Annotated in this window: 48 protein-coding genes (1 of these 48 only partly in view); 10 read left to right on the plus strand and 38 right to left on the minus strand. The window is 42.8% G+C overall.

The annotated features are described in order from the left end of the window. Positions 1 to 6 precede the first annotated feature (6 nt). From HXT34_RS05665 to HXT34_RS05745, 17 genes are all read right to left on the minus strand, one after another. Positions 7 to 771, minus strand: a complete 765-nt coding sequence (locus tag HXT34_RS05665) for an aspartate kinase (RefSeq protein WP_288230963.1) — start codon at positions 769 to 771, stop codon at positions 7 to 9. Between the two features lie 128 nt (positions 772 to 899). Beyond that, complete coding sequence (gene recR / locus HXT34_RS05670) at positions 900 to 1508, minus strand: recombination mediator RecR (protein ID WP_391496164.1); 609 nt, start codon at positions 1506 to 1508, stop codon at positions 900 to 902. Between the two features lie 6 nt (positions 1509 to 1514). Further along, complete coding sequence (locus HXT34_RS05675; RefSeq protein WP_421784787.1) at positions 1515 to 3920, minus strand: DNA polymerase III subunit gamma and tau; 2406 nt, start codon at positions 3918 to 3920, stop codon at positions 1515 to 1517. Between the two features lie 105 nt (positions 3921 to 4025). Beyond that, the gene (locus HXT34_RS05680; RefSeq protein WP_415688995.1) at positions 4026 to 4430 is read right to left on the minus strand and encodes an Rv3654c family TadE-like protein; all 405 of its coding nucleotides are present in this window, start codon (positions 4428 to 4430) and stop codon (positions 4026 to 4028) included. Continuing rightward, complete coding sequence (locus HXT34_RS05685; RefSeq protein ID WP_421784789.1) at positions 4427 to 4807, minus strand: TadE/TadG family type IV pilus assembly protein; 381 nt, start codon at positions 4805 to 4807, stop codon at positions 4427 to 4429. The genes HXT34_RS05680 and HXT34_RS05685 overlap by 4 nt, the downstream gene beginning before the upstream one ends. A gap of 29 nt (positions 4808 to 4836) precedes the next feature. Beyond that, positions 4837 to 5112 (minus strand): DUF4244 domain-containing protein, encoded by a 276-nt coding sequence (locus HXT34_RS05690; protein ID WP_421785470.1) that lies wholly within the window; start codon positions 5110 to 5112, stop codon positions 4837 to 4839. Positions 5113 to 5250: 138 nt separating this feature from the next. After that, the gene (locus HXT34_RS05695; RefSeq protein WP_415683199.1) at positions 5251 to 5898 is read right to left on the minus strand and encodes a type II secretion system F family protein; all 648 of its coding nucleotides are present in this window, start codon (positions 5896 to 5898) and stop codon (positions 5251 to 5253) included. Positions 5899 to 5901: 3 nt separating this feature from the next. Continuing rightward, on the minus strand, positions 5902 to 6477 hold the full coding sequence (locus HXT34_RS05700; protein WP_421784791.1) for a type II secretion system F family protein: 576 nt from the start codon (positions 6475 to 6477) through the stop codon (positions 5902 to 5904). A 29-nt stretch (positions 6478 to 6506) separates the two neighbouring features. Then, positions 6507 to 7583, minus strand: a complete 1077-nt coding sequence (locus tag HXT34_RS05705; RefSeq protein ID WP_421784793.1) for a CpaF family protein — start codon at positions 7581 to 7583, stop codon at positions 6507 to 6509. Continuing rightward, on the minus strand, positions 7570 to 8745 hold the full coding sequence (locus HXT34_RS05710; protein WP_421784795.1) for an ATPase: 1176 nt from the start codon (positions 8743 to 8745) through the stop codon (positions 7570 to 7572). Before HXT34_RS05710 ends, HXT34_RS05705 begins: the two co-directional genes overlap by 14 nt. 122 nt (positions 8746 to 8867) lie before the next feature. Beyond that, on the minus strand, positions 8868 to 10235 hold the full coding sequence (locus HXT34_RS05715; protein ID WP_421784797.1) for a ClC family H(+)/Cl(-) exchange transporter: 1368 nt from the start codon (positions 10233 to 10235) through the stop codon (positions 8868 to 8870). Between the two features lie 39 nt (positions 10236 to 10274). Continuing rightward, a complete protein-coding gene (locus HXT34_RS05720; protein WP_415687389.1) occupies positions 10275 to 10685 on the minus strand; it encodes a fluoride efflux transporter FluC in 411 nt (136 codons plus the stop codon). Next, entirely contained in the window at positions 10685 to 11188 is a 504-nt protein-coding gene (locus tag HXT34_RS05725) for a fluoride efflux transporter FluC (RefSeq protein WP_415687091.1), read from the minus strand. Before HXT34_RS05725 ends, HXT34_RS05720 begins: the two co-directional genes overlap by 1 nt. Positions 11189 to 11283: 95 nt before the next feature. Continuing rightward, on the minus strand, positions 11284 to 12585 hold the full coding sequence (locus HXT34_RS05730) for an adenylosuccinate synthase (protein WP_391496154.1): 1302 nt from the start codon (positions 12583 to 12585) through the stop codon (positions 11284 to 11286). Positions 12586 to 12703: 118 nt separating this feature from the next. Next, complete coding sequence (fbaA, locus tag HXT34_RS05735; RefSeq protein WP_415687090.1) at positions 12704 to 13759, minus strand: class II fructose-bisphosphate aldolase; 1056 nt, start codon at positions 13757 to 13759, stop codon at positions 12704 to 12706. Between the two features lie 147 nt (positions 13760 to 13906). Beyond that, complete coding sequence (locus HXT34_RS05740) at positions 13907 to 14248, minus strand: chorismate mutase (protein ID WP_415687089.1); 342 nt, start codon at positions 14246 to 14248, stop codon at positions 13907 to 13909. Between the two features lie 13 nt (positions 14249 to 14261). Beyond that, positions 14262 to 14723: an Lrp/AsnC family transcriptional regulator gene (locus tag HXT34_RS05745; RefSeq protein WP_119527272.1), complete on the minus strand. Its 462-nt coding sequence runs from the start codon at positions 14721 to 14723 to the stop codon at positions 14262 to 14264. Positions 14724 to 15022: 299 nt separating this feature from the next. On the opposite strand from HXT34_RS05745, the gene HXT34_RS05750 reads away from it, so the two are divergent. Then, positions 15023 to 16228: a pyridoxal phosphate-dependent aminotransferase gene (locus HXT34_RS05750; protein ID WP_421784801.1), complete on the plus strand. Its 1206-nt coding sequence runs from the start codon at positions 15023 to 15025 to the stop codon at positions 16226 to 16228. Between the two features lie 110 nt (positions 16229 to 16338). On the opposite strand, the gene rho is transcribed toward HXT34_RS05750, so the two are convergent. The 7 genes from rho to gatC form a co-directional block, all read right to left on the minus strand. Then, positions 16339 to 18309, minus strand: coding sequence for a transcription termination factor Rho (gene rho / locus HXT34_RS05755; RefSeq protein ID WP_421784803.1), 1971 nt, complete (start codon positions 18307 to 18309; stop codon positions 16339 to 16341). Positions 18310 to 18647: 338 nt separating this feature from the next. After that, a complete protein-coding gene (locus tag HXT34_RS05760) occupies positions 18648 to 20267 on the minus strand; it encodes an NAD(P)/FAD-dependent oxidoreductase (protein ID WP_421784805.1) in 1620 nt (539 codons plus the stop codon). A gap of 91 nt (positions 20268 to 20358) precedes the next feature. Then, positions 20359 to 20673, minus strand: a complete 315-nt coding sequence (locus HXT34_RS05765; RefSeq protein WP_004105898.1) for a DUF2469 domain-containing protein — start codon at positions 20671 to 20673, stop codon at positions 20359 to 20361. Beyond that, a complete protein-coding gene (locus HXT34_RS05770; protein ID WP_391496150.1) occupies positions 20673 to 21581 on the minus strand; it encodes a GNAT family N-acetyltransferase in 909 nt (302 codons plus the stop codon). The genes HXT34_RS05765 and HXT34_RS05770 overlap by 1 nt, the downstream gene beginning before the upstream one ends. Before the next feature lie 255 nt (positions 21582 to 21836). Further along, positions 21837 to 23336 (minus strand): Asp-tRNA(Asn)/Glu-tRNA(Gln) amidotransferase subunit GatB, encoded by a 1500-nt coding sequence (gatB, locus tag HXT34_RS05775; RefSeq protein ID WP_419398824.1) that lies wholly within the window; start codon positions 23334 to 23336, stop codon positions 21837 to 21839. Positions 23337 to 23369: 33 nt separating this feature from the next. Next, positions 23370 to 24911, minus strand: coding sequence for an Asp-tRNA(Asn)/Glu-tRNA(Gln) amidotransferase subunit GatA (gene gatA, locus HXT34_RS05780; protein WP_415683189.1), 1542 nt, complete (start codon positions 24909 to 24911; stop codon positions 23370 to 23372). Between the two features lie 3 nt (positions 24912 to 24914). Then, positions 24915 to 25211 carry an Asp-tRNA(Asn)/Glu-tRNA(Gln) amidotransferase subunit GatC gene (gene gatC / locus HXT34_RS05785; RefSeq protein WP_391496148.1) on the minus strand — a complete coding sequence of 99 codons (297 nt, stop codon included), beginning with the start codon at positions 25209 to 25211 and terminating at the stop codon, positions 24915 to 24917. A gap of 497 nt (positions 25212 to 25708) precedes the next feature. Between gatC and HXT34_RS05790 the strand changes: the two genes are divergently transcribed. The 4 genes from HXT34_RS05790 (at position 25709) to HXT34_RS05805 (ending at position 32209) form a co-directional block, all read left to right on the plus strand. Further along, on the plus strand, positions 25709 to 27259 hold the full coding sequence (locus tag HXT34_RS05790) for a thiol-activated cytolysin family protein (RefSeq protein WP_391496147.1): 1551 nt from the start codon (positions 25709 to 25711) through the stop codon (positions 27257 to 27259). A gap of 164 nt (positions 27260 to 27423) precedes the next feature. Further along, positions 27424 to 28611 carry an ATP-binding cassette domain-containing protein gene (locus HXT34_RS05795; protein ID WP_421784809.1) on the plus strand — a complete coding sequence of 396 codons (1188 nt, stop codon included), beginning with the start codon at positions 27424 to 27426 and terminating at the stop codon, positions 28609 to 28611. Next, positions 28608 to 29765 carry a hypothetical protein gene (locus HXT34_RS05800; RefSeq protein ID WP_391496145.1) on the plus strand — a complete coding sequence of 386 codons (1158 nt, stop codon included), beginning with the start codon at positions 28608 to 28610 and terminating at the stop codon, positions 29763 to 29765. The genes HXT34_RS05795 and HXT34_RS05800 overlap by 4 nt, the downstream gene beginning before the upstream one ends. A gap of 146 nt (positions 29766 to 29911) precedes the next feature. Then, complete coding sequence (locus HXT34_RS05805) at positions 29912 to 32209, plus strand: ATP-binding cassette domain-containing protein (protein WP_421784811.1); 2298 nt, start codon at positions 29912 to 29914, stop codon at positions 32207 to 32209. A gap of 196 nt (positions 32210 to 32405) precedes the next feature. Here the strand turns inward: HXT34_RS05805 and HXT34_RS05810 are convergent, their stop codons facing one another. The 6 genes from HXT34_RS05810 to clpB all read right to left on the minus strand — a co-directional run bounded on the left by HXT34_RS05810 (position 32406) and on the right by clpB (position 40403). Continuing rightward, complete coding sequence (locus HXT34_RS05810; RefSeq protein WP_415688976.1) at positions 32406 to 33389, minus strand: ABC transporter permease subunit; 984 nt, start codon at positions 33387 to 33389, stop codon at positions 32406 to 32408. Then, the gene (locus tag HXT34_RS05815) at positions 33386 to 34378 is read right to left on the minus strand and encodes an ATP-binding cassette domain-containing protein (protein ID WP_421784814.1); all 993 of its coding nucleotides are present in this window, start codon (positions 34376 to 34378) and stop codon (positions 33386 to 33388) included. The genes HXT34_RS05810 and HXT34_RS05815 overlap by 4 nt, the downstream gene beginning before the upstream one ends. A 158-nt stretch (positions 34379 to 34536) precedes the next feature. Beyond that, the gene (locus HXT34_RS05820; protein ID WP_060785806.1) at positions 34537 to 35343 is read right to left on the minus strand and encodes a TrmH family RNA methyltransferase; all 807 of its coding nucleotides are present in this window, start codon (positions 35341 to 35343) and stop codon (positions 34537 to 34539) included. Positions 35344 to 35400: 57 nt separating this feature from the next. Then, on the minus strand, positions 35401 to 36249 hold the full coding sequence (locus HXT34_RS05825) for a hypothetical protein (protein WP_019260609.1): 849 nt from the start codon (positions 36247 to 36249) through the stop codon (positions 35401 to 35403). Positions 36250 to 36307: 58 nt separating this feature from the next. After that, positions 36308 to 37648, minus strand: a complete 1341-nt coding sequence (gene rmuC / locus HXT34_RS05830) for a DNA recombination protein RmuC (RefSeq protein ID WP_421784816.1) — start codon at positions 37646 to 37648, stop codon at positions 36308 to 36310. Positions 37649 to 37808: 160 nt separating this feature from the next. Further along, positions 37809 to 40403, minus strand: coding sequence for an ATP-dependent chaperone ClpB (gene clpB / locus HXT34_RS05835; RefSeq protein WP_421784818.1), 2595 nt, complete (start codon positions 40401 to 40403; stop codon positions 37809 to 37811). A 338-nt stretch (positions 40404 to 40741) separates the two neighbouring features. Here clpB and HXT34_RS05840 point away from each other — a divergent pair, with 338 nt between their 5' ends. Then, positions 40742 to 41557, plus strand: coding sequence for a fumarylacetoacetate hydrolase family protein (locus HXT34_RS05840; protein WP_415687075.1), 816 nt, complete (start codon positions 40742 to 40744; stop codon positions 41555 to 41557). 25 nt (positions 41558 to 41582) lie between these two features. On the opposite strand, the gene HXT34_RS05845 is transcribed toward HXT34_RS05840, so the two are convergent. The 3 genes from HXT34_RS05845 to HXT34_RS05855 form a co-directional block, all read right to left on the minus strand. Continuing rightward, the gene (locus tag HXT34_RS05845) at positions 41583 to 42383 is read right to left on the minus strand and encodes a YggS family pyridoxal phosphate-dependent enzyme (RefSeq protein ID WP_421784820.1); all 801 of its coding nucleotides are present in this window, start codon (positions 42381 to 42383) and stop codon (positions 41583 to 41585) included. A 35-nt stretch (positions 42384 to 42418) separates the two neighbouring features. Next, entirely contained in the window at positions 42419 to 43468 is a 1050-nt protein-coding gene (locus HXT34_RS05850; protein ID WP_415689403.1) for a glutamyl-Q tRNA(Asp) synthetase, read from the minus strand. Between the two features lie 175 nt (positions 43469 to 43643). Continuing rightward, on the minus strand, positions 43644 to 44375 hold the full coding sequence (locus tag HXT34_RS05855; protein ID WP_391496139.1) for an MIP/aquaporin family protein: 732 nt from the start codon (positions 44373 to 44375) through the stop codon (positions 43644 to 43646). A 640-nt stretch (positions 44376 to 45015) separates the two neighbouring features. Between HXT34_RS05855 and HXT34_RS05860 the strand changes: the two genes are divergently transcribed. From HXT34_RS05860 to upp, 4 genes are all read left to right on the plus strand, one after another. After that, positions 45016 to 47253, plus strand: a complete 2238-nt coding sequence (locus HXT34_RS05860) for an RNA degradosome polyphosphate kinase (protein WP_004119572.1) — start codon at positions 45016 to 45018, stop codon at positions 47251 to 47253. 298 nt (positions 47254 to 47551) lie between these two features. Next, a complete protein-coding gene (locus HXT34_RS05865; protein ID WP_421784823.1) occupies positions 47552 to 48766 on the plus strand; it encodes an NUDIX hydrolase in 1215 nt (404 codons plus the stop codon). Between the two features lie 46 nt (positions 48767 to 48812). Beyond that, a complete protein-coding gene (locus tag HXT34_RS05870; RefSeq protein ID WP_415683538.1) occupies positions 48813 to 49466 on the plus strand; it encodes a thymidine phosphorylase in 654 nt (217 codons plus the stop codon). A gap of 313 nt (positions 49467 to 49779) precedes the next feature. After that, positions 49780 to 50418: a uracil phosphoribosyltransferase gene (upp, locus tag HXT34_RS05875; protein ID WP_004136544.1), complete on the plus strand. Its 639-nt coding sequence runs from the start codon at positions 49780 to 49782 to the stop codon at positions 50416 to 50418. Positions 50419 to 50523: 105 nt separating this feature from the next. Here the strand turns inward: upp and HXT34_RS05880 are convergent, their stop codons facing one another. From HXT34_RS05880 to HXT34_RS05900, 5 genes are all read right to left on the minus strand, one after another. Next, a complete protein-coding gene (locus tag HXT34_RS05880) occupies positions 50524 to 51318 on the minus strand; it encodes a type 1 glutamine amidotransferase (RefSeq protein WP_421784825.1) in 795 nt (264 codons plus the stop codon). A 5-nt stretch (positions 51319 to 51323) separates the two neighbouring features. Next, complete coding sequence (locus HXT34_RS05885) at positions 51324 to 52742, minus strand: MurT ligase domain-containing protein (RefSeq protein ID WP_421784827.1); 1419 nt, start codon at positions 52740 to 52742, stop codon at positions 51324 to 51326. A 15-nt stretch (positions 52743 to 52757) separates the two neighbouring features. Continuing rightward, positions 52758 to 54218 carry a replicative DNA helicase gene (gene dnaB, locus HXT34_RS05890; RefSeq protein ID WP_032835455.1) on the minus strand — a complete coding sequence of 487 codons (1461 nt, stop codon included), beginning with the start codon at positions 54216 to 54218 and terminating at the stop codon, positions 52758 to 52760. A 65-nt stretch (positions 54219 to 54283) separates the two neighbouring features. After that, positions 54284 to 55645 carry an MATE family efflux transporter gene (locus tag HXT34_RS05895; protein ID WP_415683174.1) on the minus strand — a complete coding sequence of 454 codons (1362 nt, stop codon included), beginning with the start codon at positions 55643 to 55645 and terminating at the stop codon, positions 54284 to 54286. Positions 55646 to 56061: 416 nt separating this feature from the next. Then, positions 56062 to 57671 carry the 3' portion of an ammonium transporter gene (locus tag HXT34_RS05900; protein WP_415683173.1) on the minus strand. Its footprint extends 172 nt past the window's final position, so the window shows 1610 of its 1782 coding nt (coding positions 173–1782); its start codon lies off the right edge, out of view; its stop codon occupies positions 56062 to 56064.

Raw genomic sequence — 57671 nt, forward strand, 5'->3', positions numbered from 1 at the left:
TATTTTCTAATTCAGATTAGGCAAATCGTTCGGATTAATATTATTTGGAACTATAAGCGTTCCGTTCCTATGCGAGAATGAACTTCTAACATGAAGAGGCATACCAAAACGCTGAGCGTACTCAACACAACGCAACGCAAGCACGCGCGAACCGCAAGATGACATTTCAAGCATTGAATCATAATCGATTACAGGAATACGTTTTGCAGTTGGCACAATACGTGGGTCCGCAGTAAATACTCCATCTACATCCGTGTAAATCTCACATACATCAGCACCTAAAGCAACCGCAAGCGCTACAGCGGAAGTATCCGAACCGCCTCTACCGAGAGTTGTGTCATCTCCAACTTCATTAATTCCTTGGAACCCGGCAACAATTGCAACACTGCCTTTGCTAAGAGCTCTTCTGACACGATCAGGCTTAACCGCACGAATATGCGCAGCTCCAAACTGAGTATCTGTCATAAATCCAGCTTGAGAACCAGTAAAAGAATAAGCATGAGATCCTTGGGCATGAATAGCCATTGCAAGCAAACTCATAGAAATTCGTTCGCCTGCTGTCATAAGCATATCCATTTCGCGAGCAGGAGGATGAGTATTTACACTCATTGCTTGATCAATTAAATCGTCAGTTGTATCGCCCATTGCTGAAACTACAACAGCAACATCATTTCCTGCTGCTTTTGTAGAAAGAATGCGTTTGGCAACACGTTGTATGGAATCTGTATCTGCTACAGAAGAACCACCGTATTTCTGTACGATAAGTGCCAATTTTTACCCCTCGCTCATGTCAAATTGATAAACGCACAGGATATGCCAAATAATGGCTTCAATATCAGACTACCAACTATGCCCTATTTATTGATAATGACATGCGCGCACAAAAACAATATTCAAAATTACACAGATTGACGACCAGAAAATGCACGACCTAAAGTGATCTCATCCGCATACTCTAAATCTCCACCAACAGGCAATCCACTTGCCAAGCGAGTAACTTTAATTCCTAGAGGATCGAGCAATCGAGCCAAATACGTAACAGTCGCTTCGCCTTCTATATCAGGATCAAGAGCAAGAATAATTTCTTGAACTTTTTCATCTTTAAGACGCTCAAGTAATTGCGTAATTGCTAAGTCTCCCGGCCCAACATTTGCCATTGGGTTAATTGCACCACCAAGAACATGATAAACACCTGAATACTCATGAGTTCGCTCAATACTCATAATGTCTTTAGGTTCTTCAACTACGCAAATTTTGCTATGGTCACGTCGAGGATCTGCGCATACTATGCAAGGGCTCTGCTCACATACGTTTCCGCATACATCGCAAAAACGCACACTTTCTTTCATGTTATTAATTGCGTCTATTAGCTCTTGTACATCTTTATCCGAGGAAGAAAGTAGGTAAAACGCAATACGCTGAGCGCCTTTAGGTCCAATCCCTGGAAGCTTTGAAAATGCTTCAATTAAGCGACCAATTGCTCCGTCATATGACGATGAATTATGCACTGTAAACTACTCCTCTTGCTTTTTCTTAACGCTCATAATCGCATTTTTAGGATTTTTAGGATCACTAGAAGCAAATTCTTCAACAGATTTAACTTCAAAAATTTGTTTAAGCTCATCAGTGCTTACAGATGTTGCTGATTCTAATGAAGCATCATCCATTGAACATTCGTCAGCAGTAGCTCCATTCGTAGGAGAAACAGTAGTCTGAATTGATTCAGCAGACAATTCTGAAGTATTAGTTGCATTCTGAACTTGAGACTGTAGTTTAGCTTGATCCAAGACACCAGAAACAGCTTCATCTCGGTTATGAGAATGCAAACTCTTCTGTATTGCAATCTCTGCTGCATGAGGCACAGGCTCATCTTCAGTAGAAGAGTCTTTAGAAGAAGACTCTTCAGAAGAAGAGTTTTCCGGCATTGCAATCACATCCGACATAGGCATAGACGACATGTCTGCCCAAACATCATCATCCGCATTTGCAATATCACTTAATTCATCCGCAGTATTTTCAGAAGCTACTGATGCTGCGGAGCCATCAGCGCCACTAAAACCCGAAGATTCTTTTTTAATAGGATTTTTATTTATTCCGTTGCTATCAGAATCAGTTTTATTACTAAAACCAGCAGATACACCAGTTTTACGCAATAAAATATCGCGCTTAACTTTTGCAAGCTTTTGCGGATCCATTCGAGCAACAGATTCTACTTGTTCACCATTAGCAGCAACTGGTGCAGGAGCAATCATTACTTGCGCTCCAAACACCTCATGCACTTCATTCATTACTACTTTTGGCACTTTTTGTCCATCATATGGAGAAGTAGTGCATACTGCGAGCGCAAACGCATGTTGACTCATAGGCTCATTAAAAGTCAAAATAAGACGCTGTCGACCTGATTGTGCTGAAGTAAGTTGCACTGTAGGAACATACTCACGAGTTACATACTCGCGTACGTCATCAGGCAATTTTGAAACTACTTTATCCCACATTGCATCGGTATCCACGGAATCATTCTTTGAATTAGCATTATGTGCATCGTTTAAAAACGCTTTTTTAGATTCCATTTCTTTTGTGTTTGTAGCAGATTGCGTTTCTGCTTTAGCAATAGGAGATGCTGTAGTTTCAGAAGGTAGCGAAGAATTTGAAGTAATATTATTCTCACTATCTGCAGAAACATATTTCTTATTGCTTGTAGAACCTACGAAATGAGCACCAGAAGATACTTTATTTTGAATATTCTGCTTAGAAGTGGAAATATTTTGTTGTTGCACGTTATTAATGCGCAAATTAGTTGCAACAGTATTTGAAGTTTCGCTGTCTGCAAGCAAACGAGCAACTAAAATTTCCAAATTCATTCGAGGAGAAATTGCACTAGCCATTGCGCTTAAAGCATCATTAATTGTTTGAGCCATACGTGCTAAATCATGCAATGTCATGCTTGCAGATTGCTTATTCAATATTTCCAAATCTTCTGGAGAAACATCATTAAGTAAGCTTGAAGCCGCTTTAGGACCTGCAGATACCATAAGCAACAAATCACGAACTCTACCTAATAAATCTTCTACAAACTTGCGAGTATCGTAGCCTCCAACAATAACGCGACGAACTACATCGTATATCGAAGCGCCATCATGATTAATAAGATCGTCAATGAATTCGCTAATCAATGAATTAGGCGTAAAACCTAATAAAGCAACCGCAGAATCCAAAGAAATTGAACCATCAACAGCACCCACCATAAGCTGATCGAGCACAGATAACGTATCTCGCATTGATCCTGCACCAGCGCGCATAACAAGGCGAAGAACTCCTGGCTGTGGCAGAATACCTTCCTTTTTGCAAATATCTTCAAGATATGGAGACATTACTTCTGGAGGCACAAGTCTGAAAGGATAATGGTGTGTACGTGAGCGAATAGTGCCAATAACTTTATCCGGCTCAGTGGTAGCAAAAATAAACATTACATGCTCAGGCGGCTCTTCTACAATCTTAAGCAAAGCATTAAAACCTTGCTGTGTAACCATATGAGCTTCGTCGAGAATAAAAATCTTATAACGGTCACGAGCAGGAGCGAAGCCAGCACGCTCACGCAACTCTCTAGCATCATCGACACCGTTATGGCTTGCAGCATCAATCTCTACAACGTCGATAGAACCTGCACCGCCAGTAGCTAAATCTTTACAGCTTTGGCACTCTCCGCATGGGTGCGAAGTTGGTCCTTTTTCGCAATTAATGCAGCGAGCTAAAATTCGCGCAGAACTTGTTTTACCGCATCCACGCGGCCCAGAAAATAAATATGCATGAGTTATTTTTCCTTGGTCTAATGCTCTAGACAAAGGTATGGTAACCTGATCCTGCCCAATAACACCATCAAACGTGTCAGGACGATATCTACGATACAGTGCAAGTGCCATGTTTCCTAACCTACCGCGACCTAACTATTTCCCCGATATATCTTAGTTAAGACTATCAGCAGCCGCCACCCGACTGCTGATATTTATATTCGTTTTTGCTACTTACTACTTATTGCAATCTTCTAGCCCTGCTCTAGCAGAAACTTCCACGTTAGAAGCAAATGGAATATTCAGCCCAACAGAAACACGAACAGTTACATCATTACTAGTAGAGTTGCAAGATTTCAAAAAAGCATTGCTTGAAACAACAGTACGTGCAACAGCCTCGCACGCATTATCCTCCATTCTTTGCAACGCAGAAGCACCAGATAAAGCAGCGGAAGTTGCAACAGCATAAGCTTGATGTTTAGCTCCGAGAACATTACATAAAATAGCAGAAAGCACTAGTATTGAGCAGACTGCGATCACTAGCATAATGCCGAGCATAGTGCCAGAACCGCAGTCAATGCCCTTACATCGCTTATGAATGAAATTTATTGAATGCTTCACAAAATTCTTGCGCCTACTCATACTAAAACCTGGCTTACATGACTTTCCACTAGAGGCGGCAAAATATGAAGAGGATCAGGAATAAGAGGACATTTAACAACAATATTCGCCATATTATTGCTACGACTTATTTTCACCGACGCTCCTTGACCTGCGACTGACTGCACAATACTTGCGACAGCTTTATCGTCCTTATGAGTCACAAGATAATACGCAACTTGCGCAGCAGCATCATGACAATTCATAGCACATACAACTGCTCTACCTATGCCAATTAATACAAATAACAGCATTAATGCACAAGGCAAAACAATAGAAAATTCAGCAGTTACCGTCCCTCTGTCATAATCACTAATTTTGCGCAACAACCTTTTGCACACAATAACTTTCCGCATCATAAGCTCATTTCATCCGCTAAAGCATGCCGTTAGCCGATTTTCAATGCTTTTTTAACTAAATTTGTCAACGTTGTGCGAACCGTATCTGATTTCAAAATAGCAACTAGCAGTGCAGCAAAACCAGTAGCAGCAATAATAACTACTGCATACTCAGCTGTTACTGCTCCAGAATCCTTATTTTTAAGACAGTCAGAGTACAGTTTTCTTTTTTGACACAAACATGACTCAATATTCACTAATTGTTCATTTACTTGAAGCATAGACACAGAGCATCGTGCAACAAGTTTTTGCATTATCCCAACCATCATCTTGTACCTTTCACTTCAAACTATCCGAAATTTTCGGATAGAAATATTATTACAACTTGTTTTGCGAATGAAAATAAAAAAATTGCATTGTGGATAAAAGCTAATTTATTTTTCTAGAAATTTATTTTTAAAAAGCTAGCGCATAAGTGACATAACTGTTGGCAAAATTCCTATGCATATAAAAGACGGCAAAAAACATAATCCAACAGGAAGCAGCAATCGCACAGACAACCTAGAACTTTCTTGTCTAGCAATATTGGCCATATTCCTCTCATAATGTTGAGCAAGTGCAGACAATACAGGAACTGGAGATGAGCCATAACACCATGATTCTTTTAAAGATGTCATTAACCATCTAGCTAATATTTCTGAAGAATCTAAGTTTTTACGATTAGTAAATTTTGATTTATTTTCTAATTCAAAGTTATCTTGTTTAGTATAAGTAGAAGACCATGCTTCATGCCACGTATCCCCTGCAAGTAAAGCATTGGAAACAGAGCAAAGCCACATGCCTTGACCACAAGGAAACACTTGTCCAACAGCACTAAGAGCCCTAGTAATAGCAACACCACTACGAAGTGAAACAATAATCATATGTAAACCAAGAAGCGGATCTACATATGAAACTTTTGAATTACGCCATTCGTATTTAACTAGCATAATTTTACTGTTAAAGCGCATACGATTATCTAATGAATCGCACTCTAATTTCAAACTCACCCATTGCCAAACAATTACAACAAACAATGGGATGATAAACAAAAGCTGCTTTGTGGATTCCATAAATCATCCTTCCAGCGAAGCAGCATCCATTGAATGCTGAGATATTTGCAACATAGAACTAACCCACGCCAAACCCAATCCATAACATATTCCACCTATTGTTAATAAAATCCATCCATTTACTGTTGTAATTAACATCAAAATAGGGTGCCCACCTAGTAATTCACCAGCAAAAAGAGCCAAAATAGGTAGAGCAGTAAGTAATTTTATTGTTGCTTTTGGCATTGCAGCTACGTCAGCACGTAAATCTTCTGCACGCTTCTGAGCATGATATGACGCTGCCGTAGCTTCCACACATTCTGCCATAGCGCAACCAAGAGTATTACTCAATTCATATGAAGCCATAAGACTTTCAGAAACAGTATGTATATGTTTTTCAAGCTGACGACGTTGAGTCTTATTCATATTGCGGTTCTTTGGAAAACAACGTTCATAAAGCCATTTATAAATAATTTTTGTATTAACTGCACTACTGCAAATACATTTTTGAGACTTAGAGTCACTGTGAACAATCATTGCAAAAGTAGAACCAGAACGTAATGCAGCAATCATTCCAGCAAGAACTTCTTCAATATCCATTTTTACGCTCCAAGCAACACAATCAACTACTAATTATTTGAACTGTCAACACATATGCTGTCCATATTTTCGGGAAGATTCCAATAATTTGAAAACTTAACCCATGCAGGCAAAAATTTCATGACAATACTGCCGTCAATTCCACAAGATAATTGCAAAACTGGAACACCGCACAGCAACGAAGCGCTAGAAGCGTATTGCAAAATACCGAGTTCTTTGATCATTCGACACCCGTTAGAGGATCTCTCTACATGAATAACAACATCGAATGCTCCAGCAGCTAAAGCACATAAAGCTGCAGGCTCCAACCCTGCCAATAACCCTAATGCCATAAGACGAGCGGGAACTTTTTCTATTTCATCTGCATGAAGAGTTGTCATTCCACCCTTATGCCCAGAAGTAAATACTCTCAACAAATCAGCAATTTCTTCCCCACGACATTCACCAAGAATAATGCGATCCGGACGCATTCTTAATGTTGCTTTTACTAATTGAGATAACCCAATTTCTCCTACACCTTCTACATTTGCCTCTCGCGCACTTAACGAAACATGATTTTGTGTCAACTCGCCAAGCTCTCTAATTTCTTCAACAGATACAATACGATCTTCGCAATCAGCAGCAGCCAATAAAGCCTTCATAAGTGTAGTTTTCCCAGATCCAGTACTTCCAGTGATCATTATATTTGCTCGCTTTTTAACTAGAACGCTTAGAATACAAGACAATTCTTTTGGAAACATGCCTTGATCACTCAAAGAAACAAGATCATAACGATTAACTGAAGGAAAACGAATTGACAATGCTGCTCCTTGAGATACAAGTGGCGCTAAAACAGCATGTATGCGAATGCCAGAAGCACTTGAAGCATCAGCAATAGGACACGCATCATCCAGTCTTTTGCCTAATTGTGCACAAAGCCATACAGCATATTCTCTTAACAAAGCAGGGTTGTTAAGCGGAACTCGAGTTGCGCGTTCCTTAAGACCTTGCCCACAATCTACCCACACACGACCAGACTCGCTTACAACCATGTCTGTGACTCTTACGTCATTGGCGAATCCCTGCAAAATCCCAAAATCGATATCACGAATATTATTTACGATCATCTTTACCTCTTGAATATTTCGAACGACGATATTGCGAACGACGATATTTAGTTACAGCATTTTTTGTATTTGATATAACATCTCCAATAAGCCAATTATTTATGCGTTGCATGGTTTCCTTCATTGAAGATGGCACATTTCGAATACCGTAGCCCCCTATAATGTCGGTGTACATGCGAGCATCATGTTGCAATGAACCAAGAAATGTAGTTGATAAATATTCAGAAGCTTCATCGATACTTAAAACATAAGATTTTTGCATTAAACCGCGAGGAGACAATCCAACAACAGCAAATTTGTTGAACTTTACGCCAGAATCACCCAAAGTATCTAATTTTTGTAGCAACGCTCTAAACCTTGCCAAATCAAGCACAGATAGCTCAACAGCAGCAAGAGTTGCACTGTCAATAAATTGCGGAATATTACGGTAAGACTTCATAGCAGTCTCGCCAGAACCTATATCTACAATAACTACATCAACAGCATCAGCTAAACCTCTAATAGCAGCCTCTAAAACCCAAGGTTCAGGATATTTACCATGCCATGGAGAAAATGCTAAAACATCCACATTATCCCAATGCAATAGCTCATTGCGCAACACATAGCCATCACATCTACCTAAAGGAGCATCAACTTCTTGCAACCTGCGGCCTTCATCTGATTCCAAACCAAGCAGAACGTCTAAACCGCCATGAGTTAAATCAGCATCTACAAGAGCAACACTATGGCCTTGTTCACTTATATAGCGAGAAAGAATAGATAGAGAAGTGCTTAGCCCAATGCCATCTGCAGCAGACATTCCAACCAAAATATTTTTAGGCAACGGATCTAAAGAATCACGCGCAATAAAATTATCTTCTTCAGAATTATTAAACATACGAGATTTATGCTTAATAGAAATATCTTGCGAGCGTTCAGTATTTTGAAAACTCTCCACATCTTGAGAACTCTTAGGCAAAAGAGTCATAACAGTATGATCGTCAGCTATACATGGCGCGATTTTTACACCGTTAGACGCAGATTCGTATATAGATTTATCTGCAACTTGAGGAGGATAAACATAACGTTTAACATCTCTAAATGCGCCTACAGCTTCGCCATTGTTATAATTCTTATCAATCTGCTTAACGCCAATTGATTTATTGTTTACACTCATATTCATACTCATGCGCCTATTGAAACGCATACAGCAATGAGTTTTCAACAATATTCATGCAATGTGGTTAAAAGCTCAGGAAATATTAAGAATAAGCAAATATTGCACAAAATTATCTATAAAAACATCTATTTTACAGAATTTACAGATGGCAATACTAAATCTTTATTAACTTTCATATAGCGTTCAAGTAACTCACCATAAATTGGCTTAGTTTTTAGAATATCCGAAATAAGCAATGCGATAAATGCAGAAGCTGCAACTGGAAGCGTATGAATCATAGTTCCAGACATTTCAACAGTAAGCAAAATCGAAGTGAGTGGAGCTTTTACAGATGCAGACAACGTGCCAGCCATAACGCAAACTGCAAACACAGATACAAATTTTGCATCAATGCCAAATGCTGAAACGCTAGTAATACAGCGCGCAGCAATACCACCTGCGAGCGCACCTACGGCAAGAATCGGCATAAAAATACCACCAGGAGCACCACAACCAAAACTTGTAGAAGTAAACAACATTTTTGCCACAAATAGCAAACAAAGCATTACAAGACTTGCTTTTCCATATTCAGAAAGTTGCACTAAATTAGATCCGCCACCAAGAACTTCAGGCAGGAACAAGCCAACTGGTATTGCAATTAGGCAAGCAACAGCAACAGGCATCCACTTTGGCAAATATCCGTATAATGTTTGCAAACCAAGTAACGAACGATTCATTAGCGAGCCTACAAAACCTGCAAAAATACCAAGAGGAATAAGCCAAATATGCAAGTTCATTGGCAAATCTGGAATCTGACCAAAATCAAGAACTGGACGCAATCCGAAACAAGTTTGCGAAACAAAATCAGCACATAAAGCAGCTGCAGCAGCTCCTATAAGAACAATTGAAGTTAAGCCGTGCTGAATCTCCTCCATAGCAAACATAACTCCAGAAAGTGGCGCAGAAAACGCAGCAGATAAACCGGCTGCAGCTCCAGCAGTTACCACATAATGCTCTTTAATATCGTCACGCCTACCTTTACGTAAAATTCGAGACAACATCTGAGCACCACATGCACCTATTTGAATAGATGGACCTTCACGTCCAAGAGACAATCCAAATAAAGAACCAAGTAAACCGCCAACAAAACGCACTGGCAGAATCGTGTGCCATCGCATATTCAAACCGCGATTAACATATCCCACGACTTGAGGAATACCACTTCCAGAAGCCATACTCTCTTTACGACTCATCCAGCCAATAATTAGACCTGCAATTACAGCAAAAATTAAGCATGGCAAAATCCACCATACGTTATGCCGGATTTGTAAATACATCCAACGCGCAAAATCAGTACCGTATTCAATACCAAGCCTGTAAGAAGCTACTAATGAACCAGAAACAGCGCCGACAAATATTCCAGCTAATATTACTTTCCAACGAAGCTGGCAAAAAGTTTTTGATATTTGCTTTAACTTATTACTCAAAAAGCTCAATGCATTCTTAAACTTCACTACAACTCGATTCTGCGCACAACACTTAACTTCTAAATACTAAATTACGTACAGTAACAATATTTGCGAAACAATATACCCAACAGAAGCAGCAAAGAATGGAACAATAAGTTCTGCAAAAAGCAAGAACACTCCATCTTTTATGCGCTTTCTTTGAATAAGATCCACACCTTCAAAAATTGCAGTAGAAAACGTGGAAAATCCACCTAAAAATCCCAAAATCATCAAATAAGCAAAACGTACTCCACATATTGCAGCTGCAACCATGAAAACATTAGATACAACACCTATAGCAAATGAAGCAATGCAATTGATAAATAGCGTTGCAACTGGAACTTCGCTTTTGTAGGCAGCTGAAATTTTTTTAGTCATTGCGCATCTTAAAACAGCACCTAAACCGCCAAAAAAGCAAGGCAAAATAAACATAATAAAAACGTATAAAGAATTCATCACTTCATCACCTTAGTATTAGCTTCCGCAACAGATCGACTTTGCTTTTTGTTCATGCAATTCGCAATTCCCGTTCCAACCCAATTACCAACAAAAGCCATAAAAACGCCAAAAAGCAGCGAAAAAAGCATGCCCAAAACAACAAGCGTCATGCGTGGAGCCATAAAAGACATTGCACTTTCAAACGCGAAAGTAGACATAGTAGACAATCCGCCACAAAATCCTGTTCCTAGCGCATATTTATACAAAGTTTGCTTTTCTTTAGATAACGCTTTAACAGATATTGCAGTAACAAGAGCGAAAATAAAGCAGGCAATCATATTCGACAAGAAAGTGCCTAAAGTAAGCTGACCAAATATAAAAGATTGCCCGTCTACTTGGTGAATCGTGTGCGCATAAGAAGAAATTACTGCGCGCACGAAAGCTCCACATGTACCACCAATAAAAACTAAAAAGTATAATCGACAATTATTTTTTTTATTTTTTCCGCTTATTTTACTCATTTTCACTCTTTTTGAAATTACCGTCATAAACCAAAACGACACTCTCAATTGAGAAGTGCCGTTTTGCTAATTTGATCATAAAATAATAAACGATTTCAGTCAGTTAGTGAGTGAACACTAATGATATGATCACGCTGCGGACCAGTTCCAATAGCAGAAATACGGCAATGAGAAAGCTCTTCCAAGCGCTTTACATAACTTTGCGTATTTTGAGGCAAATCTTCAAACTTATGAATTTGAGAAATATCCTCATTCCAGCCTGGAAGCATCTCATATACTGGTTTCGCAGAAGCAAACAATGCTTGATCTACAGGCATTTCTTCCATACGCTGAACTGTGCCATCAGACAAAGTCACATCATAAGCTACGCAAACTGGGATTTCCTTTAAACCAGTCAAAACGTCAAGCTTAGTAAGAACAATATCCGTCAAACCATTTACGCGAGTTGCATAACGGCTTACTACAGAATCAAACCATCCACAACGACGAGGACGACCAGTTGTAACACCATATTCATGACCTTGCTCACGCAACCAGTCACCCTGCTCATCCAAAAGTTCAGTTGGGAATGGACCTTCACCAACACGAGTAATATAAGCTTTTGCTACTCCAATTACGCGCGTAATACGAGTAGGACCAACACCAGTACCCGTGCAAGCGCCACCAGCAGTAGGGTTTGAAGAAGTTACAAATGGATAAGTGCCATGATCGACGTCAAGCATTGTTGCTTGTCCGCCTTCAAACAGCACAGTCTTACCCTCGTCCATTGCTTTATTCAATACTAATGAAGTATCAGCAACATATTTCTTCAAACGTTTGCCAAGTTCAACAAGTTGAGCAGTAACTGCATCAATATCAATAGGATGTTGATTATAAAGTTTTACAAGCATTTGATTCTTTTGATGCAAACTTGCTTCAACTTTGTCGCGCAAGTGATCAGCATTAAATAAATCATGCACTCGAATACCAACACGATTAATTTTATCCGCGTAAGTAGGTCCAATACCACGACCAGTCGTGCCGATTTTGTGTTTGCCAAGAAAACGCTCAGTTACTTTATCAATAACTCGATGATACGGAGTAATAACATGCGCAGCTTCGCTCACAAGCAAGCGCGAGCAATCTACACCGCGAGATTCCAAAGCATCGATTTCTTCAAGTAATACCTCTGGGTCAACAACAACACCATTACCAATTACAGGCGTAACATTAGGGCTGATAATTCCGCTTGGAAGTAAATGTAATGCATAAGATTTATCGCCAACAACAACAGTGTGCCCAGCATTATTACCGCCATTAAAACGTGCGACAATATCAACCTTTGAACCAATTAAATCTGTTGCTTTGCCTTTACCTTCGTCACCCCATTGAGCTCCAATAAGCACAATACCAGGCATGCCGCACCTCCATTTTTGAGCTAACGCTGCTCAAATAAGCACAATTCTTACCTGTTAAGCCTATCTCTATGCCCCTACCGAATAAGAAAAAGAAATATATAAAATTAAAAAAATTTTACTATTTCAGTGCTTTACCAGCAGAACCTAACTGCACACAGGCTTCTACTACACGCTGAGCCATGGCTTTTTCGGCTTCACGACCCCAAGATCGAGGATCATACAACTTCTTTTCGCCAACTTCTCCGTCTATTTTAAGAACAGAATCATAATTGCTGAACATGTGACCAGCAATTGCACGCGTAAAAGCGTATTGAGTGTCGGTATCTATATTCATTTTAATTACGCCGTAACGCACAGCTTCAGCAATCTCTTGAGCAGTAGAACCAGATCCGCCATGGAATACAAGCAGGAACGGCTTTTTAGAAGCACCGAAGGTGCGAGTATCACAAATATTTTGATAGTTCTGATATACGGTTTTTTGAATTTCTTGCAATAATTTAGGATGCAATTTTACAACGCCAGGTTTATATGCTCCATGAACGTTGCCAAAAGTAAACGCTGCCATATACCTACCGCGCTCACCCAAACCAAGCTTATCTACAACGCGCAAAGCATCTTCAGGCGTAGAATATAATCTTTCGTCAATATCAGCACGATGCCCGTCTTCTTCTCCGCCAACAGCACCAATCTCAATTTCAAGAATTGTGCGAGATTTTTGCGAAGCTTCAAGCAACTGTTCTGCAACATCTAGATTATGTTGCAAAGGCACTGTTGAACCATCCCACATGTGCGACTGGAATAACGGTTCTTCGCCTTTTTTGACTTGTTCTGCTTCATAAGAAATTAGTGGTTTAATCCAATCATCTAAATATTGCTCAGCGCAATGATCTGTATGAAGCGCAATAGTAATATTAGGATATTGAGCTGCCACTTCGTGCGCAAACTTTGCAAATGCTATTGAACCAACAACACGATTATTAAGAGATTGACCTGAAAAATAAGCAGAACCACCGACAGAAACTTGAATAATACCATCAGATTCAGCTTGAGCAAATCCCTGCAGTGCTGCGTTAAGAGTTTGCGTACTAGTAACATTGATAGCAGGGTATGCGTAGCCACCTCGACTTGCAGCATCAAGCATATGTGCATAACGTTCAACAGTTGCAATAGTCATACTTGTATTATCCGCCTTTATTACTCAGATAGCCACGCATATGCACAAAAACATTACATACTGGTATGCGAAAATCTATCTTCAAAATCTACAAACTGATTGTGATTCCATATTTCAACGCAATTAAAATAACAGAAATATCTAATCTCAAGATTGCATTTGCTTATGACGCTTCTTAGCCTCAGTAACAACAAACTCATGATATTTCAACGCAATCGAAGAATCTAATCCGGCATTTTTCGCAATATTTAGCAAACTTTCTATTTGCTGCTGCTCTCTTTTAGAATCCTCAGGAGCAAATCCAGCTTTAGCCTTCAACTCACCAATTCGTTTCGTAGTTTTAAACCGCTCAGCAAGCAGCGCAATTATTGCATTATCAAAATTATCAACAGATTGACGCAACACGATAATCTCTTCGGAAGCAACTTTGCAACATGTTGTAAGAGATGTATCGTGCGCGTCAACCGTTGTTTCAGAAAAATCACACATATCAAAAAGGCGTTTAATCGAAATATGTTTGCAAAACCATAGTTGTTTCTGTACTGACAGGAACTATGCGATGAATGGTATTAATAAGTTCTTCTAATTTGCTTGGCGTAGCAACACGCACTACCAGCATAAAACTTGGACTACCAGTAATCGAATAGCAAGCTTCAATACCAGAAATATCACGCAATTTATTAGGTATTGTAGCTTCCTGACCAAAATCAAGCGGCGTAACAGATACAAATGCACTTACCGGTAAACCACGGCGCTCATAATCAATTAATGCGCGATAACCGGTAATAACACCTTTACGCTCAAGCTTTTGCACTCGAGATTGAACTGCAGAAACAGACAAACCCGAGGCCTTCGCCAAACGAGTTAACGTCGCTCGACCATCGTGTTCGAGAATATCAACAATGATTGCATCAGTTGAATCCATAGCTATACTAGCTTCAGCTTTATGAGGATTTCCAGCCATACGTCCTCCATTCTCCAGTCGACGCTGAATCGAGAATCCAAAACGAATCTATGTAGCGCCACATTGCAGTCACTTTTATGGTACAGTATTTTTTACAGAAAAAGAACAAATTTATTCAAAAAATAATAAAAAAATACAAATTATTACGTTAAAAATAATTTTTTCTTTTAACATCATCAGGAATAGTGTTGTACAATTCGCATAATAAGCGTATAAACGAAACCTATAACCTTTAAAAATTATTCTTATAAAACAAAGCAAAACTATAATCAAAACCAACAATCAAAAAGGAGCACAGCATGGCAAAAGTAGCGAAACATGCAATTTCAATACCTCGTTCAGGTATTAGAGATGTATTCGACCGTGTAGAACAAATACCAGACGCTATTTCACTATGCCTAGGAGAGCCAGGCGAAACTGCTTCCTCACACATTGTTGAAGCTGCATGCAACTCATTACGAGAAGGAAAAACAAAATACACAGACGTTTTAGGCATACCAGAATTTCGCAAGGCAGCTGCAAATTATACGAATAGAGTAAAAGGTCTAAACTACGACGCAGACACAGAAATTCAAGCCGTTGACGGCGCTACTATTGGATTATATTTAGCTATTAAATCAGTAATAGACCCTGGAGATGAGGTCATTATTCCATCTCCATACTTCACGTCGTACGATGCAGAAGTTCTAATGTGCGAAGGAATTCCAGTAACTGTAGCACTTAAGCCAGAACATGGAATGCATATTAATGCGGAAGAAATACGCAAAGCTATATCACCGCGCACTAAAGCCATCATTATCAATTCTCCATGCAACCCAACTGGTGCTGTAACAACCGCAGAAGAACTCGAAGAAGTTGCAAAATTATGCCAAGAATTTGATCTTTGGGTAATTTCTGACGAAGTCTACCATCCATTCGTATTCGCAAGCAATCCAGAAACTGAACCTTGCGGAAATGTTGTAGCGCCATCTATTGCAGCAGCTGAAGGGATGCACGAACGAACAATTATTGTAGAAAGTTTATCGAAAACTTACGCAATGACAGGCTGGAGAATTGGATATATTCTTGCACCAAGCCAAGTTATTGAGCAAACCAGCAAAATTGCAGAAATGATGCATTCTTCTGTAAATTCTACCGCGCAATATGGCGGCGTAACTGCATTAACAGGACCGCAAGATCACGTGCGCGAAATGAGAGAAGAATATCGCGCAAAACGTCAGCTTGTTATAGACGGATTGGCAAATTGCAATGCATTGCGTCTTATAGAGCCTCAAGGTGCATTCTACGTTTTTGTTGACGTTCGACCAACTGGTTTAAGTTCAGAAGAATTTAGCAAAAAACTTTTAGATGAAGAAAAAGTTGCTGTTGTGCCAGGAGAAGCATTTGGCGCAGAAGGAAGGGGATTCGTGCGGCTATCTTACGCTGGAAAAGCAGAAGAACTTAAAGAAGGCGTAGCTCGAATGAGCAAATTTGCACTTGCGCAACAAGCTTTACATGCTGCATAAAGTATTAGTTATTAATAAATATAAATAAAGATAAATAAACATAAATAAAATTATTGCCCCTTGGTAGATAATCCAAAGGGCAATAATTTTAATTCCTTACGAAATAAGAACTACGCAACAGTCGTAGAAGAAGAATTATTCGTAGCAGTGCCAGTTTGTTGAGTTATAGCAGTTAAGAAATCACGATTTGAAGCAGTTTTCTTCAATCGAGGAATCAAAGTCTGATACGCTTGCTCTGCCTCAAGACCACCAAAGAGACGGCGCAAACGATAAATAACTGGCAAATCTGCAGCTGGAGTAATTAACTCCTCGCGACGAGTTCCAGAAGCATTAATATCTACTGCTGGGAAGAGACGCTTATCAGCCAAATCTCTGCTCAAGCGCAATTCCATATTTCCAGTGCCCTTAAACTCTTCGAAGATTACTTCATCCATCTTAGAGCCGGTTTCAACCAATGCAGAAGAAATAATCGTCAAAGAGCCGCCGTCTTCAATATTTCGAGCAGCACCGAAGAACTTCTTTGGTGGGTACAACGCTTGAGCATCAACACCACCGGAAAGAATACGACCAGAAGCAGGAGCTGCAATATTGTAGGCTCTAGCTAAACGAGTCATAGAATCAAGCAAAACCACAACATCCTGACCAAGCTCAACCAAACGCTTAGCACGCTCAATAGCAAGCTCAGCAACAGTAGTATGATCCGTTGCAGGACGATCAAATGTAGAAGAAATCACTTCACCTTGTACAGTGCGTTCCATGTCGGTAACTTCTTCTGGACGCTCATCGACAAGCACAACCATAAGATGAACTTCAGGATTATTTGTAGTAATTGCATTTGCAATATTCTGAAGAGTAATGGTTTTACCAGCCTTTGGTGGCGACACAATCAAACCGCGCTGACCTTTACCAATTGGGGCAACTAAATCAATAACGCGTCCCAACATGCGATTCGGAGTAGTTTCTTGCTTTAAACGCTCCTGCGGATATAGCGGCGTTAACTTAGCAAATTGCGGACGAGATTGAGCTTCTTCAACGCTCATTCCATTAATGCTATCGATTGTTTGCAAAGGAACAAACTTTTGACGCTGATTTCGACGATCGCCTTCGCGAGGAGCACGAATGGAGCCTTGAACTGCATCACCTTTGCGTAAGCCATATTTTTTAATTTGGCTCATTGAAACATAAACATCGTTAGGACCAGGCAAATAACCAGAAGTGCGCACGAATGCGTAAGATTCTAAGACATCAACAATTCCAGCTACTGGCACGAGCTCTTCCTGAGGCTCTTCACGACGAGGCTCGCGTAAATCATGCTCTTCGCGAGCATCGCGCGCATCACGGGCATCGCGATCAAGACGAACATTGCGATCATTACGATCTTGACGTTCTCCACGCTCAGCACGACGTTCATCACGATCGTCACGTTCTACGCGATCCATGCGTTCTGAACGATTTTGTCTATCTGAATAATCTGAACGAGACTCATCGTAATCACGCACACGACCACGCATACGGCGTTGGAAACGATCAGCACGATTTTGCTGTTCTTCTCTATCAAAGTCACGAGAAGCTACACGCTGACGACGCGGTTCACCCTCTGCATGAGAATCTTCACCAGGCAATGTTGCCAAAATTTGATCCAACTCATGCGAATCCATGCCATCTTCTCTACGATCGCGATTATCATCACGATCTTCTGAAGAACGGCGACGCTGGAATGCATTACTACGATTCGCATCGCGTCGATAATTTTTATTCCCAAAATCTTCTTCGTCTCTATAGCGACGATCTGAAGTAGCATTTGGAACCAAAACTTCTAACGCTTCTAGATCACTATTGTCTTTCGACGATTCAGCATCTTCTATATCTGTACTAATATCTGCAGTTTTATTAGCATTCACAACATCACGAGGAACACGAACACTTACACCTGCAGGCGCTTCTCCCCCATTACGAGCAGCCGTCAGTGTAGCCACCAACTCAGGCTTACGCATTGTAGATGTGCCACGCAAACCCATTTGTTTCGCAAGATCTTTCAATTCTGAAAGCTTCATTTTTTCAAGATTCTGGCCTGTTGCCACAATTTTACCTTTCCTTAACTCACACGGAATAGAGCCCCGGCAAGTCTTTACATGGAAGATTACGGAAAAATCCGTCACGAACTCGCTGCTATTTCATAACAATTCATATGCACATAACAACGAACATTATGTATGCTACTACAGCTATACGACGCTGTACAACGCGGCGCGCCATAGTATTTAGTATTTTTATTACAATTTTTATAAAGCTTTTAAAGCGATATTAGAATAAACAAAAAGCGCCAATAACATGGGCAATGCCCAGTATTATTGACGCTATATCGCTAAATTATTTGCGCTTTAAAATCAAACGCTCAAATTTATACGAAAATTAATTACTACTTCTTTTCGTGATACGACTTTTCAGTATTAACAGACCACACGTTCTTTTTAGAAGTTTCTCCAGTTCGGATATCTTCTACAGCCTCAATAGCAGTTGCCATTGAATGATCTTGGTTATTGTAACGATGCTGTCCATTACGACCAACGCAATACAAATTGCCGAAGCCATCAAGATAATCAATCAATTCAGGCATCTGAGCGTATGTGTCAAAGTAAGCAGGATATGCCTTTGGAACTCGCTCACGATGAGAATCAAGAACGTCTTCCTCACCATTGATAACCTGCATACGAGTCAACTCGTCAATAGCCATCTTGCGAGCATCATCATCACTCATATTCCAGAAGTCGTCGCCTTCTTCGCAGAAGTACTCAAGACCAATCCAAACGGTGTTATCAACATCCTTAACGAGATATGGGCTCCAGTTGTTGAAGATTTGCAAACGTCCGACTTTATATCCAGGATCTTGCACATAAATCCAGCAATCAGGAACAATAGGAGGATTACCAAGCGTTGGAATAGTAGTAGTATTACGCAGACGCACGCGCTTAACAAGCAAGCCTACGGTCACAAAATCGCGATAAGGCAAACCTTTGGCAACGCGCTGCATTTCTGCTGGGACTTCAGCCTTTTCGTCACCATTTGCACCCTGCTCAAGAGCAGCTACCAAATCCTTAATTGGCATAGAAGATATAAACTGGTCGGCGTGCAATTCTGAACGCTCTCCATTTGCATCTTCAACTACAACACTGGAAATCTTTCCGTCTGCTTGCTTAATAGCAACTACTTTTGCGTCTGTGCGCACAGTAGCACCGTTTTCGCGGCAACGACGCTCAACAGTTTCCCATAACTGACCAGGACCAAGCTTTGGATACCAGAATTCCTCAATTAATGAGGTTTCTACTTCCTTCTTCTTGCCTTTTTTCTTAGGGAAAAGCTTGGAAAAAGCGTTCTTCAACACTTCCACAATGCTCAAACCCTTAACGCGCTGAGCACCCCAATCGGCAGAAATCTGGCTTGGGTGCCTACCCCAAAGCTTCTCGGTATAACCCTCAAAGAACATGGAATAAAGCTTCTTGCCGAAACGATTAATGTAGAAGTTCTCGAGATTAGTTTCTGGCAACTTGTGAATCATAGACCACAAATAGCTGAAGCCAACCTTCATTGTCAAAATAAAGCCCATAGAGCGCAAGGTTGCTGCAGAAAGAGAAATTGGATAATCAAAGAAATGATGATTCCAGAAAATACGAGAAACGCGATGACGCTTCAACATCACTTCATCTTCAACTTCAGGATCAGGTCCACCTGCTTCCAAATCGTGATGACGGCCAAGCTTTTTATCGTCATATGAAGGAGCACCCTGTAGAGGCAGCATTTCACGCCACCACTGCATAATACGGTCATCTTTTGAGAAGAAACGATGACCGCCGATGTCCATACGATTGCCGTTATACTTCACAGTACGCGAAATACCGCCAAATTCACGCGTGGATTCGAGTACCGTTACGTCGTAGCGGCTAGATCCGCCATCCTTAACGAGTTCCCAGGCTGCCGTCAACCCTGCCGGACCACCACCAATAATTACCACAGATTCCTTTGGGGATTGTGTATCCGTCACTTGTCCTCCATCTTAATACATCAAATTTTTACGAAAACACTTTGCGTGCTAGGTAAGCAATTTCTATATATCCTTATTGAGCATACGCGCATCACGCGATAGATTCAGGAATGTCAATGTCTGTTTTCTGTACTTCTTCAACATTTACATCTTTAAAAGTCACTATTCGTACATTTTTAACAAAACGCGAAGGGCGGTAAACATCCCATACCCAAGCGTCCGTAAGTTGAACATCAAAATAAACATCCTGACCTGCTGAACGCACATTAAAATCGACTTTATTGGCTAAATAAAATCGTCGCTCTGTTTCTACAACATAAGTAAAAAGCTTAATAACATCACGGTATTCTTTGTATAACGCAAGTTCTGCATCGGTTTCATAGTTGTCGAGATCTTCGGCGCTCATTACTTACCTTCCGTATTACGATTGCGTCCACGACCTATAATGCGCCACCAAGCTTTCTTTGATGAACTTCCTTCAGAGACGTTTGCATTGTACGGCCATGCTTCATCAAGATTATCACGATGCACAGGTATAGCCACAGAATGCTCATGCGCGCTCAAAGCTTCAACTACACCAGGATTTTCTTCAATAACGTGTAGACCAAACGCATCTAGCGAGCGAATTGCATCATACTCATCTACAAGAGTGTCCATTACAACAAAATCTTGATATTTTTGATTTTGAGCATCCCACAATGCGTCGCGCGCAGTGCCTGTTTTTACAAATCCAAGAGATTGATACACAGAAAGTGAGCGAGTATTAGTTGCCGGAACTCCCACCCAAATTCTATGCAACCCTAGACCAGTCGGCTCTGATGCAAAAGCATAAGTCATAACTCTAGGCATTGCGTCGCGCGAATAGCCTCTTCCTCGATAATTTTTGCCTAAAACAACTTGAATTCGAGCACTGCGAGACCATCCGTCAATATCTATAAGGAAAATCATGCCAATAATGTCACCAGCAGCATTATTTGAATCATCCAAAACATCAGGAACAATCGCCCATGCAATAGTGTGACGCAATTGAACATCGCCAGCAAAACGACAAGATTCAGAAGGATTTTCGCCAATAAGATTATCTTTAGTCCATTGCATTGATCTCTCAACCCACGAATGAACCATAGAACGCTCTGAATTAGCATCCTTTCCAGTAATAACTGCAGCACCATCGAATGCGCACAAATCATCCATTCTTTGCAAATCATCGCACGTAGCTGGACGAAGAAGCGCCATCTCTCCACGAATTTGAGGAATTACTATAGATTTTGGTAACTCGCGAGAGTTAATAACACCATCATTGGTTTGTTGCATAGTCACCTACTTGTATTGTGCCTTTGAAAATTAAGCCCTTCGCATAATTCTCATGTCGCATAATATATGATAATCCAGAAGACGAAAAATGCCTTGCAATGTCGATAAATAGTAAATTCTGCGCACCTGCTACACAAACAAATTTGATTTGAATATGTAGCAAGTACGCAGCACTTACTTTGAATAATGATTACGCTTTTGCGTTTATACATTGGCGTTATCAAATATTAAATTTTTCAGCTTTTACAGCACTTTTCAGCCTTTAATTTTTGCCATCACAATCTTAGTAACAGCCTTAGCATCAGCCTGACCTTTAGTTGCACGCATAACAGCGCCAATAATTGCACCCATCGGCTTCATATTTCCAGCCTTAAGCTTTTCTGCAACTTCAGGATCAGCAGCAAGAGCAGCGTCAACAGCAGCTTCCAAAGCACCGTCGTCGTTCATAACCTTGAATCCGTGCTTCTTAACAACTTCATCAGGCTTACCCTCGCCAGCCAAAACGCATGCAACAGTTTGCTTAGCGAGCTTATCGTTAAGATTGCCGTCTGCAATTAGCTTTTCAACTTCAGCCACATCTTGCGGAGTAATAGGCAATTCTTCCAAAGTCACGCCGCGAGTGTTTGCTTCGCGAGCAAGCTCACCAAGCCACCACTTCTTAGCACCTGCTGCAGTTGCGCCAGACTTAACGGTTTCTTCAACCAAATCAAGAGCATCCGCGTTCAAAATATCGCGCATTTCAAGATCGCTAACACCCCATTCGCTTTGCAAACGGTTACGGCGCTCGCGAGGCATTTCAGGCATTTCTGCCTTCATGCGCTCAATATGCTCTTTAGTGATGTGAAGCATAACCAAATCAGGGTCTGGGAAGTAGCGATAATCGTCAGCATCCGACTTCACACGACCGCCAGCAGTAGTCTGAGTTGCCTCATCCCAGTGACGAGTTTCCTGCAAAATCTCGCCGCCTTCGCTCAAAATAGCAGCCTGACGACGAATCTCATATTGGAGCGTCTTTTCGATTCCACGGAATGTGTTCACATTCTTAGTTTCAGAGCGCGTACCAAATGGATCGGTTGGCTTTCTGCGAAGCGAAACGTTCACGTCAGCGCGCATATTGCCCTGCTCCATGCGAGCGTGGGAAATGTTGAGAGCGCGAACAATATCGCGAATAGCACGCATATAAGCGCCAGCAATTTCTGGAGCGCGGCTGCCTGCACCTTCGATTGGCTTAGTTACAATCTCGATTAAAGGCACGCCTGCGCGATTGTAATCAACCAAAGAATGATTTGCACCTTCAATACGACCGTCAGCACCACCAACGTGAGTATTCTTACCAGCATCATCCTCAATGTGAGCACGCTCAATCGGCACGCGGAACACGGTGCCATCTTCGAGCTCAACATCCAAGTAACCGTTGCCATTAGTAGGCTTATCGTACTGGGAAATCTGGTAATCGCGAGGCATATCTGGGTAGAAGTAGTTCTTACGAGCGAACTGGCTCCACTCGGCAATTTCGCAATGCAATGCCAAACCGAGCTTAATAGCGTAATCAACCGCAGTCTTGTTTAAAACCGGCAAAGAGCCTGGCAAACCAAGGCTTACAGGAGTTAGCTGAGTATTTGGCTCGCCACCAAAAGATACTTCTGCTGGGCAGAACAGCTTCGTACGAGTGCAAAGCTCAACGTGAGTTTCCAAACCGAATACTGGATCGAATTGCTCAACAGCATCGGCATATTTCATAAGTTTTTCAGCCATTAGATATCCTTCTTACTTAAGCTTTACTTCACTTTACTTAGCCAATGAATCGAGCCAACCAGCTTTAAGCGACTTCCAGATTGGGCCGCCCCACTGCTCCTCGAGCGCTGCTTCCAACGCTGCTGCAGGCTTGTACATCTTTTCATCATGGCATTGCGGAGCAATAATCTGAATACCAACAGGCAAACCGTCATCGCTTAAGCCAGCAGGGAGGCTCAAAGCAGGAACTCCAGCCATGTTTGCAGGAATTGTAGCAATATCGTTCATGTACATAGAAAGTGGATCATCCATCTTCTCACCAAACTTAAATGCCGTTGTAGGGCTTGTTGGAGAAATAAGAACATCTACTTTCTTAAACGCTTCTTCGAAATCGCGAATAATAAGCGTACGAACTTTTTGCGCAGAACCATACCATGCGTCGTAATAGCCAGCAGAAAGCGCGTAAGTACCGAGAATAATACGACGCTTTACTTCGTCACCGAAACCAGCTTCACGAGTTGCAGCCATCATATTTGCAGCAGTCTGAGGCTTGTCTGCTGGCGGCATTACGCGCAAACCGTAGCGCATACCGTCGTAGCGAGCCAAATTAGAGCTAACTTCTGAAGGCATAATAATGTAGTAAGCAGCCAAAGAATAAGGGAAATGAGGGCAAGAAACTTCTGTTACTTCTGCACCCATATCCTTAAGCAATTGCACAGCTTCATTAAAGCGTGCTTCAACGCCTGGCTGGAAACCATCGCCACTAAGCTCCTTAACGAGACCAACCTTCAAGCCCTTCAAATCACGGCGAGCGCCCTCACGAGCAGCTTGAGCCATTGGAGGAACAGGAGCTGGAATCGAAGTGGAATCGCGCCTATCGTTACCGCCGATAATTTCCTGCAAAAGCGCAGAATCAAGAACGGTACGAGAAACAGGTCCAATCTGGTCGAGAGAGCTTGCCATAGCGATTGCACCAAAACGGCTAACACCACCGTAAGTTGGCTTTGCGCCGACTGTACCAGTTAAAGCACCTGGCTGACGAATAGAGCCACCAGTATCTGTACCCAAAGCAATAGGAGCTTCGAATGCAGCAACCGCAGCTGCAGAGCCGCCGCCAGAACCGCCAGGAACACGCTCAGTATCCCAAGGATTGCAAGTAGTTTGATAAGCAGAATGTTCTGTAGAAGAACCTTGAGCGAACTCATCCAAATTAGTCTTGCCAAGAATTGGCATACCAGCTGCCTTGAGCTTTTCAATAACAGTAGCATCGTAAGGTGGAACCCAGCCTTCGAGAATCTTAGATGCTGCAGTAGTAGGAATGCCCTTAGTGACAATCATGTCCTTAATTGCAATTGGCACACCAGCCAACTCAGGCAATCCTTCAGTCTCACCCTTAGCGTTCTTGGCATCAAAAGCATCTGCCTGCTCAAGAGCAATATCTGCAGAAACATGCAAGAATGCCTTAATTTCTGGCTCTGCAGACTCAATGACTGCCAAGTGAGCTTCGACAAGTTCGCGGCTAGAAACTTCTTTAGCTTTCACAGCCTTTGCCATATCGGCAGCAGAAAGTTTTACTAAATCTTGAGTATTAGTCATGTTTTATTCCTCCCCCAAAATTCGAGGCGCTACAAACATGCCAGACTCACTTTTAGGAGCACCAGAAAGAGCTTCTTCTTGAGTCAAAGGTGTAGCAGGCTCATCTGGGCGCAAATAAGCTTCCAAAGGAACTGGATTTGCAGTAGGCGGCACATCTTCGCCAGCAACTTCCTGCACTTTATTAATAGATTCTGCAATGACGTTTAATTCGCCTTGCAAGCGACTGATTTCTTCGTCGCTTAAAGCAATCTGGGACAAAACGCCCAAATGCTCAATTTCTTCGCGTGTGAATGTAGGCATAACCTCAACTATATGTGTGATACGTGACCTTCGTTAGTAGAAAAAAGCAATGTGGATAAAAGCTTTATTAGAGTTATTTGTTGATTATTTTTGTTTTATTGAGAAAGTGTTAGGAATTAATTTTTTAAGACTGCAGCAATTAAAAAGCTCATGCGTAACACTAAATAATATTTGAACAGATATTTTGCCTATATTTTCACAAAATTATCACAAATCAAAATACGTAAAATCCGCTCATTTTACCTGTCAACACGCCGAAACGACAAAACTGACGTAACCAAAAAGTGTTGGTATTTCAGCATTATTTAAACTTTTGTTTGAAACTTAAAAAATTATTTTAAACAATTATCACATAAATAAAAAGTGTGTAATAATCATGTGATGTGAGAAGCTGAAGCTGATGCACTGAAGCATATATATGCACTGAAGCACGTATTTGCAGCATCTCACTGAAGAAATAATTTGAAATAAAATCTAATAAAAATTGAAGGATACATATGAAGAGCACAAAGTTCTACCGTAATGCAGCAATGTTGTTGCTCGCGGGCGCGACTATTATTCCACAATGCTTAGCAGTTCCAGCAATGGCAGATTCTTCTGCAAAACCTTCGGATCCAGCTGCATCTTGCGCAGCTAGCAAAGACTCGCTGAACAACTACTTGTGGGATTTGCATTACGATAAAACAAATATTCTCGCACGTCACGGCGAAACAATTAACAATAAATTCTCCAGCGACAGCTTCAACAATAACGGCGAATTCGTTGTTGTTGAACACCAGAAGAAGAACATCACAAATACAACTTCAAACTTGTCGGTAACTTCCGCCAACAATGATCGCGTATATCCTGGTGCATTATTCCGCGCTGACCAGAATTTGATGGATAACATGCCAAGCTTGATTTCAGCAAATCGTGCTCCATTAACTTTGAGCATTGATTTGCCAGGCTTCCATGGCGGCGAGAGTGCTGTAACTGTGCAGCATCCAACCAAGAGCTCCGTTACTTCAGCAGTTAACGGCTTAGTTTCTAAGTGGAATGCACAATATGCAGCAAGCCATCATGTGGCAGCTCGTATGCAGTATGATTCCGCAAGCGCACAGAGCATGAACCAGCTCAAAGCTAAGTTTGGTGCTGATTTTGCAAAGATTGGCGTACCGCTGAAGATTGATTTCGATGCAGTACACAAGGGTGAGAAGCAGACTCAAATTGTGAACTTCAAGCAAACTTACTACACAGTAAGCGTTGACGCTCCAGATAGCCCAGCAGACTTCTTTGCTCCATGCACTACGCCAGAAAGCTTGAAGAACCGCGGCGTCGACAGCAAGCGCCCACCAGTTTACGTGTCAAACGTAGCTTATGGCCGCTCAATGTATGTAAAGTTCGATACCACCAGCAAGAGCACTGATTTCCAGGCTGCAGTAGAAGCAGCAATTAAGGGCGTAGAAATCAAGCCAAACACCGAGTTCCATCGCATTCTCCAGAATACTTCTGTTACTGCAGTGATTCTCGGCGGCAGCGCTGACGGTGCAGCAAAGGTTATTACCGGCAACATCGATACGCTTAAGGCTTTGATTCAGGAAGGTGCAAATTTGAGCACCTCCAGCCCAGCTGTTCCAATCGCTTACACTACTTCCTTCGTAAAAGATAACGAAGTAGCAACTCTTCAGAGCAACAGCGATTACGTTGAAACCAAGGTTTCTTCTTACCGTGACGGCTATTTGACCTTGGATCACCGTGGAGCTTATGTAGCTCGCTACTACGTCTACTGGGATGAGTACGGCACTGATATCGACGGAACTCCATACGTACGTTCTCGCGCTTGGGAAGGAAACGGCAAGTATCGTACCGCTCACTTCAGCACAACGATTCAGTTCAAGGGCAATGTGCGCAACCTGCGCATTAAGTTGGAAGAAAAGACCGGCTTAGCATGGGAACCATGGCGCACAGTGTACAACCGCACCGATTTGCCGTTGGTTCGCCAGCGCACAATCAAGAACTGGGGTACAACTTTGTGGCCTCGCGTTGCTGAGACTGTAAAGAATGACTGAACTCATATTGCAATTGAGCATAAATAAATAAATACATAAAAATGAAACAAGTAAGGACTTTATCCTGTAGCCAGTTACAAGATAAAGTCCTTACTTTTTATATAAATAGGATTTTTTTATTACATTTTTAGCAGTAAAATTTAGTTATGTTAGAAATAAGAAATATGACAAAAAGCTACGGAGAACAATTAGCAATAAATAATATTTCTTTTGTAGCAGAAGATGGTAAAGTTACAGGATTTGTTGGACCTAACGGTTCCGGAAAATCAACTGCACTGTATTGTGCATTGGGACTAATGAAAACCAATAGCGGCAGAGCTTACTTCGATGGTATGCCTTATGAGGGTCTTCAATCTCCAATTGAAACAGTCGGTTCTGTGTTAGATATAAAGATTGAAGATTATAACAGAAGCGCTATTAATCATCTCAACGCTTTCGCAGCCGTTTATGGCATACCAAAAAGTCGCGTATTAGAAGTTCTGAATATTGCCGGAATCAGCTCTATAAAAAATATGGATATTAAATCAATGTCAGCCGGCATGCGTAAACGACTATCAGTTGCAACAGCGTTATTAGCAGATCCTCACAACCTTATTCTAGACGAGCCTTTCCACGGGTTAGATGCTGACGGCGTTAGATGGATGAGAGATTTGTGTAAATATTATGCAAGACGCGGCGGAGCTGTATTGCTAAGTTCAAACACAATTAGTGAAATTGCTAACGTTGCAGACAACTTGGTTATTATTGCACATGGCAACATTTTGCAACAAACTACTACTAAAAAATTTATTGAATCTTATTCGCAATATGCTTCAGTTAGAGTTATAACTCCAGAACCTGAAAAGCTTCTTGACATCATGCAGTCACAGTATAGAGAGTGCACTGTTACTAAAGTTGTTCACAAAAATGATGATGTTCAAGCAGGCACGGCTTTTGTTATAAATAACGCAGATATTACATCTTTATCTCAAAGTTTTGCCAATAAACAATTGATTACTTACCAAATAAATAATGAACACATTCCTTTAGAGGACGCTTATTTAGCAATGACTGCTAAGCATGCAAGATTCGTATCCATTCCTACTAGCGCATATAAGAGTATGGAAAACGGCGCGACTGCTCAAACTCAATATATGCAACAACAGCAGATGCAATATGTTCAGACGCAACCTGTGCAACCTGTGCAACCTGTGCAACCTGCGCAACCTACAGCGCGACACAGTCAACAATACAGGCAATCGCAATACGACCAACAACAATATGCACATCCGCAATTTGCACAATCTCTAAAAGAACAGAAAACGCAATATATTCCACAATCGCAACAGAGCATTCAGGGAGAAGCACGATGAACGCATCAACTATGAATAGCCAAAATGCAGTAAATATGAACCAAATGCAAGCACAGATGCAATTTTCTGCATCTTTAAAAAGAAACACACGTTACCATTTAACTTTTGCTAATGTGCTTAAGTCTGAAACAATTAAGTTAGCATACGCAAAGTTTACATGGTGGTGCACAGCACTGTTCATAATATTTCCAATTATTTCCGCATCCTTACTGTCATCTATTATTCACGCGCTTATTCCTGCAGGAATGAGTCCGTCTGCGATATTAGCTCAAGGATATCAATCTGCGCCATCATGCAGCGGAAGGTATAAATCAAATGGTTTCTGGCATTACAGCGAATGCAACGGAAAACAACCTTTTATTGACGCTGTAAAAAACTCCGCGTCATTATTCTGCATTCCGCTCGCACTATCTGCACTTATAATCGTCATTGTTTTCGCAAGCAAAGCTGCAACTCAAGATCGCAAAAGAGGATCGATAAGAAGCTCTGTTATTGCAGTCCCACGAAGAAACCTACTTATATTTGCAAGATTAATTGTCGTAGTATTTTATGCATTCATTATGCAAATAATTTCTATGATTGTATTAAATATAGCTCTTTCAGCTATGTTCTCTGATTTTTATATGCCATTTGACCCACAAAGAAAATGTCTATTTAGCATATCAATTGCAACGATGATTCTTTCAGCAATATGCATGGTTTTGTTTGCAATTATGGGCTACGGAATGGGTTTAATATGCAAATCTGCAGCTGCTGGAAGTTTATGGCTTATACTATCGCAGATGGTTATTACTTCAATAATTGTTATCACATTAATAAGTAGCATAATTAATGGCATTACACATTTTTCTACAATGTATCCATATGGCATGTACAGCCCGTATAGCTCATACGGCACGTACAGCCCATACGGCACGTACAACCCTTTGATGTTACTTATTGCAGATCCTGCAATTTCAGGTTCGTTGAATATTTTACAAATGTTGCCATCATATGCTGCAAGTAATTGCTTATTAGATGCGGAATTACACATAAGTAATTGGACTATTTTTATGCCAAACTTCATGATTTCGCTTCTATACATGATTATTTGGGCAGCATTATTCTACGGAATCGGACATACCGTAGAAAGAATGAGAAATATTATGAAATGATATTAATGAGTTAGATAATATATTAAATTTAAAAACCTTAATTGCATAGACCCCATCCGGTTGCAAGTTCAACAAGAACCTAAAAAACCGGGTGGGGTTTAGCAATAATAATAGATTTATTTAAAATTACGCAGTAGGATTTAGTTATGTTAGAGATACAGAATATATCCAAGTACTATAAAAAACAGCAAGTACTAAATAATATTTCTTTTGTAGCAGAAAATGGTAAAGTTACAGGATTTGTTGGACCTAACGGTTCTGGAAAATCAACTGCGCTATATTGCGCATTGGGACTCATAAAATCCAATGAAGGTGAAGCATTATTCGACGGCGTCCCATACAAAAAGCTTAATTCCCCAATAGAAACAGTCGGCACTGTATTAGATTTAAAAGATAATTACAGAAATACTAGTGCTATAAAAAAGCTCACATTCGTTGCGAAATATTGTAAAATTCCAAAAAATCGCATATTAGAAGCTCTGGATATTGCTGGAATCAGCTCTATACAGAATATGAAAATCAAAGAAATGTCAACCGGCATGTACAAGCGACTTGAAGTAGCCGCAGCGCTTCTCGCAGACCCTCATAACCTTATACTAGATAATCCATTCTATGGTTTAGATGTCGAAGGAATTAAATGGTTGCGCGGAATCTGCAGATACTATGCAGAACGCGGCGGCGCAGTACTTATCAGCACTAATAACATTAGTGAGCTTTCTCTTATTGCAGACGATCTTGTTATTATTGCGCATGGTGAGATTCTACAAAAAACAAGCGTGGCAGATTTGCTTGCTGCATATTCTCAAAACACTGTACGAGTTATTACTCCTGAACCAGAAAAGCTATTTGACATTATGCAATCTCAGCATAGCGAATGCTCTATTATGCAAGTTGAGCACAAAAGCGAAGACGTGCAGGAAGGCGCAGCTTTCGTTATAGATAATGCAAATATTGCAGATTTGGCGCAATTCTTTAACAATAAACAATTACTTACATATCAGTTAAGTAAAGAATGCGTTTCACTCGAAGATGCGTATATGGCGACAATAGGAGACAACGCAGCATACGTGTCCAAACCTCTATATGTTTATAACAATGAACAAAAATACCAGAATCCTACAGGAGTATATGTTCAAGAACAAATCCCTAATAATATCAACAATGAAACGACTCCGCTAAATTCACTACAACAATTAACGCAAGATGCGGCAGTAGATCCTCAATTGTTAACTGAGCCTGAGCCTCAATTGATGCCTGAAAATGAGCCTGATACTCAATTAACTTCTGAGACTCAACTAACAACAGAGACTCAATTAACAACAGAGAATACAACTGTAAAGGCAGAAGTAGCGACAGAAGTAGCGACAGAAGTAAAGGCAGAAGTAGAGCCTCAGCTGACGGAAGAATCTCATATATATGCAGAACCTAAAGCAGTTGAACCTAAGGCAGTTGCAGAACCTCAAGCAGTTGAGCCTAAGGAAACAATCGCGGTTGAAACGCATGTGACTACTGAGCCTGAGGCACAGGTATCCCCTGAGCTTGATACGCAGCCAACGACAGAGCATGAAACAAATGTAGCACCTGAGTCTGCAGTGCAAGCAAATACTGAGCCTGCCGTGCAAGTAACACCTGAACCTGAACCTGAACCTCAAGCCAAACCTGCACCTGAACCTCAATCTGAACCCGAGACACCAGCTGAGACACAACCTGCACCTCAATCTGAACCCGAGCTACAAGCCGAGCCTGAGCCTCAAGCCAAACCTGCACCTGTGCTACACGCCAACGTAATAGAAGAAGCCTCTCAAACTGACTTGTCAGCTCAAAAGCCACAACCTATTCAACCGCAGCAGGAGACTCCACAATACTTACAAAATCAGTACGCTCAACAACCGTACGCGCAACAGCAGTACGCGCAACAACAATATGAGCAACAACCGTACGCCCAACAACCACAACCAATCCAATACGGTCAGCAGTACGCTCAACAGCAGTACGCGCAACAACAATATGAGCAACAACCGTACGCTCAGCAACCGTACTCGCAACAGCCGTATGAACAACAAAATCAGTACGCTCAACAACCGTACGCGCAACAGCAATATGCACAGCAACCGTACGCTCAACAAAATCAGTACGCGCAGCAACCATACGCACAACAACAATATGAGCAGCAATACGCGCAACAACCACAACAAATCCAATACGGTCAGCAGTACGCGCAGCAACCGTACGCACAACCACAATATTACAATCAGCAATACGGTCAGCAACCATACTATGAGCAGCAGTACGCGCAGCAACCTCAGTATGCACAACCGCAGCAAGCTAAGCCTACAAACGAGCTGCCATTGCCTGATACTTCTTATATTGGTCCAGAGTATGCTCATCCTCAATTTGCTAAAAAGAAACAAAACGATCAGGATTCTCAAGAAAATGCACAATGAGCTTAGTGCCAGAATTAGTGCCATCTATTATTGCTATGGTTGCTCGGGGCGTTATGCTATTTGCAGTGGGCGCTTTACTTCTAGCAAAAAGAATTAAAACTAGTATCGGCAAAAGTTGCAATAAATAAACCCCGCTCGTTTGCTCAGTAATGATTGCAATCGAACGGGGGTTATTTTTTATTTTACTTACTATAATTTAAATATCGCGGTGCTTTTCAATTACGTAGCCAATTACGTACATAACTACGCCCCAAGCGAGAACCACTAAACCGGACTGCCACCATGTGAAAATATATGCGTTTGGTGGAAGCTGTGCACCCGAATTAGGGGAGCCGCCCAAGAATTTCCCCACCGCTGTGGCTGGCAAAAGCTGTATAAGTATTGAATTCCACTTCGCGAAATTGCTTGCAAACATAATAATGCTAAGAACACTAGGCAAAATCATCACGGCTCCAATAACGCACATAATTCCGCCAGCAGTTGACTTGCAAATCATGCCAAAACCGTACGCCATTGCTGCTACAACAACCATAATTGCAGGAGATCCAAGAAACAGAGTAAGCGGCAATTTCCACACGTTGCTTCCCGATAATCCGGAAATGTTATCTCCCATAAAAGCTAATTCTGCAGCAGCTAACGAAACTGCCATTGCAATAAGTTGAACCACAAAAACGTAGATTGCAACAGCAATAAACTTAGCCGTAAAAAACATACCCCTTCTAGGTACAGCAGTAAGAGAAGCCTGAATCGAAGTTGTAGAATGCTCCGCGGTTACAGCGAGCACTGCAAAAATCGACAAAACAATCAAAAATACAGAAGCAAAGCTAATGACCAAGCGGAAAATGCTTTCTTGAGATGCAATAAGGTCACTTTTATTGCTCGGCCCAACAGTAATTGCAGCGCTTGATTTACTTTGATTTGCTCCATTCTTAATGTCAACTTTAGACATTGCTTTCTGCACAAGCGCGATTATAAAGCTGAAAATTACTGGCAAAACAATTGTTAATGCCATGCACCACCACGTAGACGCAAGTCCGCGCAGCTTAACAATTTCAGATTTAAGCGTGTGCATAAATGTAAGGCGTAAGTGCTGAGCGTTCATGCTTCTGCCGGTTTTGTAAGAGCTGCTTGTTTCTTGATTAACAGATTGACTAACAGATTGATTAATTTGCCCACTCATTTTGCGCTTCCTCCATCTGCATATTGCGTTTCAGTCGCAGCAGTAGCATTTGGCAATGCTTTTGTTGCGTACTGCTCTTGGCCATGTGTAAGAGCCAAATACGCTTCCTCAAGCGATGCATGCTCTTGATTCAGCTGATAAACCATGATTTGATTATCTGCAATTTCGCGAGCAAGCTGATTAAGCTCGCATCCTGTTATTCTGAGGAGCTCGCCTTCTTGAACGTCTTGAGGAGTGCGAACATCTTGCAAAATCTTGCATTCAGGATGATTTTGAGCAAGCACAGACTTTAGCTTTTCGCCTTCTGGAGTCACAAGTCGCACAGCGTGCTGCGAATGTGCATTAACAAAATCTTGTACTGTTGTACGCTTCAAAATTTCGCCATGCGCAATAATAACCAAGTTATCTGCAGTAAGCGCAACTTCGCTCATTAAGTGCGAACTAAGTAGTATTGCTCGACCTTGGCTTGCGTAATACTTGCACAATTCGCGAACCCACTTAACGCCTTCTGGATCCAAACCGTTAATTGGCTCGTCCAAAATAAGATTGTGCGGATCTGCTAAAAGTGCCGCCGCAATCGAAAGACGCTGGCTCATACCGAGCGAGAAGGACCCCGCTTTGCGATTTTTTACGCTAGTTAAACCAGTAATATCAATGACTTCATCGACACGTTTCTTTGATATTCCGTGAGTTAAAGCCAGTGAATACAGGTGATTGTAAGCCGTTCGACCTCTGTGAGCAGACTTTGCATCAAGAACTGCGCCAACTTCCGTCATTGGGGATGCGATTTTTGCGTAAGGCTTTCCGTCAATAAGAGAAGTGCCACTATTGGCATGAATAAGATTTAACGCGCAACGCATGGTAGTAGATTTACCAGCGCCATTAGGACCTAAAAAGCCCGTGACTTTACCGTCTTCGGCGACGAAAGAAACGTCGTTAAGCGCTGTTTTTGCGCCGAAACGCTTTGTAATATGTTGGAATTCTAACATAACTTAACAGTATCACAAATAAAAAAAATATAGATTAAATGTAAACGTTTATAAGTACAAGCTACTGCGTTTTGATTAATATTTTTGTTGAGATTTTGCTGCTGAAATTTTGCTGCTGAAATTTTAATTAAGTTTTTAATTAAGTTTTTAATTAAGATTCAGCAATTTGGTGCTGCATGTTGCGCAATCCACGCGTGCATGGAAACAGCCGCAGCAGCTCCTGCGTTTAGCGAGCGAACAGAGCCGAATTGCGAAATATAAACAACGTCATCCGCCATTTCTAACGCTTTTTTAGAAAGACCTGGACCTTCCGCACCAAAAAGCATAAGGCAACGTTTAGGGAACTTGTAGTTTTCCATAGCAACAGCGCCTGGAATAATATCAAGCGCTATAACGCGAGCGTTTTTAGCGTCTTGTTCCTTAATATTTGCGATTTTTTCGGCTTCTTTATTGCCTTCTGCTTGTGCTTTAAGCAAAAGTTGATGCGCTTCTTCTGCTTCTTTAAGCATATTTTCGCGCCAATTAGTTACTAGAGTTTCAATAGTTGGGCAGCACTCAACGTATTGGTATAGCTCAGTCATTAACGAGCCTTTGCGATTCCATTTATGAGGCCCTACGATATACACTTTTTTCGCAGTAAACGCGTTTGCAGTGCGAACCATAGAGCCTATGTTGAAATCGTGAGTCCAATTTTCTACAGCTACTTCAAACTCATGACGGCCTTTAGAATCGAGATCCGCTTTTATGGCTTCTACTTTCCAGTACCGGTAGCGATCTAAAACGTTACGCTGGTCGCCTTCGTCTAATAATTCAGTGCTAAACCGCGCATCATAATTTGGCGATTCTGGATTATCTGGACGAGGTTCACCTGGATGCTCTTCTTCCCATGGGCCAACTCCTATAGGTCGGAATTCTGGCTCATCGGAAGCTTTTGCAGCCAAAGTAATTGGATTCGGTTCGTGCATGTGTGAGTTTTGCTCCGTTTAATACTTTTGCTTAGTATTGGCAGCTAGTAATTGCAGCTAGTCTTGGCAGCCGTCAGTTGCGCAATCGCCTGTGCAACCTGACTTGCAGTGACCGCCACAGCAATTGTCTTCACAGCATGGCTCAGTGCAACCATCATGAGCACAATCACCCGTGCACTCTACTTTGCAATGGCCACCACAGCAGTTATCTTCACAGCAAGGCTCAGTGCAACCATCATGCTTGCAATCACCAGTGCATTTAACCTCGCAATGACCGCCACAGCAGTTGTCATTGCAGCAATCGTCGTGATCTGCATCTGCACGTAATTCTTCTTCATCGAAAGCTTGAACAAATGCCATTTTAGTACTCTCCTCACTTATTGGATTTACTAATTGAAGATGCCTTGCGCCTTGTTCGTCGGCGTCAACACCACCAATTAATGCAACTATAGCAAGAATTTGCGCGCCTTGCTGATTAACAATGCCAAAATCAAGACTTAATTCATTTCCGTGTCGTAAAGTCACAAGCGAAGAAGTTTGAACATACGATTTTTCAGAAAGCCAAGAGTCAAGCAACAGCACTCGCTTGCCTTTAACTGACGGGCCTTTTGTTGCAGGAAAAACAAAATCCATAACAAAGCCGTCGAGTGCAATTCCTTTACGTTCTGCAGCATGAATAAGCGCAAAAACCATCGGCACCGCAGCAGCAGTTAACGCGCCAACAGCGTCAACATCGCGTTCTAACGAATACCCAGCTTTCTCAATTGCATCAAAAAGAACATCACCAACCAACTTGGAGCCACGCTGAGCAAATGTAACAGAAAACAGTTCACTAAATGGTTTCGCAATCATATCAGCACAAAGCATGCGCTTAAGCTCAGCGCGTTCCTCTTGTAATTCCGTCATTATTACACTCCTTAGCGTTTAGAGTTCTTCAATTTTTGATGCTTTGATGTTTTTATGCTTAACGATCTTCTACTGATACTTCCGGAGCGCTCAGCTCTTTAACATCAGCTTTATCAGAATCTATAAGATCTATTGAAGCAATAACTTTACTTTGATCTAACTTCTGAAGTTTACGCGCTGTTACCAACACTCGCGATTCAAGCGAGGAAGCAAACTTATTGTAAGCTGCAACTGTTCTTGCCAAAGATACGCCAAGTTTTGAAGCATTTTCTCCAAGAACTGCAAAGCGATCGTACAATTCTCGAGATAAATCGAAAAGTTCTTTTGCATCATCTGTAAGACTTTGCTGCTGCCATGCGTACGCAACAGACTTAAGCACGGCCCACAAAGTAACTGGCGAAGTGAGTGCTACTTTTTGCGCAAAAGCATCATCCATAAGCGTTGGATCCGCCTCAAGAGCTGCCTGAAGCAACGCTTCGTTTGGAATAAATGCAACTACAAAATCTGGTGCTGTTTCAAAAGCCTGCCAATATGCTTTAGCTCCCAATACTCTAACGTGCTCTCGCAAAGCCTTAGCGTGCGCTTTTAGAAGCTCGTTCCTTCTAGCTAATTCTTCGTCACTTGCATTATCTGGTATTTCGCAAGCGCGTTGATAATCCGCATATGGAACTTTTGCATCAACTGGAATTGTTTTGCCTCCTGGCAGATGCACAACCATATCCGGCCTCTGCTGCTCGCCATTTACTCCAGTTACAACAACCTGCGTATCAAAATCAACATGTTCAAGCAAGCCTGCGGATTCCACAATATTCTTTAGCTGAGCCTCGCCCCAAGCTCCGCGAACCTTGTTATTTCGCAATGCTGCAGAAAGCGAACTTGTTTCGCGGTCAAGCCTTGTTTGCTGCTCGCTTAAGCCTTTAAGCTGAGTGCTCAGCACACCCATTTCTTGCTTGCGTCCTTCTTCAATCTGCGAAACTTTATTCTTCAAAGCTTCGAGATTGTCTTTTACTGGAGCAAGCGCTTCCAAAACTTTACCTTGCTCTTTCAAAGTTTTTTCACGATTTAACCGTTCGCGTTCTTCTCGCTCTGTGCGCAATTGCTCTTCGCGATTCACTCGCAATTGCTCTGCTTGCTGCGCCTTAGCAAGTTCTGCTTCAACAAACTTTAATCGCTCAGCAAGCTGCTCTGCTTGCGTGCGATACCGTATAGCCTGATTGCCATTTTCTTGTGCTTGAGCGCGCGCTTGTTCATACTGCGAGCGCAATTCGTTAAATTCGCGCTGGTTTACGCCATTAGCGCCTTGCGTTCCAGAGTTGTGCTTAACAATAGCCAGCACAACAATGGCGGTTATTGCTACAGTAACCACCATTAAAACAAGCATCACAATATTATCGAACATACGTTCTATTAAACACTATTGAGTTGACTTTTAAAACATAATTAAACACGTGCATTATCTAATACAAAAATGGCGCGCTGCATACTGGAAAATAATCCAATAAACAGCACGCTTTGTTCGATTTGACTACATTATTTGACTACATTAAAGAATGCAGGCACTACGCAATCTTTAGGATCACATGGTCGCTAGTATTCTCACAATCCGCAACTACGCGAGCACCATCATGCACCTTGCCGGAAAGCAGCAATCGCGCAAGCTGATCGCCAATTTCCGTTTGAACCAATCTACGCAACGGACGAGCGCCATAAACTGGATCATAGCCATGCTCTGCAAGCCAAGCTCGAGCAGAGTCACTCACATCCAAGCTAATGCGGCGGTCGCTCAAGCGTGCAGCCACTTGACGAACTTGGATATCCACAATTCCACCAAGCTCTTCGCGGCTCAACGGATGGAACATAACAAGCTCATCCAAACGGTTGATGAACTCTGGCTTAAACTCAGCGTGAACAGCATTCATAACAGCCTTGCGTTTAGCAGCATCGTCCAAGCCTTCTTGCACAAGGAATTGCGAACCCAAGTTTGATGTCATAATCAAAATCGTATTCGTAAAATCAACCGTTCTACCCTGACCGTCAGTCAAACGACCATCATCCAAAACCTGCAACAAAACGTCGAATACTTCTGGATGCGCCTTCTCAACTTCGTCAAAAAGCACTACAGAATACGGACGTCTACGCACGGCTTCAGTAAGTTGGCCGCCTTCCTCGTAGCCAATGTAACCAGGAGCAGCACCGATTAGACGCGAAACGGAAGCCTTTTCCATGTACTCGCTCATATCAATGCGAACCATTGCACGCTCGTCGTCAAACAAGAAGTCGGCAAGAGCCTTAGCAAGCTCCGTTTTACCAACGCCAGTAGGACCCAAGAATAGGAACGAACCAGTCGGGCGATTCGGGTCTGCAATTCCAGCACGGCTTCTGCGCACAGCATCCGCTATAGCCTGAATTGCTTCGCTTTGACCAACAACGCGCTTAGAAAGCTCCTTTTCCATGTTGAGCAGCTTCTCATTTTCGCCTTGCATCAAGCGACCAACAGGAATGCCCGTCCATTCGCTAACAACTCCAGCAATAGAATCAGCATCAACCTGATCTGGAACCATCGGCTCTTTCGCTTCACTCTTAGCGTTAGCAGCCTGCGATTCCGCTTCTTCCAAAGCTTTTTGAATGCTTGGGATTTCGCCATACAAAATACGGCTTGCTTGCTCCAAGTTGCCTTCGCGCGTGAATTTGTCGGCTTCTACGCGCTTAGCGTCGAGTTGCGCTCGCAAATCACCAACCTTGTTATGGCCAGCTTTTTCAGCATCCCAACGCGCCTTCAAACCAGCAAGCTTTTCGCGCGAGTTTGCCAATTCTTCCTGCAACTTTTCTAAGCGTTCTTTAGCAGCAGCATCTTCCGCTTTCTTTAATTGCATTTCCTCCATTTCAAGACGCGTAACTTTGCGCTGCAATTCGTCGATTTCTTCTGGCTGAGAATCAAGCTCCATACGCAAGTGAGCTGCCGCTTCATCCACCAAATCAATCGCCTTATCTGGAAGCTGTCTGCCAGTAATATAGCGGTTTGAAAGCGTTGCTGCAGCTACGATTGCATCGTCACTAATCGTCACCTTGTGGTGTGCTTCGTAACGTTGCTTAAGTCCGCGCAAAATCGTCACCGTATCTTCAACAGATGGCTCGCCGACGAATACTTGCTGGAATCTGCGCTCAAGAGCGGAATCCTTTTCAATATGCTCACGATACTCGTTAAGCGTAGTTGCGCCGACCAAGCGCAGCTCACCGCGCGCAAGCATTGGCTTAAGCATATTGCCAGCATCCATTGAACCTTCTGCAGATCCCGCGCCAACAACAGTGTGAATTTCGTCAATAAACGTAATAATTTGACCGTCTGATTGCTGAATTTCCTTCAACACTGCTTTTAAGCGTTCCTCAAACTCGCCGCGATACTTCGAACCTGCAACCATCGAAGCCAAATCGAGACTGATAAGACGCTTGTTTTGCAAAGTCGTAGGCACATCTCCTGCCACAATTCGCTGAGCCAATCCTTCTACAACTGCCGTTTTACCAACGCCCGGCTCGCCAATTAGCACAGGATTGTTCTTCGTGCGGCGAGAAAGAATTTGAATCACGCGGCGAATTTCCTGATCGCGACCAATTACTGGATCGAGCTTTCCTTCGCGAGCGCGCGCAGTCATATCAACAGAATACTTTTCGAGCGCTTTGTAGTTGCCTTCAGCATCCGGACTTGTCACTTTCGCGCCTCCACGTACAGTTGGCACAGCCTTGCGCAACGCGTCTGCGGAAACGTTGTGCTTTTTGAAAATATCCGCAACTGCATTCGGCGCGCTTGCAACTATGCCAATAAGCATGTGCTCCGTAGAAACGTATTCGTCTCCCATTGCGCGCATTTCTTTTTCTGCCTGGCTTAGCGCAGCCAAAAGCTGACGACTTGCATCTGGCTTAGTTGTAGTTGAGCCAGTAGATGAAGGCAATGCCACTAATGCGTTACGAATTTCAGCACCGATTTGTTGCGCATCTGCCCCCGTTTGCGCAATAAGCGCGCGTACAACTCCCTGCTCTTGACGAAGCAAAGCATCCGCCAAATGCAAGGTGTCAACTTGCGCGTTGCCAGCTGCCGCCGCGCTCTGCACAGCGTCGCTTAATGCGTCTTGTGCTAGGGTTGTAAACTTTTGTTCCATATCTACCTCACTTCCACGAAAGCTGTAAAACACATTTCAGTTAAGTCAAATCGCTGCAACTTTTACTGCAACTTTCGCTGCAACTCTCGTTGCAATTTCAAGCTTTTTGACAATACTTTCGAGTTCTAACGAGCTTTCACTTTCATGTATCTGATACGTATAACAGATTTTCCTATAACTTTATTCCTAAAACTTGAGTGTACTAGACTCAAGTTTTGTTTTCAAGAACTTTCAATCGCAAATAATTTACGCAGATAATTTAATTAAGTAGCAATCAAGTTTAGTTAATGAGTAAGTAGGTTCTAATTAAGTAGTAAATATGTCGTAATCTTAAAAACATGAGAATTGCACGTTTTTCGTATAATGAAGTTCCGCAATACGCTTTCGTTCAAAAAGACGAAACCGACGGTAAAGATTATTTAGTAGCCCTTGAAGGTCATCCTTTAAGTCCACAAGGAGTTAAGCCAACTGGTAAACGTTACGCATTGGATGCCGATGGCGTGCGCTTGCTTGTGCCTGTAATTCCGTCAAAAGTGTACGGATTGGCAAAAAATTACGATACTCGTTCCGATGACGAGCGCGCTACCTCTTCTGCGGCTTCTTCGCATACTGCTGCAGACATGGTGATTTTTACAAAGCCGAGTACTTCTGTGATTGGTCCGGACGATCCGATTGTGATTCCTGCTTGCTCAAACGACATGAATTTTGAGCCAGAAGTGGCAGTCGTTATGGGCAAAATCGCCAAAAACGTAACGGCAGATACCGCAATGAATTACGTTTTTGGTTTTACGTGCGTAAACGACGTAACTTTACGAGATTGCGCAGGAAGCGACCCAATGTGGACGCGCGCAAAGGGCTTCGACACTTCTTGCCCACTTGGACCTTGGATTACAACCGAGCTAAATTGGCGCGATGCACATATTTCATTTACGCTTAATGGTGAAAATGTGCCAGAAGCCGACGGCACTACATCTCGACTTATTCACAGTATTCCTGAGCAAATTGCCGCAATTTCAAGCTTCTCAACGCTTCTTCCAGGAGATGTGATTTTGACAGGAACTCCATACCCGGCTGGAACTTTGCGCGCTGGTGACGAAGCTATCGTGCACGTAGATGGCATTGGCTCGCTGCGCAATGTGATTGTGCATGCGTAACTAAAATCATCAATTTGACTTAAAACTACACAAATGCTCGTGGGCCAAAGATTGCCGAACCGATTCTAACCATTGTTGAACCTTCGGCAATCGCCCACGCAAAATCGCCGGACATTCCCATCGAAAGCTCTAGTTTTGCAGAGTTTCCATCATGATCCTGCGCGAGTTGTTCACTCACACAATCTCTAATTTCTCGCAATTTTGCGAAACCACTTCTCACTATTTTTTCATCATCCACGCGCGCTCCAAGCGTCATAAATCCGCGCAAATTAAGCGCAGGCAGGCTAGATATAGCGAGAGCTTCGTCAATCGCACGTTCGGGAGCGCACCCGGATTTTGTAGATTCTCCCGAAACGTTCACTTCCAACATAACGTCTGTGCAAAGTCCCAAATTTTGCGCGCGAGCAGATATTTTTTGCGCAAGTTCAATGCCGTCAACCGACTGAATACCATTTGCAAGTGGTAAAACTTTGTTTATTTTATTGCTTTGCAGCTGACCTATTAAGTAGAGCGGAATTTCGCCGTTCACACCAACGTTTAAATTCTCGCGAGCAGCTTGTGCGCGTAAAATCTCGGCTTTTGCAACGATTTCTTGTGGGCGATTTTCCCCAATTACTCGCACTCCTGCTCTGAGCGCTGCCATGATTTCGCCAACATCTCGCGTTTTAGTTGCGGCAAGCAGTGTAACCGACTCAGCTTTGCGACCATAATGCGATTCGGCTTGAACAATGGCGTCTTGCACACTGTGTACGCCGTCGGCAATTTGACGCGCACGAACACAATCGACCTCAGTATTCGCTAAATCTTTTTGCGTCATATATGCCATTTATTGCCCCAATCTATCAAACCTAACTACATAGTTTAATCAAGGAAGGGCACGGATTTGTCAGCTAGGTTTGCGCGAACAGAATCCCACGGCGTGTCAAGGCTTTTAAATAACGCGAGCGCGTCGGCAGCACTCATATCTACCGGCTGATTTTGACCATGCTTTTTGTATCCCAAAAGATACATGCAATAGCCAATCATGCGCTCAGCGCTCCAGCCAGATTCACGAAGCGCACCGACGTCTAGTGAGTGCTTACTTTTGGCAAGCCTCTCGCCTTGTGCGTTGTCAATCAGCGGCAAATGCGCAAATTGCGGACGCACATAACGCACGCCGTGAGCCGCAAAAAATCCCGATTTTTCAAGCAGCTCACCAATCCAAATCTGAAGCGCTGCAGAACGCAGCAAATCGCGTCCGCGCACAATATCATTTACTCCGCTCAAAACATCGTCAACAACAACAGCAAGCTGATAAGAAAAAACGCCATCCGCTCGGCGAATCACCATATCCCCCAAATCGCGGTCAATATTAAAAGATTGCTCCCCAAAAATCGCGTCTTCAAAACTCACATTTGCTTGCGGCGAATCAGCCGAGGGAACAGCAAGCCTTAAAGAATGTTGCTGATTATTTTGCAAACGCTTTTCGATTTGTGCCAAACCTTGCGCAGTTTTGCGAAGATTTCTGCACGTACCCGGATAGCGTATAAAACCGTCGCCTTCTTGCGGAGCTGCAATCGCACGAATATCGGAACGCGAGCAAAAACAAGGGTAGATTAACGAATTTCCGTCGTCATCTTGCAAAGATTTTAGCGCATCAAGAGCTTCTTGGTAGATTGCAGTGCGCTCATGCTGATAAGTTGGCTCGCCACCCCAATCAAGACCAGCCCACTTCAAATCTTCAATAACTCGCGCGCTAGCATCCTTCGGCATTCGCGCAATATCAAGATCTTCTAGACGCAAAAGCATGTGGCCGCCCTGCGATTTTGCAGAGAGCCACGCAGCCAACATTGCTACCATATTGCCAATATGCATACGCCCGGAAGGAGTCGGCGCAAAACGCCCAATTGCAATAGTTGACTTCGAAAACATTATTTCGTCTTTCTTAAAATTTTTCTTAATATCTTTTCCAATATCTTTCTTAATAAGCACAAGTTTGCAAAGCATAAGCTCGCAAAATAAAAAGCGCGTAACGCATTCATACTAGCATTACGCGCTTCTTACAATCGCAATCAACCGCAATCAATCGCGGTTAAAAGCAAATGTTTTATGCAAATAACGACTTGTACATAACCACGCCCAAGATTGCGCCGGCAATAGGAGCAATAACTGGAATCCATGCTTCACCCCAGCGAGAAGAGCCCTTGTGCGGAATTGGCAAAATCGCGTGAAGCAAACGCGGCATAAGATCACGAGCAGGATTCAAAGCAGGGCCAGTTGGACCACCCATAGAAGTTACCAAGCCCCACACAACAAAGCCAACAACGATTGAAGCGCCAGCCAAATTCTTCTCACCCCATGGAGAAGTTAGGCAGCAAAGTGCAGCCAGAACAAGCACAAGCGTGCCGAAGAACTCGTTAAGGAAGTAATTAAGCTTGTTGTTATAAGCGTCCGTAGTGCAGAAAGTGCCAAGAATAGCTCCCGGCTCCTCAGTTTCGTTGTAGTGCGGCAAATAAGTTACGTACACAATAAGCTGGCCAACCAACGCACCCAAAAGCTGAGCGACAATATAAGGAGCTACATCCTTCCACGGGAACATGCCGTTTACAGCTTGCGCAATTGTCATAGCAGGATTGATATGCGCGCCGGAAATTCCGCCAAACATGAGCACTGGGAACATCACGCCAAAACCGTAGCCCATAGCAATATTTAGCCAACCTGCATGGTGTCCTTTAGTATTTTTTAATTCAACGTTTGCCACAGCACCGTTTCCAAAAATCATAAGAATAGCAGTGCCAATAAATTCTGCAGCCAACATTGCCATAAACGAATGTTGCATGGTCCTTCGATCCTTCTTACCTGTTTCAAACTCCACACACGTAATCACGCGTCAATAAATTCACAACTCGCAATTGCGATTAGCACAGCATGGAACACAATATATTCTCATTTTCAAAGAAGCTAAGAAAATGAATTCCAACAATTATTCTTTGATAGTTTCCCTTATGCGCGCGACAGTCTGCGTGAGCAGTAAAATCGCACTCACATCAAAAGAGGCCCGCCACTTTGGCGAGCCTCTTATCTACAAAAACAATATCTGCGGTTTCATCTTCACAACATCCTCGTTGCAACGGTTAAAGTCTTAAATATCCCGTCCAACGTCCACGGATTTCATATCCATACACTTTTGTGGGTTACCGCTATCTCTTTTTTGTTTTTGTAATTATTATTATCATCGTTTTTTGCCTAATAGTAAAGAGCAAATTAGCCTTTGTTAACATATTGTCACTACTGTTCAATTGCACACGAAAAATCGCAACTCTTGCAGCATTTTGTGAACATGCAAAGGTTGTCATGTTAAATTACGTTCGCATGAGACACACTCCGGCGTGTCGCAAGATATTTTTGGAGCGCAAAGCAAGCGAATAAAATCGACACTCAGTCGCGCACTTCCCTTGCAACGCATACAATTACAGAATATGGTACAAATTTTTGACGCTCCCTCAAAGGCGATTCTGCGTGGTCAAATTGCAGAGCATATCGCCGAAGATGAAAAGGCAGAAAAGCGTGAAGCTCGTGAGGGTGAGCTACCGTTGCCAAAAGATCGTTTCTTCGACCGAGAATTAAGCTGGTTGAAGTTCAATCGTCGCGTGCTTGAGTTGGCTCAGAATACAGATTTGCCACTTCTTGAACGCGCTAATTTTGCTGCTATATTTGCGTCAAATCTCGACGAATTCTTTATGGTTCGAGTTGCAGGATTAAAGCGCAGAATAGATTCCGGAATAGCAGTAACTGCAGCATCCGGCTTAAGCCCTCGTCAGCAATTGCGCGCTATTAGTGAGGTAACTCACCGCCGCCAAGATGAGCACGCTCACTATGTTATTGAGCACATTCTTCCTGAGCTTGCCAAACAGCGCATTGTTTTGCTCAGCTGGGATAAGCTTACAGAATCAGAAAAAGCGCGTTTGTCTGATTACTACAAAAAGCAAGTTTTCCCTGTTCTTACGCCTCTTGCAGTGGATCCTGCTCACCCATTCCCATACATTTCCGGCAAGTCTATTAACTTGGCTGTTATCGTCGAAAATCCAAATTCTGGAAAGTCGCATTTTGCACGCGTAAAAATTCCAGATAATTTGAATCGCCTTGTACCAGTTGACGATTTAACAGACGAAGAAGGTCGCGAAGAGCGCTACGGCTTCATCACAATGGAAAAGCTGATTGCAGCACACTTGGAATCGCTTTTCCCAGGCATGATTATTAAGGAAGCCCGCTCCTTCCGCGTTACACGTAACGAGGATATTGATGTTGAGGAAGATGACGCAGAAAACTTGCTCAATGCTATGGAGAAGGAACTTCTTCGCCGCCGCTTTGGACCTCCAATTCGTTTGGAAATTTCTAACGAGGCCAGCCCATTCCTTTCTCAGTTGCTTGCAAATCAGCTTCGCGTAAGCCCTGAGGAAGTCTATCGTTTGCCTTCGCCGCTTGATATGACGGTATTGTTTGAATTGCAGGCGCTTGACCGCCCAGATTTGAAGTATCGTCCGTTCATTCCTACTACGAACCGTCAGATTGCGGAAGTTGAAACTAGCCACGCGCAAGATATTTTCGCTTCGATTCGCGAGCATGACATTTTGCTGCATCATCCTTACGATTCGTTCTCTACTTCTGTGCAGGCATTCCTTGCTCAGGCTGCTGCGGATCCAAAAGTGCTTGCAATTAAGCAGACCTTGTATCGTACGTCTAGCAATTCGCCAATTATTGACGCTCTTGTTGATGCGGCTCACGCTGGCAAGCAGGTGCTTGCGCTGGTTGAGATTAAGGCACGATTTGACGAGGACGCAAATATTGCTTGGGCTCGTAAGCTTGAGCGCGCAGGCGTTCACGTTGTGTACGGCATTGTTGGTTTGAAGACTCACTGTAAGCTTTCTCTTGTGGTTCGTCAGGAAGCAGAAGGGTTGCGCCGATACTGCCATGTTGGTACAGGTAATTACAATCCTAAAACTGCTCGCCTTTACACGGATTTGGGTTTGCTTACTTGCGATCCTGTAGTCGGTCAGGATTTGACTCGCTTGTTTAATCAACTTTCTGGTTATGCACCGAAGTCTAGTTTCCACCGCCTGCTTGTTGCTCCTCGTACAGTTCGCACTGGTATTATTGCGCGAATTCAGCGCGAGGAAGCTGCAGCTCTTGCCGGCAAGGAAGCTTGGATTAAGATTAAGGTCAATTCTGTGGTTGACGAGCAGACTATTGACGCTTTGTATCGAGCTTCTCAAGCTGGAGTAAAGATTGATATTGTTGAGCGTGGTATCTGCTCGCTTAAGCCTGGAATTGAGGGATTGAGCGACAATATTCGTGTGCGCTCTATTCTTGGTCGATTCCTTGAACACAGCCGTATTTACGCGTTCGCTAATTCTTGCGGTCCGCAGATTGGTGACGGTCCTGCAAGCGGTCCAGAAGTGTGGATTGGCTCGGCTGATCTAATGCACCGCAATCTTGACCGCCGCGTTGAAACTCTGGTTCGTATCAGCGCGCCTGATCAGGTTGAAGCTTTGATTCAGTACATTGATTTGCAAATGGCTGATTCTACTGTTTCGTGGTGGATGGATGGCGACGGCACGTATACCTTGCATTCTCGCGATAAGGAAGGCCGTCCGCTCGTGGACAGCCAGGCTTACCTAATCCATACTCATACGCGCAAGCCTCGCGGCGCAAATTAATCGCAAATAACTAACAAACGATGAGCAAGAGCCAGATTCAGTAACATGTTTCTGGCTCTTGTTGTGTTTATTGCTCCTTCTAAACCGCCTAAATTTCAAGCGTTGCCGGCAATAGCCGAAATTTCTACAACACCATTTGCCAGTTTTGGGATGTTTTTTACGCCACCATTTGCCAGTTTTAGCAAATTTAAGGATTATAAAACAATAACAGCTCTTTTGCTAATGCTATGACTGTGACAAAAGTAAAAGATTACAGCACAACTAAAATTTGCGAAAGAAAACCGCTAAAATAGTGAATATGAGTGCAGTAACGACGCAATACGTTGAAGCAGCTGGCGGAATTATTTATCGCAAGCGCAATACTACAAACAGCTCAAATGCAGGTGAAGAGGCAAAAACAGGCAGCAATGCAATAAATCCAAACCATGCAAATAAGCCAATCAGCGCAATAAGGTCTAGCGACGATGATTTTGAGCTTTGCCTAGTCTACCGTCCTAAATATGACGATTGGAGCTGGCCAAAAGGCAAAAACGAGCCAAACGAATCGCATCGCCACACAGCCGTGCGCGAAGTTGGAGAAGAAACAGGATATTCAGTCACACTAGGCCCACACATTGCCAAAATAGAGTATCCGCTTGAGCGCGAAGGCAAAAAAACTTCCAAGAACAGCTCATCAAATAGCAACCAAAATCGCAATTCTCAGCCGGAAGTAATAAAGCGAATCCACTACTGGATGATGCACTTAATCGACAAGCCAACTGCAGCGAAGCGTCTACCAGCTTTCGGACCAATTAAGCCAGCTAAGCCTACTGAAATTGGCAATGTTTTATGGCTTACTCCTTCTCAAGCGCGCAAAAAACTTACGCACGATAGCGACCGCGAAGTGCTAGACGCTTTCTTAGAAAAGCTCCACGCAGGTCAAGGAGAATACAGCACGCTGCTTTTGGTGCGTCACGGAAAAGCTGAGTCTCGAAAAACTTGGCAAGGAAGCGAAGCGACTCGACCAATCACACCCCTTGGAGCAGCCGCATCATACGCTTTAGGTCGTGAGCTTGCCTGCTACGCGCCGAATAAAATCATATCGTCTCCTTGGAAGCGTTGCGTAGAAACGGTTGCAGCTTTTGCGCACGACTCTTCACTCCCAATAGAACAGGTTGCGGAACTTACTGAAGATCATCACGAAAAACAACCAAAATCTACGCTATCTGTGCTTACAAAAGAAATACAAAATCTTGATCACAACGCACAAAATGCAAGCGAAACTAGCAATGTAAGCACAGCCAACAACGTAAGCACAATTAACAACGCAACCATCATGTGCCTACATCGCCCGGTTATTGGCACTTTCTTCGATTATTTGCGCGAAATAACAAAACCTAGAGCACACAAGCGCATACTCAGCCAAAAATCTCCATACATGCCTACAGGAAGCGCAATAGTTTTGCACATAATTAATACACCTAAAGGTGCTCGCATTATCGATATTGAAAAGGTTCTTCCAAGTGTCTACTAGTTTAAATTCAAAATCGAGTTCCATTCATTCAAGCAGATCTGCTTTTATGCCAAGCCCTACAGGAGCTGCCCGCCCAAGCCGGCCTGCACAAATGGATCCTGCAATGCTCGCGCAGATTGAAGGCGGCACAGATCCGCAGGTTGTAAACGAAATTAGTCACACTTCCGCTGCCGTTCTGCTTAACCGCGTTCATAAAACGCAGTCGCCGGAAATCGTTGAGCGCGTGCTGAATTTGGTTGAAAATGAGGGCATTGAAGTTATTGCAGATTTGTGGAGCCATGCGGAAGCAGAGTCTATTCCTGGAATGTTGTGGCGACTGTATTTATTGCGAATGTCGCTACGAAAACAGCGCGAAGCTTATGCTGAGTATTGGAGTCTTGGCGAACCTGAAACAACAAGCGCATCCGCTATTACAGGGATTGACGAAGCTCCTACAGGAGAGGATATTGCGCGACTTGCAGATTCTATTCTTTCTGGTGCTTTTACAGGCGATTTTGCTGTAGCGCTTTACCGATCTTCAGCTTTTACTTCGATTATTGCGCGCGGAATGCAAGTTTACGCAAAAAAGTTAGACGAACAAGCAAATACAATGCACACGCAGAAAATTGCAAAAGTTTTGCACATATCCGCAAATATGCACGCACTTTCGTTATCTTTTGCTCATGGAGCGAAATTATGGCGCGCAGGAAAGTTGGAATAAATTATTTGCGATTAAAATTATGCGGCGCGTGAAAATAGAAAACAAGGTATACTCAAAATGATGCTGGCTTGTGTTTAAGCCCCGGGCTCCATTTTTTGCCGCTGCGAGCGGCGTTTGCGCCGACAGGCGCTTTCGCAAGTCAGTATCGTTTCTGCTCTGAATCTCGAATTTTATATTTTAGATTTTATATTTTAGATTTTGCTAGCTAATTTTAGATAAAATATATATTTTTACTCACATTTGTTTATATTTCGCGCAAAAATAACGGCACGCCGATAGCTTAACATGCCATGCTTGCATTACCCTAGAAGGTATGGATCTTCATGTTTTACATCATCCGCTGGTGGACCACAAGCTCACCGTTTTGCGTGATAAGAATACACCTTCTAACATTTTCCGCGAGTTGGTTTCCGAATTGGTAACCCTCGAAGCATACGAAGCAACCCGCAATTTGGAAGTTAGCGATCGCGAGATTGAAACTCCTATTTGCAAGATGACTGGCAAGCATTTAAACCGCCCACGCCCAATGGTTGTGCCGGTTTTGCGCGCTGGTCTTGGCATGCTCGATGGCATGACTCGCCTTCTTCCAACCGCTGAGGTTGGATTCCTTGGCATGAAGCGCGACGAGCAGACGCTCGACATTGTCACTTATGCCAACCGTTTGCCAGAAGATTTGACCGGTCGTCAATGCTTCCTTCTTGACCCAATGCTTGCCACTGGTGGCACTCTTATTGCCGCTACGCATTATTTAGCTGAGCGCGGCGCTAAGGATGTTACTGCTATTAACATTTTGGCAGCCCCAGAAGGCTTAGAGCGCTTGGAGAAGGAACTTGATCCTTCCATCGATTTCAAGGTTGTTGTTTGCGCTGTTGACGAACATTTGAACGACAAAGCTTATATCGTTCCAGGTCTTGGCGACGCTGGCGATCGCTTGTATGGTTTGATTGACTAATATACTCACCAAATCAAGCGAAAACTAGAATATAAAAGCTAGAATCAAAAACTACAAAAAGCCTGCTGATTTGCAACACTTTGCAAGTTCAGCAGGCTTTTGTGTTTAGCGCGGACGAGTCACGGCCACTTCGCGAGCGCGATCGGCTAATTCGTCTAATTTAGCAATTTCCGCGCGTTGAGAATCAGTTTGCCTTGGCGAAAATTCGCCGTAACGATTTTGCGCAGCAGTACGAATTAAAAAGTCAGCCAGACGCGGATTTTTCGGCAAAACTGAGCCGTGCATATACGTTCCAATAACATTGTATTTGCGCGCTCCTTCCGTGTGATCTTTGCCATTATTACCGCAATTTTCACTATTAACCGAGCCAAGCGGCTGCGTGCCATCTTCCAAGCTTGTGCGCCCAGAATGGTTCTCGTATCCCACAATATCGCCAAAATCGGCGCTATGCTCCACAAGATTTCCAATCATACGCACGTCTTGACCAACCGTGTGCTCGCCGAGCACGCCAATTCCTTGAAGCTTTTGCCCCTCAACGGTTTCAAAATACTCTCCAAAAAGCTGGTAAAGTCCACAAATCATAAGCATTGGAACACCATCTTTTGCAAGCCCACGAATCGCGTCTGCGCGCGCAAATAAATCTTCAGTTACTCTACTTTGACCATGATCTTGACCGCCGCCACCAAGAATCATATCCACGTGTTCTGGCCATAAATCGCCAACATTGTACTCGTGTAGCACAGGCTCGTAGCCATACAATTCCGCTCGGCGCATAATCGTAAGCACATTCCCGTAATCCCCGTAAATATTCATGTCTTTCGGGTACAACGACACAATATCTAGCACGCGATTTTCTTCACAAGTAGCATTTGCTTTACTAATATCACTGGAACCATTCATGACAATTACTTCCCGACTCCAACGTCTTTAACTTCCGCAAGTTGTGCTAAAGCAGCGCGCACGCGAAGCATAGCAGTATACGTGCAATATATGCGCTTAGCATTTTTAGTATTGCCACTAAAATCGCCATTTACAAAAGCTTTAGCATCTTCTTCCAAATCCGTATTCACATTGCGAGCCTCAACCTTATCGTATTGCAACCGCAAAGCCATATCCCATGCGCGAGTGCCCGAAACACACGCAACTCCAGTGCCGCTAAAGCTTGCAAAATCAACGTCCCACAGCCAGCTCATGTCTCTACCGTCAGCGTATTCGTCACAAATTGCAATCATGGTATCGTGATTTTGCGGATGGTCCGAAGCAATCGCAAGTCTAAAACCAATAGGATTCTTCACTAAAACAAGCTCAACAGGAGCTCCATTAACTTCAATTACTTCTCCTCTACCAAAAGCAGGAGTTACGTGCGAAATCGCTTCCATAAGCGCATCGTCATCGAATTTTTGCAACGTAGAATTTTGTTTTTTAGCGTCCGCCAAGATAGCGCGAACTACTGCTGCTGCAGCAGCAGCGTTGAAAATGTTGTAAGCACCGTCGAGTTTTACAGATGTGGTTTTACGCTTGCCATCAAGTATAAACTCGGCCTCATGGTCTCCAACTTTTGAAAGCACAACGTCCGCTTTAGGAAGATTGTTAGCCTTGCTTTCTGCAGTATCTTCGCAATTTTCTCTTTTTTCGGCAGTATTGTGCAAATCATCATCCGTTGGGAACATGCTTTTTACTGCGTCATCCAAACCAAAATACCGCACACAAGTCTCGGAAGGAACAACTTTTGCAAGCGCGCAAATACGTGGATCTTCGCGATTTAGTACTACCGTTCCTTCAGTTGCTGCAGCTACGTTACTTAATAGTTTTGCAGTTGTGTCAATTTCGCCGAATCGATCGAGCTGATCTCGCATAACATTTAGCAATAAAGAGTAGCGAGGCTTGATTTGATTTACAAAATGCACTGCATACGCTTCATCGAGCTCTAAAACTGCAATATCCGCATTTAGTTTTGTGCCAAAAGCCGGCATTGTTTTTGCAAGAGCTGCCACTACTCCTCTAGTAAAGTTTGAACCGGTTGGATTAGTAAATACGTTAAGTCCTGCGTCGCGCAGCATAGAAGTTACCATACGCGTTGTGGTAGTTTTGCCATTAGTTCCGGAAATAAGAACTATTCCGTACGGCAATGCGGCAAGAGTACGCGCTAGAAAGCCAGAATCAAGGCTTTCAATAACTTTACCCGGCAATGCGCTTCCACCATGATGTAGCAGCCTAGAAAGCGCGCAAACAAGTTTACCAACAGCAGGCATTGCAAAACTGTACCAATGCTTATGCAAATTTCGGCGCAACTTTTTATGCGATTTATGGTCGCGGCTTGACATACTAAATCACACCCCTTATTGCTGGTAGTCTTGCGGCATATCCATGAACTTGGAAGTTGCACCCAAGAAGGCAAGATTAAACGTGTCAGTAGGGCCGTTACGATGCTTTGCCATAATAATATCTGCTTCGCCTGGGCGATCTTCCTTGTTGTAAAAATCAGGGCGATGCACAAGGAACACCACGTCAGCATCCTGCTCAATAGAACCAGATTCGCGCAAATCTGAAAGCTGTGGCTTCTTGTCGTTTCGCATTTCAGGTCCGCGGTTAAGCTGGCTCAAAGCCACAACTGGCACTTCAAGCTCTTTAGCAAGAAGCTTCAGCGCACGCGAGAATTCTGAAACTTCCTGCTGACGACTTTCCACGCGCTTGCCGGAACTCATCAGCTGAAGGTAATCAATAACTACCAGTTTCAGATCATTAGTTTGCTTCAAACGACGGCATTTTGCGCGAATTTCCATCAAGCTCATATTTGGACTGTCATCAATAAAAAGCGGAGCGTTTTGCATTTTTGTCCAAAAAGTATTAAGAGTATTCCAACGATCTGGAGTAATATCTTCTGCTCTTCGCATAGCAGCAAGCGGAATATTAGTTTCTGCAGCAATAATGCGCTGAGCCAATTCCACTTTGCTCATTTCTAGAGAGAACACAATAGACGTCATATTGTGGTGTAGTGCTGCTGAGCGCGCAAAATCAATGCCAAGTGTTGACTTACCCATAGCTGGACGACCAGCAACAACAATCATTTGGCCAGGTTGCAAACCTTGAGTAACTTCGTCAATATCTCTAAATCCAGTCGGCACACCTTGTTCAAGTTCGTGATTTTGCATTTTATCGAGCTGATCAAGTGTATTTTGCAAAACTGGGCCAATAGCAACATAATCTTGACGCACTTTGCCAGCACTCATCTCATACACTTCTGATTGCGCAAGATTTACAATATCTTCTGCCTGAGCTCCGGATGCAGAATAGCCCATTTGCGCAATTTTTGTGCCAGCAGTAATAACGTTACGAAGAACAGCATTTTGGTGCACAATATCTGCGTAGTACATTGCGTTTGCGGCTGTTGGCACAGAAGCTACTAGGCTGTGCAAATAGTCAGCTCCGCCAACTTTATCGAGATTTCCATCTTTCATTAATTCGTTAGCTACAAGCACAACGTCAACAGGCTGTGAGCCAGCGAAAAGCGTAAGAATAGCATCATAAATTGTTTGGTGCTGCGGTAAATAAAAATCTGATGTTTCAAGCAATTGAGACACTTCGCCAATAGCATCTTTGCTCATAAGCATTCCGCCAAGCACAGCCATTTCTGCATCGACATCGTGAGGAGGCACACGATCAAACAACGTAGCACCTACTTCGGCACCACGATTTGCAACGCCAGAACCATATGCAGAGGCGTCACCATTGCCACCACGATTGCTACCTGCGCGGATAACATTGCCTTTAGTAGATTGCCACATATCATTATCTGCCATAAAAACGAGTATAAACGCGCGCACGTATTATGAAAAAACGTAAATGTATTAACACAAAACTTTATTTACATTTTTAGCGCAGAATCCATCCACGTATCATTTCTTATGCGCAAACTATTGCCTATTGCACGCCCCCCAATATAAACAGCATTTAAAACAACCCATAAAGTAATAGTTCTTACCACGTCATTAGCATCGACGACGACATCAAAAACGCTTGTGAGCGCCAAAAATGTTAAATAGACGGCAGCCATTACTGAGCAAGCTTTTGCTAAGTAACGGTGATCACCTGCGCCAATTAATACGCCATCTAGTGCCCACATCCATCCGGCAAGAGGCAAGAACAATCCTAATATTGTCATGCCTACAGAAATTAAAAACTGAATATCTGTATGCTGACTAAATAGTGGCGCGCAACTCCAACCCACGAAAATCATGAATAAACCGACTCCTACGCTGCTTACAGCTCCCACTTGAGCACAAATACGCGTAATCATTCCTGCGCGCTTACGACAGCCTGCACCTAGCGCTGCAGCAACAATAGTCTGCGCAGCAATACCAATTGCATCCAAAATATTCATAACAAAATTCCAACAGGAATTAGCAACCTGATACGCGGCGAGAGTATTAGTACCGAGATGAGTCGCAGTAACAACCGTAGCTACCATGCACACGCGCAATGCAAGTGTACGAACAAACAAAGGCATACCAGTTCCAGCAGAATGTAGAATATGCTGGAAATGCGGTTTGAGACGCGCACCACTTTGAGTAGCCCAAATAACTGCAGGAATGGTGAGAACAAGTCCCATATACCATTGTGCAATCATTGTTGCAATACCAGAACCAGCGATTCCCATGTTGAGACCAAATACTGCGATTACATCGAGAATGGTATTTAGAACAGCTCCACTTACAGCAGCAAATAATGTTATGCGCACGTTGCAAAGACCGCGAAATATGCCATTTGCTGCATACACGAGCAGCATCGCAGGCAATCCGGGCATAACCATTTGTGTGTACACAATAGCATTTTGCAACGTAGAGCCACGCGCGCCTATTGCGTAACATAACGGTTCAGCGGCGAAAATAAGTATGACTGTAAGAATTATGCCGAGCAATAATGCAAGCCACAATCCATCCATGCCAATGCTAAAACCTTCTCGACGCTTACCTGCGCCTAAAAGACGCGCAACCTGTGAAGTTGTATTGTAAGCCAAAAATAAGCAAAGACCTGTAGTAGTAAGAAGTACCGTTGATCCAATAGAAAGACCTGCTAGAGCGCTTTTGCCAATGTGACCAATAATAGCAGTGTCAATAAGTACAAATGCCGGCTCAGATATGAGCTGTCCAAAAGTTGGTACGGCTAGTAGCCAAATATTGCGCAATACGTCTTTTTTGTCCTGGTTATCCAACTTTTGATTTGTCATAATGCTTCATTCTACTGCTACTTTGTCACGCTTGCATAAAAGAAGATTGCAATTGCTAACAAATTTTATGCAAAAGTAATTGCGAGTGAAGTAACACAAATATGTGTAAATCGCAAATAAAAATATTATTTTAAAAAGTTATCCGCAGGATATCCACAATGTTATCCCCACTATGTGGATAAATTTGTGTGATATCCACGTAGACACGCCTAAAATGTGGATAACTTATCTTTTTTATCCACATCAAGCAATTCGTGCGTGTCATATTAATAACTTATTCACTAAAAATAACTTATTAATTAAAAACTTGATTTTAAATTAGCAAAAATAACAAAACCGCATATCTTAGATAAGACATGCGGTTTATATCAGAAACTCGAACTTGCTTCTAAACAATAGCGCCTACGCACATGCGTCTATTCTTTAGCACTATTATTTCGTTTCTCTGTTTTCTTATTATTTTGCGCTGGTTTATCTTTTTCTACAGTTTCAGACTCTTCTTCAGAAGAAGACTCTTTTTGCTCAACTTCAGATTTAGTATCATCAGCCTTAGAATCACCTTGTTCAGAATTCGCCTCAGATTGATCAGCCATAAAATCAGATTGTTCAACCTCATTTTCGCTCATATCAATATCAACGGAAGTAAGAACAGCCATTTGAGTCTTATCTGCATCATCATCTGCAACAGCAACTACAGCGCCATCGTGACTTTGTGCAATAGAAGAAAAATCGTAAGCACGTTCTCCTTGATCAGCTAAATCAACGCCCTTACGTTCCTTAGCTTCCGAGATGCGCCATCCAAAAAGCTTTTCAAGAACAAAAGCTAGCACTGCAGTTACGGCACCTGCATAAAGAACCGTAATTCCAATCAAGCACAGTTGCGCAACTAACTGATGCCAGTCGCCAACAGCAAGTAATCCGGAACCATCAGCAAATAAGCCTACTGCAAGCACACCAATAAGCGCAGCAACACCATTAACGCTAACTACATGCAAAGCGCCATCGTAGCGCACAAAAGTACGAGAGTGAGTTACTAAAGAAGTAATAACACCCGAAAGAACACCCAAAACTAAAGCCCACAATGGAGCAATAACATCCGCGGCTGCAGCGCTTGCAGCTAATCCAGCCATGACGCCAGACGCAGCTCCCAAAGCAGTAAAGCATCCAGAGTGTAAACGTTCAGTCACGCCCCAGGCAAGCATTGAAGCAGAAGCAGTTATTGTGGAACTCACCCAAGCATAACCCGCAACTCCAGGAACACCTGCAGAAGAACCAATCATTAACCCAAGCCAACCGAACCAAATCAAGAAAACGCCAAGCATAACAAAAGGAACATTATGTGGCTGGCGAGCAGCAACACCATTTTCAACTGCTGACTGCGTTGCAGTGGATTCAGCAGCAACTTCAGTTACTGTAGCAACTGGAGAGACAACAGTCTCACTAGCGGCATTTTTAGCATGCTCAACATCAGCCCACAATGCGCGCGATAAACGACTTTTAGAATTACGCGAATTAGTAGCTCCAGAATTAGCATTGCCACTCGTATGCGCAACCTTCTTAATATGCAAAACAAAGCGCTTAAGAGGGAAGTGAGCGTGTCCGCCAATAATCATAACAATCGCAAAAGCCGAAACAGCCGCAGCAATATGCAATATAGAGCCACCTGCGAAATCATGCACTGAAATACCTAACGCCTGTGAAATAGCACCATTAGGCGAAAGTAAGCCACCACCGCACACCATATGTGCTAATGGAGCGAATACTAAAGTAATCCATACAGCTACGAAAATAAGCCAAATAGCGTAACGCACTCGACCGGCTAGAGCTCCGGTGATAAGAGCTACTGCAACTACCGCACATGCTAAACGAAAAGCTGCAGGAATGCCGCCAGATAGCCCAGAATTTGCGTCCATAGACGTAAACACACCGTGATCTGCCACCATCGAATCACGGAATAGCAAACCACTCAATGGATCACCTATAACACCGCCAGCCATATCTTTGCCAGCAAAAGCTAACGACCATC

The sequence above is a fragment of the Gardnerella sp. DNF00983 genome (assembly GCF_049244265.1).
GTDB classification, from domain to species: domain Bacteria; phylum Actinomycetota; class Actinomycetes; order Actinomycetales; family Bifidobacteriaceae; genus Bifidobacterium; species Bifidobacterium vaginale_J.

Coding starts and splice junctions, on each gene's coding strand:
- HXT34_RS05675 (WP_421784787.1), bottom strand. CDS start 3,920: ATGGCACTTGCACTGTATCGTAGATATCGTCCTGACACGTTTGATGGT.
- HXT34_RS05680 (WP_415688995.1), bottom strand. CDS start 4,430: ATGAGTAGGCGCAAGAATTTTGTGAAGCATTCAATAAATTTCATTCAT.
- HXT34_RS05685 (WP_421784789.1), bottom strand. CDS start 4,807: ATGATGCGGAAAGTTATTGTGTGCAAAAGGTTGTTGCGCAAAATTAGT.
- HXT34_RS05690 (WP_421785470.1), bottom strand. CDS start 5,112: ATGGTTGGGATAATGCAAAAACTTGTTGCACGATGCTCTGTGTCTATG.
- HXT34_RS05695 (WP_415683199.1), bottom strand. CDS start 5,898: ATGGAATCCACAAAGCAGCTTTTGTTTATCATCCCATTGTTTGTTGTA.
- HXT34_RS05700 (WP_421784791.1), bottom strand. CDS start 6,477: ATGGATATTGAAGAAGTTCTTGCTGGAATGATTGCTGCATTACGTTCT.
- HXT34_RS05705 (WP_421784793.1), bottom strand. CDS start 7,583: ATGATCGTAAATAATATTCGTGATATCGATTTTGGGATTTTGCAGGGA.
- HXT34_RS05710 (WP_421784795.1), bottom strand. CDS start 8,745: ATGAATATGAGTGTAAACAATAAATCAATTGGCGTTAAGCAGATTGAT.
- HXT34_RS05720 (WP_415687389.1), bottom strand. CDS start 10,685: ATGAATTCTTTATACGTTTTTATTATGTTTATTTTGCCTTGCTTTTTT.
- HXT34_RS05725 (WP_415687091.1), bottom strand. CDS start 11,188: ATGAGTAAAATAAGCGGAAAAAATAAAAAAAATAATTGTCGATTATAC.
- HXT34_RS05730 (WP_391496154.1), bottom strand. CDS start 12,585: ATGCCTGGTATTGTGCTTATTGGAGCTCAATGGGGTGACGAAGGTAAA.
- fbaA (WP_415687090.1), bottom strand. CDS start 13,759: ATGACTATTGCAACTGTTGAACGTTATGCACATATGCTTGATGCTGCA.
- HXT34_RS05740 (WP_415687089.1), bottom strand. CDS start 14,248: ATGTGTGATTTTTCTGAAACAACGGTTGACGCGCACGATACATCTCTT.
- HXT34_RS05745 (WP_119527272.1), bottom strand. CDS start 14,723: ATGGCTGGAAATCCTCATAAAGCTGAAGCTAGTATAGCTATGGATTCA.
- HXT34_RS05750 (WP_421784801.1), top strand. CDS start 15,023: ATGGCAAAAGTAGCGAAACATGCAATTTCAATACCTCGTTCAGGTATT.
- HXT34_RS05765 (WP_004105898.1), bottom strand. CDS start 20,673: ATGAGCGCCGAAGATCTCGACAACTATGAAACCGATGCAGAACTTGCG.
- HXT34_RS05770 (WP_391496150.1), bottom strand. CDS start 21,581: ATGCAACAAACCAATGATGGTGTTATTAACTCTCGCGAGTTACCAAAA.
- gatB (WP_419398824.1), bottom strand. CDS start 23,336: ATGGCTGAAAAACTTATGAAATATGCCGATGCTGTTGAGCAATTCGAT.
- gatA (WP_415683189.1), bottom strand. CDS start 24,911: ATGACTAATACTCAAGATTTAGTAAAACTTTCTGCTGCCGATATGGCA.
- gatC (WP_391496148.1), bottom strand. CDS start 25,211: ATGCCTACATTCACACGCGAAGAAATTGAGCATTTGGGCGTTTTGTCC.
- HXT34_RS05790 (WP_391496147.1), top strand. CDS start 25,709: ATGAAGAGCACAAAGTTCTACCGTAATGCAGCAATGTTGTTGCTCGCG.
- HXT34_RS05795 (WP_421784809.1), top strand. CDS start 27,424: ATGACAAAAAGCTACGGAGAACAATTAGCAATAAATAATATTTCTTTT.
- HXT34_RS05800 (WP_391496145.1), top strand. CDS start 28,608: ATGAACGCATCAACTATGAATAGCCAAAATGCAGTAAATATGAACCAA.
- HXT34_RS05805 (WP_421784811.1), top strand. CDS start 29,912: ATGTTAGAGATACAGAATATATCCAAGTACTATAAAAAACAGCAAGTA.
- HXT34_RS05810 (WP_415688976.1), bottom strand. CDS start 33,389: ATGAGTGGGCAAATTAATCAATCTGTTAGTCAATCTGTTAATCAAGAA.
- HXT34_RS05815 (WP_421784814.1), bottom strand. CDS start 34,378: ATGTTAGAATTCCAACATATTACAAAGCGTTTCGGCGCAAAAACAGCG.
- HXT34_RS05820 (WP_060785806.1), bottom strand. CDS start 35,343: ATGCACGAACCGAATCCAATTACTTTGGCTGCAAAAGCTTCCGATGAG.
- HXT34_RS05825 (WP_019260609.1), bottom strand. CDS start 36,249: ATGACGGAATTACAAGAGGAACGCGCTGAGCTTAAGCGCATGCTTTGT.
- rmuC (WP_421784816.1), bottom strand. CDS start 37,648: ATGTTCGATAATATTGTGATGCTTGTTTTAATGGTGGTTACTGTAGCA.
- clpB (WP_421784818.1), bottom strand. CDS start 40,403: ATGGAACAAAAGTTTACAACCCTAGCACAAGACGCATTAAGCGACGCT.
- HXT34_RS05840 (WP_415687075.1), top strand. CDS start 40,742: ATGAGAATTGCACGTTTTTCGTATAATGAAGTTCCGCAATACGCTTTC.
- HXT34_RS05845 (WP_421784820.1), bottom strand. CDS start 42,383: ATGGCATATATGACGCAAAAAGATTTAGCGAATACTGAGGTCGATTGT.
- HXT34_RS05850 (WP_415689403.1), bottom strand. CDS start 43,468: ATGTTTTCGAAGTCAACTATTGCAATTGGGCGTTTTGCGCCGACTCCT.
- HXT34_RS05855 (WP_391496139.1), bottom strand. CDS start 44,375: ATGCAACATTCGTTTATGGCAATGTTGGCTGCAGAATTTATTGGCACT.
- HXT34_RS05860 (WP_004119572.1), top strand. CDS start 45,016: ATGGTACAAATTTTTGACGCTCCCTCAAAGGCGATTCTGCGTGGTCAA.
- HXT34_RS05865 (WP_421784823.1), top strand. CDS start 47,552: ATGAGTGCAGTAACGACGCAATACGTTGAAGCAGCTGGCGGAATTATT.
- HXT34_RS05870 (WP_415683538.1), top strand. CDS start 48,813: ATGCCAAGCCCTACAGGAGCTGCCCGCCCAAGCCGGCCTGCACAAATG.
- upp (WP_004136544.1), top strand. CDS start 49,780: ATGGATCTTCATGTTTTACATCATCCGCTGGTGGACCACAAGCTCACC.
- HXT34_RS05880 (WP_421784825.1), bottom strand. CDS start 51,318: ATGAATGGTTCCAGTGATATTAGTAAAGCAAATGCTACTTGTGAAGAA.
- HXT34_RS05885 (WP_421784827.1), bottom strand. CDS start 52,742: ATGTCAAGCCGCGACCATAAATCGCATAAAAAGTTGCGCCGAAATTTG.
- dnaB (WP_032835455.1), bottom strand. CDS start 54,218: ATGGCAGATAATGATATGTGGCAATCTACTAAAGGCAATGTTATCCGC.
- HXT34_RS05895 (WP_415683174.1), bottom strand. CDS start 55,645: ATGACAAATCAAAAGTTGGATAACCAGGACAAAAAAGACGTATTGCGC.